This window comes from Microbacterium foliorum, assembly GCF_003367705.1.
Taxonomy (GTDB): Bacteria; Actinomycetota; Actinomycetes; order Actinomycetales; family Microbacteriaceae; genus Microbacterium; species Microbacterium foliorum.
In genome coordinates this window covers 967,170-1,024,509 of record NZ_CP031425.1, presented here as the reverse complement: position 1 = coordinate 1,024,509, position 57,340 = coordinate 967,170, and the positions used below count along the sequence as shown (strand labels likewise).

Genomic DNA, 57,340 nt, shown 5'->3' with positions numbered 1-57,340 from the left:
GCATCCCCACCGAGGTGGTCTGGGCCGACGGCGCTGACCCGACCCGCATGCACAACCTCTACACCGACCTCTACAACCGCGCGGTGCACGATGTGCTCGTCGAGGCCCGCGGGGCCGGCGACGCCGTGCTGTTCGCCCGGTCCGCCACGGCGGGCGGTCAGAGCATGCCGGTGCACTGGGGCGGCGACTCCACCTCGACGTATGCCTCGATGGCCGAGACCCTGCGGGGCGGTCTGTCGCTCGCGCTGAGCGGGTTCGCGTACTGGAGCCACGACATCGGCGGGTTCGAGGGTACGCCGGATGCCGGCGTCTTCAAGAGATGGACCGCCTTCGGTCTGCTCGGCTCGCACTCGCGATTCCACGGCTCCAGCTCCTACCGGGTGCCGTGGGCGTTCGACGAGGAGGCCGTCGACGTGACCCGGCGATTCACGCATCTCAAGATGCAGCTCATGCCCTACCTGTATCAGCAGGGCATCGACGCCTCGCGGACCGGCCTGCCGGTGATGCGTCCCATGCAGCTGGAGTTCCCCGAGGATCCGGCGGTCGGCTACCTGGACCGCCAGTACATGCTCGGCTCGAGCCTGCTCGTCGCTCCGGTCTTCTCCGCCGACGGCTCGGTCGAGTTCTACCTGCCGGACGGTGCCTGGACGTCGCTGTTGACCGGCGAGACCGTGCAGGGCGGCGGCTGGCGCCGCGAGACCCACGGCTTCGACTCGCTGCCGCTGTACGTGCGTCCAGGCACGGCACTGCCCTGGGGTGCGCGCATCGACCGGCCGGACTACGACTACCACGAGGGACTGCGCATGCGCGTCTTCCCCGGCGGTGACGGTACGACGTCCGTGACGGTCACCTCCCCCGACGGGGTCGAGGCGACGTACACGATCGACCTCGCGGAGGTCACCGAGTGACGACCTGACCGGGCGCGGGGTCGGCGGCTGGTGCCGGGGCGACGCCGTCAGCGCTTGTCGGGGCGGCGGCGCTCGTTCCAGGCGGCGAGCGCGGACGCGGCAGCGCCGGCCGCGCGATCGATCGCCTCCGTCGAACGGTTCAGCATGTCCTGCGCGGCATCCTGCCACGCAGACCCCGGCGATGGGGTCTCTTCGCCGGCTCGCACCCTCGCCGCATGCTCGGCGGCCTCGAAGGCGCGCTCCAGGTCGGAGACCGCGTCACGGTAGGCGGCGAACTCGGCCGGTCCCGCCGTGCCGTCGGCCGCGCGTCGTGCGTCGACCGCGCGTCCCGCGGCGCGCAGGTACTCCGCCGTGGCGGGCTGCTTCACATCGGTCATCGCGGGGTACGCGATCTGCAGTCCAGGGTCTGTCTCGTACTGCATCCATCGCAGGACGACCGCATCGTGCTCGCCCTGCAGCCGTTCGAGGGGGCGCGGCGCCCGTGGCGCGGGAATGGCCGCGCGCGCAGCGGACAGGCGCACCTGCTTCGCCCGCACATCCGCGGCTGCGGCCTTCGCGTCGCTCTCTTTGATGCGCAGCATCCGCTTCGCTCCGGCGACCTGCTCCGCGGTCGCGCGACGGGCGCTCCGCTCGGCCGAGAGACGGGTGACATCGGCCCTGGCGAGCTTGACCGCCATCCGACTCTGCACGGCCTTCTGCCTGGCGGCGCGCAGATCGAGACGCGCGGCATCGAACTCGAGGCGGCGTCCGCCTGCTGTACGTCGTCTTCCCATGCCCACCGCTCCGGCCGCCACTCCTCCGGCCGCGACGGGCGCGAGCCACCACCACTCGGCGGCGAGCAGCAGAGGGTCCATACTTCGATGCTACCCAGCCCTCGGCGGCTGCGGGGAAAAAGCGGATGGCGACCTCCCGAGGGGAGATCGCCATCCGCGCGGAATCCGACGGGACCTAGACCAGAGTCTGCTGCCAGGCCGCGTGCAGCTGAGCGAACTTGCCCGTGCCGCTGATCAGCGACGCGGGCGTGTCGTCCTCGATGATCCTGCCGTGCTCCATCACGAGCACCCGATCGGCGATCGCGACGGTCGACAGCCGGTGCGCGATGATGATCGCGGTGCGGTCCTTCAGCAGGGTCTGCAGAGCGTCCTGGATCAGCCGTTCCGACGGGATGTCGAGCGACGCGGTGGCCTCATCGAGGATGAGCACCGCGGGGTCGGCGAGGAACGCGCGCGCGAACGAGATCAGCTGACGCTGCCCCGCCGACACGCGACCGCCGCGCTTGTTCACGTCGGTGCCGTAGCCGTCGGGCAGCGACGAGATGAACCCGTCGGCGCCGACCGCACGCGCCGCGGCCCGGATCTCCTCGAGCGAGGCGTCCGGCTTGCCGAGCGCGATGTTGTCGGCGACCGTGCCGCTGAACAGGTACGCCTCCTGCGTCACCATGACGATGGCGCGGCGCAGATCCTTCGGGTGCAGGTCTCGCAGGTCGACGCCGTCGAGCGTCACCGATCCGACCGAGGGGTCGTAGAACCGCGAGATCAGCTTCGCGAGGGTCGACTTGCCCGCCCCGGTCGTGCCGACCAGCGCGATCGTCTGTCCCGCCTCGATGTCGAGCGAGAAGTTCGGGAGGATCGTCTTCTCGCCGTTGTATCCGAAGGTGACCTCGTGGAACTGGACGTGCCCGCGGGACTCCCACAGATCGACCGGCTTCTCGGGGTCCGGAACCGTCGGAACCTCCTCGAGCACGCCCGAGACCTTCTCGAGCGCCGCGGTGGCCGACTGGTACGAGTTGAGGAACATCGCGATCTCCTGCATGGGCGCGAAGAAGTTGCGCACGTACAGCACGGCGGACAGCAGCACGCCGACGGTGAGAGCACCCTCCGAGACGCGGATGCCGCCCCACAGCACGACGATGCCGAGCACGAGCGCGGCCACCCCCATCAGCCCGGGCTCGAAGGTGCCGAACAGCAGCATCGAGCGCCGGTTCACGTCGCGGTACTCGCCGGCGATCTTCTGGAAGGCGACGTCGTTGCGCGGCTCCTTGCGGAACGCCTTGACCGCACGGATGCCCGTCATGGTCTCGACGAACTGCACGATCACCTTCGCGCTGATGACCCGCGATTCGCGGTACACGAGCTGCGAGCGCGAGTAGAACCAGCGCATCAGGAAGAACAGCGGGATGCCGCCGATCGCCAGGATGAGTCCGGACTGCCAGTCCCACACGCACAGGGCGATGAAGGTGAACAGGCCGAAGAGCACACCCGAGACGAGCTCGTTGAGGCCGCCGTCGAGCAGCTCCCTGATGGAGTCCAGGTCGCTCGTCTGACGGGAGATGATGCGGCCGGAGGTGTACGACTCGTGGAACTCCAGGCTGAGGCGCTGGGTGTGCAGGAAGATCCGCTTGCGCAGGTCGAGCAGCACGGCCTGGGTGAGCTTGGCCGCGATGATCACGTACCACGCGATCATCGCCGCGGCCACGGCGCCCGCGAGCAGGTAGATGCCGCCGATCATGAAGGTCGGCATCCAGTCGGCGCGCTCGAGGACGGCAGGCAGCGCGCGGTCGAGCCCGATGCTGATGAGGATCGGCCCGGCCACCTGCAGGGCGGTCGAGATGACCAGCACGACGGCCGCGAGGATGATCCGCGGCTTCAGTGGCTGGACGAGCGAGCCGAGCAGGTGCAGCGACCGGCGACGGATCGCCTTGCTCTCCTCCTTGGTGTAGCGGGAGCGGTCCTCGTCCTGCGTTCCGGTGATGGTGGAGCTCATCGCTGCACCTCCTTGTCCTCTTCGACTGCGGTTGCTGAGCCTGACGAAGCATCGTCGGCGGACTCCGCACGGATGCCCTCGGCGACCGTCGCGTCGATCTCGGCCTCGGAGTCGCGGATGATCGGGATCGCGCCGGTGCGCGCCGCCTCCTCCGCCTCGAGGCTGGAGATGACGTGGCGGTAGTGGCGGCTCGTCCTGAGCAGCTCGGAGTGCGTGCCCACTGCGGTCACCCGCCCCGCCTCGAGCAGAGCCACGCGGTCGGCGAGCGCCACGGTGGAGGGGCGGTGGGCCACGATCATCGCGGTGGTGTCGGCGAGCACGTGACGCAGCGCCTCTTCGACGAGCGCCTCGGTGTCGACGTCGAGCGCCGACAGCGGATCGTCGAGCACCAGCACCTTGGGGGCGGCCGCGACGGCGCGCGCCAGCGCGAGACGCTGACGCTGACCGCCGGAGAGGCTGAGCCCCTCTTCGCCGATCACCGTCTCGACGCCCTCGGGCAGTGTGTCGACGAAGGCCGCCTGCGCGACGTCGAGGGCTTCGCGCAGCACGCGCTCGCCTTCGTCGCTGTGCACGTCGAGGTCGGCGCGTCCGAGCAGCACGTTCTCACGCACCGTCGCCGAGAACAGCGTGGCGTCTTCGAACGCCATCGCGATGTGCTGGCGCAGCTCGGCCAGAGGCAGATCGCGCACGTCGACGCCGTCGAGCGTGACGCGGCCGCCGGTGACGTCGTACAGACGCGTGGGCAGCGTGGTCAGCGTGGTCTTGCCGCTGCCGGTCAGACCGACCAGCGCCATCGTCTCGCCCGGACGCAGCACGAGGTCGATGCCGTCGAGCAGGTCGCGCTCGTCGGCGGCGGCATCCTGGTAGCGGAAGCGCGCCCCCTCGAACGCGAGCTCGCCGCGCGGCTCGGTGATGTGCACCGGCTTCTCAGGGTCGGCGATCGAGTTCGTCTCGGAGTAGATGTCGAACACGCGGTCGGTGGCGGTGCGCGCGTCGAGCATGAACGAGAACAGGAATCCGATGGACTCGATGGGCCATCGCAGCACCACCGCCATGGCGAAGAAGGCGAACAGCTGGGCCTGATCGATCTCGCCCTGCGAGATCAGCCAGATGCCCGACATCAGGCTGAGACCGAACGCGATCTGCGGCATCAGGTCGAGCCAGAACCAGATCGACGCGATAGCGCCGGCCTTGCTCATCTCGGTCTCGCGCAGGGTCTCTGCCTGGCGGCTGAAACGGCCGAGCGCGTGCGAGCCGCGGCCGAACGCCTTGAGCACGCGGATTCCGTGCACACTCTCCTCGACGCTCGTCGCGAGGTCACCGGCCTGGTCCTGACTGCGGCGCGTGAGCGCGCCGTAGCGCTTCTCGAACAGGTACCCGCGGATCCACAGCGGGATCGCGGTGACGATGAAGATCACGCCCAGCAGCCAGTGCCAGCGGAACAGCAGCACCGAGCCGATCACGATCGTGAGGACGTTGACCACCAGCAGCACGAGACCGAACGCCAGCCACCGGCGGATGAGGCCGATGTCCTGCATCATGCGGCTCAGCAGCTGGCCCGACTGCCAGCGGTCGTGGAACGACACCGGAAGGGTCTGCAGGCGCGAGTAGAGCTCGGTGCGCATCGTGTACTCGACCTGCGTGGCCGGGTTGAGCACGAACTGACGGCGCAGCCACACCATCAGCGCCTCGCCGAGGGCGAGCCCGAAGACGGCGAGCGCGCCCCAGGCGATGCCCGCCAGCGCACCGGCCTGCACCGGCCCGCGGATGATCTGCTCGAGAACGATCGGGATCATCAGGGCGATGATCGCGGCGACGAGCGCACTGGCGGCGCCGCCGGCGAGCCGCCAGATGACCGGCTTGACAAAGGGCTTCAGGCGCCACAGAGCGGCGGGAGTAGAGAGGGTGGAGGACGGCGAGGCGTTCTGCGATGAAGGCGAGGAAGACATGTCTCTCAGACGAGTTTCGTATGGGGAAGGGGGTGCTGGCGGGGACGGACGCGCGAACGGACTCTCGGAGTCCGGCATCCGGTGATCTCGTGCGGGGGAAAGGGCTCTAGCGGAGCGGGCGCACCGGGGTCGAGCCGAGAGCGGCGATCTGCGCAGCGGAGATCGATGTCATGGTGTCCTCCTCAGGGGCTCGGCTGTGTCGTCCGGTCGGTGCGACAGCCCACCAGCCTATTCCTGTGAACCAGCTGACCGCAAGAGAGATTCCCGATCGCCCGAGAACCGTCTCGTCAGCTGCGCCGGGCCTCGCGCTCGAGCAGACTCGACTTGACGTCCATCCCCCACGCGAACCCGCCCATCGTGCCGTCGGAGCGCAGCACGCGGTGGCACGGCACGAACAGCGCCGGCGCGTTCCTGGCGCAGATCGAGGCTGCGGCGCGCACCGCGCGGGGAGCGCCCAGCCGTGCGGCGAACGAGGTGTAGGTGAGCGGCTCGCCCGGCTCGATCCCCCGCAGCGCCGCCCATCCGGCCAGCTGCATCGCGGTACCGGTCTGCTGCACGGCGACCGTGTCGAGCGCCGACAGGTCACCCGCATAGAAGGCCAGGGCCGCCGCCGCCGCATCGGTCTCCCCCTCGGTGATGCTCGTCGGCTGTGCAGACGGCGACAGACGCCCGATGATCGCGCGCTGATCGGCGGTCCACCCCGACGCCAGCACCCGCTGGCGCTCATCGGCGAGGATCGTGAACGGCCCGTCGGGCGTGTCCAGGGTCTGGATGAGGGCGGTCATGGTGTCTCCTTCGGAACGGAACTCTGCGATGCGCGTCGGGGACGCACCGGCGCGGCGCGCCAGAGGTGAGCGCTGAGGTAGCTGCGCCACGGAGCGGTACGCTCCGCCCACGCGACCAGCGGAATCGGATCTCCCGGCAGGCCGGACGCCGCCGCTCCGGCGCGCAGCGCCACGTCTCCGGGCAGCAGGATGTCGGGGTCGCCGAGCACACGCATCCGCACATAGTCGGCGGTCCACGGGCCGATGCCCGGCATGGCGAGAAGCGCCGCGCGCTGCGAGGGCCCATCGTCTCCGACGGTGAGCGTGAGGGATCCGTCGGCGAGCGCGGCCGCCGCTCCCACGATCGCCCGGATGCGGGCCCCCGGCCCTCGCAGCACCTCGGCGCCGTGCTCGGCGATCGCCGACATGGTCGGGAACAGCAGCCCCTGCTCCGTGCGCTCCCCCAGGGCCTCGGCGAGCGCCGTGAGCGCGGTGCGCGCGGCGACCACGGTGATCTGCTGACCGATCATCGCCCGGATCAGCATCTCGTGCGGATCTGCAGACCCCGGTACGCGGATTCCGGGCGTGCGCGCGACCAGGGGCGCGAGCTCCGGATGTGCGCTGAGCGCCTGGTCGACGGCCGAGGGGTCGGCGTCGAGGTCGAAGATCCGTCGCACCGTGGACACCAGCGGCGCCAGGTCGCCGAGCTGCGCGACCCGGGCGCGCAGATGCAGACGCGCGGAGGCATCGAGACTCACCTCGAACCATGCCGATCCTCCGGCCATCCGCAGGTGCCGCGAGAATGCAGTGGACGTCGCCACCTCGACCCCCGTGACGGCCCGTGCCGCCATCCAGTCGAAGACGCCGCCCGCGTCGAGCGGGCCGCGATACGGGAGCACGAGATCGATCGCGCCCGGAGCGACCGCTTCCGGTCCGCGCCGACGCGCTCTGAGCTCGCCGGGGGTGAGCGCGAACACCTCGCGGATCGTGTCGTTGCACTGCCGGATGCTGGCGAAGCCGGCCGAGAACGCCACCTCGGAGATCGGCATGTCGGTACCGACGAGGAGCATCCGCGCCATGTGCGCCCGATGCGCTCTGGCGAGGGCGAGCGGACCCGCCCCGAGTTCGGTCGAGAGCACCCGGGTGAGGTGCCTCGTCGAGTACCCCAGGCGCGCGGCGAGGCCCGCGACCCCCTCACGTTCGACGACACCGGAGGAGATCAGCCGCATCGCCCGCGCTGCCACGTCGCTGCGCAGGTCCCACGCGGGCGATCCGGGAGCAGCCTCGGGGAGGCAGCGCTTGCACGCGCGGAACCCGGCCTCATGGGCGGCGGCGCTGGTCGGGTAGAAGGCGACGTTCTCGGGTTTGGGCGTGCGCGCCGGGCAGCTGGGACGGCAGTAGATGCCGGTCGAGCGCACCGCGGTCACGAACTGCCCGTCGAAGCGGGTGTCGCGCGCGCTGATCGCACGGTACCGCTCGTCGAAGTCGGTCACGGGGAGGCTCATGCCTCCACTCTGCCACCGGCATCCGACACCGGCTGGCGGAAATCGGACACGGCGGTGGAGAGTGGAGCGGCCGCGCGGCTCAATGGAAGAAGTGACGTTCCCCGGTGAAGAACATCGTCACGCCGGCCTTGCGGGCGGCATCCACGACCTCTTCATCGCGCACCGATCCGCCGGGCTGCACGATCGCCGTGACGCCCGCGTCGATGAGCACCTGTGCACCGTCCGCGAACGGGAAGAACGCGTCGGAGGATGCGACCGAGCCGACGGCGCGGTCGCCCGCACGCTCGACCGCGAGGCGGCACGAGTCGACGCGATTGACCTGGCCCATGCCGACACCGACCGTGGCGTTGTCCTTGGCCAGCACGATCGCGTTGGACTTGACGGCGCGGCACGCCTTCCAGGCGAAGATGAGGTTCTCCATCTCCTCGTCGCTGGGGCGCTCGCCCGAGACGAGTTCCCAGTTCTTCGCCACCGAGACGATGTCGTCGGGGAAGCGGTCGGCGTCCTGCAGCAGCAGGCCGCCCGAGACCAGGCGCACGTCCATGCGCTCCTGCTGCCAGTCCTCCGGCAGCTGCAGCAGACGGAGGTTCTTCTTCGCCTTGAACACCTCGAGGGCTGCCGGCTCGAATGACGGCGCGACGATGACCTCGGTGAAGATGTCCTTGAGGTTCTCGGCCATCTTCAGCGTGACGGTGCCGTTCGCGGCGATCACTCCCCCGTAGGCCGACACGGGGTCGCACTCGTGCGCGCGCAGGTGCGCGCTGGCGATCGGGTCCAGCGCGTTCGGAGCGGTCGTGGCGATGCCGCACGGGTTGGCGTGCTTGATGATGGCCACGGCGGGCTTGACCATGTCGTACGCGGCGCGCAGCGCGGCATCCGCATCGACGTAGTTGTTGTACGACATCTCCTTGCCCTGCAGCTGGCGGGCCTGTGCGATGCCGTGTCCGCCGACGCGCGTGTAGATCGCGCCGCGCTGGTGCGCGTTCTCGCCGTAACGCAGCGTGGCGAGCCGCTCGGCCTGGATGGTGAGGTGCGTGGGAAGGTCCTCGCCCTCGCCCAGCGTGCCCTCGGCGAACCATGCGGCGACGGCCGTGTCGTAGGCGGCGGTGTGTGCGAAGGCGCGTGCGGCGAGCTCGCGTCGCTGCGTCAGCGTGGTGCCCCCGTTCTCGATGGCCGAGATGATGCCGGAGTATGACTGCGGCGACACGACGATCGCGACGTTCGCGTGGTTCTTCGCCGCGGCACGCACCATCGCCGGTCCGCCGATGTCGATCTGCTCGACCACGTCGTCGCCCTCGGCTCCCGAGGCGACGGTCTCGACGAAGGGGTAGAGGTTCACCACGACGAGCTCGAAGGGCTCGATGTCGAGGTCGGCGAGCTGATGCTCGTGGTCCTCGAGGCGCAGGTCGGCGAGCAGACCGCCGTGGATCTTCGGGTGCAGCGTCTTGACGCGGCCGTCGAGCATCTCGGCGACACCGGTGACCGCGGCCACATCGGTGACCTCGAAGCCCGCCTCGCGGATGGTCGACGCCGTCGACCCGGTCGAGACGATCTGCACTCCCGCGGCGGCGAGCGCCTTCGCGAGCACGAGCAGGTCGGTCTTGTCGCTCACCGAGACGAGCGCGCGGCGGACGGGGACGGTGTCGCGATCGCGGTACAGCGAGTGGTCGTGGCGGGGGCCGGCCATGATGGGCTCCTTCGTGCGAGGGGGGCGTGCGTGGATCGGTTCAGGATGCGGCGGTCAGCGACAGCTCACCGGTGGCGATGCGGCGCACCACGTCGATGAGCAGTCGGCGTTCGACGGGCTTGATGCGCTCGTGGAGGGTGTGCTCGGTGTCGTCGGCGAGGACCGGCACCCGCTCCTGCGCGAGGATCGGTCCCGTGTCGATGCCGTCGTCGACGACGATCACGCTCGCGCCGGTCTCGGAGACCCCGGCGGCGAGGGCGTCTCGCACTCCGTGCGCGCCCGGGAACTCCGGGAGGTACGCGGGGTGGGTGTTGATCAGACGCGGCGAGAGATCGGCGACGAGTCCGGCGGGCAGCAGCCGCATCAGGCCGCTGAGCACGACGAGATCGGCGTTCCAGACGGCGAGCTGGCGCCCGAGCTCCTCGCCCCACGCTTCGCGCGACCCGTGTTCGTGCCAGGGGACGGTGAAGCTGGGGATGCCGAACTCCTCGGCGTGGGCCAGCCCGTCGGCCTCGCGGTCGGCACCGACGACCACCACCCGCGCAGGAAAATCGGGGTGACGAGCGGCCTCGAGGAGGGCGCGAAGGTTCGAGCCGGTGCCCGAGATGAGAACGGCGACCGTGAGCACGCGCCCAGTCTACCGAAGCGCCGCGCACCCGCCGACGCGTATGTCAGTCGAGCGGATCGGCGGGGTTCCGCCTCGGTGCACGGACGCCGCCGAGGTCGTCCAGGGGCGCAGTGTCGTAGGAGGAGGGACCGGTCGGGACCGTGTCAGAGATCGGCAGATCGGTGCGGCTGCCGACACCGAGATCTGCCGCGGTCATCTCGGCCACCCAGCGGTCGGTGCGCTCCTCGGCCAGCTCGTCGCGATTCCGCGGCGAGAGCAGGAGGATGGCCGCGCCCAGAAGCACCTCACCGCCGAGCGCCAGAGCGAAGAGCACCGCGGAGGGACCGGCCTCGGACAGACGTCCAGGTCCCATCGAGCCGCTCGCGAGCACCGCGGCGACAGCGCCGACGGCCGCGGTGAGCACGCCGATTCCGACCGCGATCGCCGCCCGCGGTCCTGTCGCCAGCGGCGTGCCCTCCCAGACGAGCCGGGAGCGGACGGCCCACCCGGCGACGGCGCCCGCGCCGATCGGCAGGATCACGACGATGAGCATCCAGATCGAAGAGTTCTCGGGAAGCAGCCCCAGGATCGGGATGCCGGGAACGACGCCGAGCTGCGTGCCGGCCGGCGACACGGCCGTCCCCACGCCCACCGCGAACCCCGGCCCGACGATCCATGACGCCGCCCAGACCAGGATGGTGGGCAGATAGGCGAGGTGTCCGAGCGTGAGCACCGTGGCCCCCAGCGCATCGACGCGAGCGGCCTGGAACAGGGCGACCACCTCGCTCCCGCGCGCCAGGGTCATGACGGCGACGGCGACCCCCGAGACGGCGACCATGCCGAGCACGGCGAAGGCCGTGCCCCGCACGGAGGCTCCGAGGACCGGCCCCCAATCGCCCCAGGAGTCGACGACGTCATGCAGACGATCGAGCAGACCGCCGTCACCGTCCTCCCAGGCGATGCGCACACCGCCGCCCACGGCGCCCACCAGGTAGACGACGGTCGGCAGCGCGATCGAGAGCGCGAGGTCGGTGCGGGCGGCGGAGATCTGCGTGCTGAACGCCACGGCGGTCGCGATCAGTCCGAAGGCCGCCGTGCCGGCGACCGCACCCAGCGCCCAGGCTCCGGCCTTCGCCGCACGCGCCCCCGAGCGTGCGGCGAACAGCAGCGTGAACACCAGGAAGGCCAGCGGCGTCACCGACAGCGCGAAGCTCGCCGCCTGCGGGGCGATGCCCGCCGCGCGCAGCACGTCGTCGGCCAGCGTGAGATCGAGCGGCACCCCGTGTCCGAACTGCCACAGGGTTCCGGTGAGGGGCCACAGAGCGCCCCAATCCGCGGTCATGCCGAACGACAGCGTCCACAGGAGGGTGAGCGGCGCCAGCAGGACCACGAGACCGACCGCTGCGGCGATGGCGGCATCGAAGGCGGCGAGGAGCGCGACGAGGAGGCGTTGCATATCGAATCGAGACTACGACGAGTTCCCCCCGCAGGCCCGGGGGCGCGCGCGGTGCCGGCGACACGATATCGTCTCCTGCGGAGGTTCCCCCGATGACTACTGCCCCGTCCCCCGCCCCGCCCCATACCGAGCCCGCGCCCGCGAACGCGCTCGACCGCTTCTTCGAGATCAGCAGACGCGGATCGACGATCGGCACCGAGATCCGAGGCGGCCTGGTGACCTTCGTCACGATGGCCTACATCGTGATCCTCAACCCGCTGATCCTGAACACCCCCGATGTCGACGGCAACACGCTCGCAGGCACGGCGGTCGCCGCATCCACCGCGCTCACCGCCGGCGTGATGACCATCCTGTTCGGCCTCGTCACGCGTCTGCCCTTCGCGTTCGCCGCGGGTCTGGGCATCAACGCCTTCCTCGCCTTCTCGGTCGTGGGCACCGTGACCTGGCCCGAGGCGATGGCCCTCGTCATGATCAACGGTGTCATCATCGTGCTGCTCGCGGCCACCGGCCTGCGGAAGATGATCTTCGACGCCGTCCCCGTGCAGCTCAAGCTGGCGATCACGGTCGGGATCGGACTGTTCATCGCCTTCATCGGCTTCGTGAACGCCGGCTTCGTGACCGCGACCAACAACCCCTCTCCCCCGGTCGATCTCGGCATCGGCGGCTCGGTCGCCTCGCTGCCGACGCTGCTGTTCGTGATCACCCTGCTGCTCGGCGGCGTGCTGATGGCGCTGCGGGTGAAGGGAGCGATCCTCATCGCCCTCGTCGGCGGCACGGTGCTCGGTGCGATCGTCAACGCGATCTGGCCGTTCGGCCTCAACTTCGGTCTCACCGGAGCCATCGTCGGACTGCCCGACCTCAGCCTCGTCGGACAGGTCGACTTCGGCTTCGACCTCGCCAAGGTCAGCGGCGTCGCCCTGGTGATGTTCGTCTTCACCCTGCTGTTCTCCAACTTCTTCGACGCCATGGGCACCATGACCGGTCTCGCGAAGGAGGCCGACCTGGCGGATGCGAAGGGCGACTTCCCTCGCATCAAGTCGGCGCTGATCGTCGAGGGACTCGGCGCGATCGCCGGTGGCGGCACCTCGTCGTCGTCCGCGACGGTCTTCGTCGAATCGGGCGCCGGAATCGGCGAGGGCGCGCGCACCGGCCTCGCCACGGTGGTCACGGGTGCGATGTTCCTGATCGCGATGTTCTTCACCCCCCTGACCTCGCTCGTGCCCGGGGCGGTCGCGGCCGCGGCTCTGGTGCTCGTCGGCGCTCTGATGCTGTCGCAGATCAAGAACATCGACCTCAGCGACTTCCGCGTGCTGCTGCCGGTGTTCCTGACGGCGACCGTGATGCCGATGACCTACTCGATCGCCAACGGCATCGGCGCGGGCTTCGTGAGCTGGATCGTCGTGAACGCCTTCTCCGGCCGCGCCAAGACGATCCATCCGCTGCTCTGGGTCGTCGGCGTGGGGTTCGTCGTCTTCTTCGCCCGCGGGCCGATCGAGGCGCTGTTCGGCGTCGCCTGAGCGACGGCACACGACGAAGGGGCGGATGCGTGCTGCATCCGCCCCTTCGTCGTATGTGCGACGGGCGCGGCGTACCCCGGGCATGCAAGAAGGCCCCGGAGTGGAGTCCGGGGCCTTCAGGTCAAGCGTAGCTCAGATCAGAGCGCTTCGACGATCGCGCGCATCAGGTCAGCCGTCTCGGACGGCGTCTTGCCGACCTTGACTCCGGCGGCCTCGAGGGCCTCCTTCTTGGCCTGTGCGGTACCGGCGGACCCGGAGACGATCGCGCCGGCGTGACCCATGGTCTTGCCCTCGGGGGCGGTGAAGCCCGCGACGTAGCCGACGACGGGCTTGGTGACGTGCGCCTTGATGTAGTCGGCCGCGCGCTCCTCGGCGTCTCCGCCGATCTCACCGATCATCACGATCGCCTTGGTCTCGGGGTCGGCCTCGAACGCGGCGAGCGCATCGATGTGCGTGGTGCCGATGACCGGGTCGCCGCCGATGCCGATGGCGGTGGAGAAGCCCAGGTCGCGCAGCTCGAACATCATCTGGTACGTCAGGGTTCCCGACTTCGACACGAGGCCGATCGGGCCCTTGCCGGTGATGTTCGCCGGCGTGATGCCGACGAGCGCCTCACCGGGCGTGATGATGCCGGGGCAGTTCGGTCCGATGATCCGGGTCGTGTTGCCCTTGCTCTGCGCATAGGCCCAGGCCTCGGCCGAGTCGCCCACCGGGACGCCCTCGGTGATGACGACGAGCAGCGGGATCTCGGCGTCGATGGCCTCGATCATCGCGTCCTTCGTGAACGCACCCGGCACGAAGGCGATCGACACGTCGGCGCCGGTCTCCTTCATGGCCTCGGCGACCGAGGCGAAGACGGGGAGCTCGACGGCGTTGCCGTCCTTGTCGGTGTGCGAGACCGTGGTGCCGGCCTTGCGGGCGTTCACGCCACCGACGACCTGGGTGCCGGCCTTCAGCATGAGTGCCGTGTGCTTGGTGCCCTCGCCGCCGGTGATGCCCTGGACGATGACCTTCGAATCCTTATTGAGGTAGATCGACATTTCTCTGTTCCTTAAATCCGGTCTCTGAGCCTGTTGAAGGGTCAGGCGTTGGCGAGCTCGGCGGCCTTGTCGGCGCCCTCGTCCATCGTGGCGGCCAGGGTGACCAGCGGGTGCGCGTACTCGGCGAGGATCGCGCGGCCCTCGTCGACGCGGTTGCCGTCGAGACGCACGACGAGCGGCTTGGACGCCGTGGCGCCCAGCGTCTCGAGAGCGCCCTTGATGCCGTTCGCCACGGCGTCGCACGCCGTGATGCCACCGAAGACGTTGACGAACACGCTCTTGACCTGCGGGTCGCCGAGGATGACGTCGAGGCCCGCGGCCATGACCTCGGCCGAGGCTCCACCGCCGATGTCGAGGAAGTTGGCGGGCTTCACGCCGTTGTGGTTCTCACCGGCGTAGGCGACCACATCGAGCGTCGACATGACGAGTCCCGCGCCGTTGCCGATGATGCCGACCTCGCCGTCGAGCTTCACATAGTTGAGGCCGGAGGCCTTGGCCTTCGCCTCGAGCGGGTCGGCGGCGTCCTTGTCCTCGAGCGCCTCGTGCTCGGGGTGGCGGATCTCGGAGGCGTTGTCATCGAGGGTGACCTTGCCGTCGAGCGCGATGATGTCGCCCTCTTCGGTGCGCACCAGCGGGTTGACCTCGACGAGCGTCGCGTCTTCGCCCTTGTAGACGTCGAAGAGCTTCACGAACACGTCGGAGACCTTCTCGACGAGGTCTTCCGGGAAGTTCGCCGCACGGGCGATCTCGACGGCCTTCTCCTTGTCGATGCCCGTGAGCGGGTTGACCTCGACGCGCGCGAGCGCCTCGGGGCGCTCGACGGCGAGCTCCTCGATCTCCATGCCGCCCTCGACCGAGCACAGGCTCAGGTAGGAGCGGTTGGCGCGGTCGAGCAGCACGGAGAAGTAGAACTCCTCGGCGATGCGTGCGCCCTGCGCGACCATGACGCGCTTGACGACGTGGCCCTTGATGTCGAGGCCGAGGATGGCCTTCGCCGCCTCGTAGGCCTCATCGGGGGTCTTGGCGACCTTGACGCCGCCCGCCTTTCCACGGCCGCCGGTCTTCACCTGAGCCTTGACGACGACCACTCCGCCGATCTTCTCGGCGGCCGCCCTCACCTCTTCCGGTGTGTCCGCGACGATGCCGGCGAGAACCGGCACTCCGTACTTCTCGAAAACGTCTCGTGCCTGGTACTCGTACAGATCCACTGTGGTTCCTTCACTGGGCTGCTGTCTGGTAATTCTCTCGATGTCGAGACATCGACCAGTCCCCCAGCCTAGTACCTGGAGCTGAGCGCTCCCGGCGTCCTCCCCTCCGCAGCGGCGACGGCACGGGCTGAGGCCGAGGTCTAGGCTCATCCCATGCACGAATCCGCAGAACCGCGCACCGGCGTCGTGGCCGCAGCGCTCGAGCTGTTCGCGACGCAGGGTTTCGATCAGACCTCGGTCGAGCAGATCGCGAAGGCCGCAGGCGTCTCCCGATCGACGTTCTTCCGCCAGTTCGGCGGCAAGGAGGACGTCGTGTTCGCGGATCACGAGGCGCTGCTCGACAAGCTCCGGGAGTTCCTCGCCGAGGGACACGAGGATCCGTGGGGTGCCGTGTGCGCGGCATCCGAGTCGGTCTTCGCGCATTTCGCGCACGACCCGGAGATGGCTCGCCGCCGGTATCAGATCGTGCGTCAGGTTCCGGTGCTGCGCGAACGGGAGATCATCACGGTGTTCCGCTATGAGCGGCTGTTCGACGACTATCTGCGCAGTGCGCTCCCCGGCATCGATCCGCTCGATGCGGTGGGCTTCTCGGCGCTCGTCACCGCCGTGCACAACCATGTGCTGCGCCAGCTGCTCCGCGGCAAGAAGAAGGTGCCGGTGTCGACCCTGCAGACCGCACTCGCCGACGTCAGGCGACGGTACGGCGTGCCCGCGGACTCTGCGGCGGCGGCGCCCGACGATCTCGTGGTCGCGGTGTTCCCGCGCTCGATGCCGGTGGCCGAGGTCACGCGTCGGCTGCGCACGCAGCTCGACTGACGCGCGGATCCGTCGCGGCAACGGGGCACCCGCGTATCGGGAGTCGTGGAACCGAGTATCGGGGAGTACGATACTTGGTGCCACGAAGGAGTCTCCATGAGCACCGCAGCATCTCCCTTCCCCGGCGAGCGCGTCTCGTCGTACGACATCACCGGCCGTCAGGACAGCGACTACTACGCCGTCTTCGCCGACATCCCCGAGGCCGACAGATCCGCCTGGGACCGCGCCAAGGCCTACATCGACGAGGTGGGCCCGCAGATGGCCGACGCCTGGGATCGCGCCGAGTACCCGCTGGAGGCCGCCCGTCGCATGGGCGAGATGGATCTGGTGGTCGACGGGATCGAGCACGCGTCGCTCACCCGGCTCTCCCCTCTCGCGGCGGGCCTCGTGAACATGGAGATCTCCCGCGGGGACGGCTCGCTCGGCACCGTGCTCGCCGTGCAGGGCGGGCTCGCTCTGCGCACCCTCGCCCTCTTCGGCTCGGATGAGCAGCAGCAGAGATGGCTCACAGCCCTCGCCGACAGCTCGGTGTTCGGATCCTTCGCCCTCACCGAACCGGACCACGGATCGGACTCCGTGTCGCTCGAGACGGTGGCGCGGCGCGACGGCGAGGAGTGGGTCATCCGCGGCGCCAAGAAGTGGATCGGCAACGGGGCATCCGGCGGCATCACCTTCGTCTGGGCTCGCGTCGACGACGAGTCCGCTCCGGAGCACGGAGCCGTCCGGTGCTTCCTGGTGGAACAGGACACCCCGGGATACACCGGGACGCCGATCCGCGGCAAGGCCTCGCTGCGCGCCATCCACCAGGCGCACATCGTGCTGGACGACGTGCGCGTGCCACTCGATGCCGTGCTTCCGGGGACGAAGAGCTTCAAGGACGCATCGATCGTGCTCTACGCGACCCGGTCCGGCGTCGCCTGGTCGGCACTCGGCCATGCCACCGCCTGCTACGAAGCAGCCCTCGCCTATTCGCGGGAGCGCATCCAGTTCGGCAAGCCTCTCGCCAAGTTCCAGATGGTGCAGGAGCGGCTGACCCACATGCTCGAGGACCTCACCGCCATGCAGCTCTACTGCCGCCGCCTCGCCGACCTCGAGACCGCGGGCGAACTCCGCCCCACGCAGGCATCACTGGCGAAGTTCCACAACACCCGCGCCGCCCGCCGGGTGGCGTCGATCGCCCGTGATCTGCTCGGCGGCAACGGGATCCTGCTCGAGAACGGCGTGATGCAGCACATGGCCGACATCGAGGCCATCCACACCTACGAGGGGACCGAGAGCGTGCAGGCCCTGCTGCTCGGCCGTGACATCACCGGGATGAGCGCCTTCGCCTGAGTCAGTCGCAGCCGCATCCGCCGGCGGGCGTCTTCACCATGAAGCAGACATCGCACACCCCGTAGTCGCGTTCGGCCGGCTTCGGTGTGCGCGGAACGCTGGGGGATGCCGCGACGCGAGGAGTCGTCGACCGCTTGGCCTTGACGGGAGCGATCGGACGGAACTCGCTCGGGTGCGTCACGTAGAAGTACGGTTCACGTCCCTCGCTCGCCCGCAGACGCAGCGGGGCCGAACCGACGACGACGACCTCGTCCTCGGTGAACCCGTTGGTGTAGGTCTTGCCGATGTGAAGGCTGGCGCCCTCTCCCCGGCGGACCGCCTCGATGTAGCGCCCCCGGTCGATGTACGACGAGATGCCGACGGCGTCGGTGATGGCGGTGATGAACTCGTGGTTCTCCACTGCGATCCTGTGTGCGCGGAGCGCTTCGGCGAGGGTGCGGTATGGGCGGGAGTTTCCGGTGGGGGTAGGCCCCTGGACTTCATTCATCTCTTCAAGGATCTCACGTCCGGACGTGGAAGACTGGCCGTATGGCACGCGCGACGATCATCGGCTCCGGACCGAACGGCCTCGCGGCGGCCGTGACCCTCGCCCGCGCGGGATACGAGGTGCGGGTCCTCGAAGCCTCCGACACCATCGGCGGCGGTCTCCGCACCCTCGACTCGACGCTCCCCGGTTTCCGGCACGACGTGTGCGCGGCCGTGCACCCCTCCGCCGTCGCCTCCCCGTTCTTCCAGGCGTTCGGTCTGTCCGAACGCATCGAGTGGATCCATCCGGACGTCTCGTACGCGCACCCTCTCGACGGCGGCAGAGCGGGCATCGCGTGGCGCGACATCGAGCGCACCGCAGCCGCGCTCGGGGTCGACGAGCGCGCGTGGCTGGCTCTCCTGCGCCCGCTCAGCACGCACGTCGAGGGCGTCGCGGACTTCACCGGGAATCAGATGCTGCGGATGCCCCGCCAGCCGCTGACCGCTCTGCGCTTCGCCCTGCGGATGCTCGACCAGGGCACCGCCCTGGCCGCGCGCACGTTCCGCACCGAAGAGGCCGCCGCACTGATCGCTGGCGTGCTGGCGCATCCTCCGACGCCGCTCCCCACCCTCGCCGGAGCAGCAGCCGGCCTGCTGCTCGCCGCCGAGGCCCACGCCGGCGGCTGGGTGTACCCGCGCGGCGGGTCGCAGCAGATCGCGGATGCCCTCGTCGCCGATCTCGAGGCACACGGCGGGTCCGTCGAGTCCGGGCACCACGTCACGGATCTGGACGCGCTCGACTGGGGCGACCCGTCACGCGGCGACCTGCTGATGCTGAACACGTCGCCCCGGCTCGCCCTCACCCACCCCGACGTCCCCGCCCGCTACGCGCGCTCGATCCGCGGCTTCCGCTACGGACCCGGCGCGGCGAAAGTGGACTTCGCCCTCGACGGCCCCATCCCCTGGACGCACCCCGAGGTCGCCCTCGCCCCGACCGTCCACATCGGCGGCACCAGGGCCGAGGTGTGGCGGAGCGAGAACGAGGTCGCCCGTGGGCGCGTCAGCGAGCGCCCGTACGCCCTCACCGTGCAGCCCTCGATCTTCGATCCCACCCGCGCGCCCGAGGGGAAGGCCGTGCTCTGGGCCTACATCCACGTGCCGCACGGCTCCGACCTCGACGCCACCGAGCTCATCACCCGCCAGGTGGAGAGATTCGCGCCGGGCTTCCGCGATCTGATCCTCGCGCACCACTCGGTGCCCGCTTCCTCGCGGGAGGCGATCAACCCGTCGGAGATCGGCGGCGACATCCTCGGCGGCGCGTTCACGATCCCGCAGGCGATCCGGCGCCCGATCCTCAGCACCGCCCCCTGGCGCACACCGATGCGGGGCGTGTACCTCGCTTCGGCCTCCACGCCGCCCGGACCCGGAGTCAACGGGATGGCCGGCTGGCACGCCGCACGCACCGCAGTGCACGACGCGGGGTCACGCGTGACGCTCGACGACCTGTTCGGCTGAGTCGAGGGCGCGACGCCACTCCGTTCACGACTCAGCATCATTCGGCACGCACCGCCGTTCTCCGCGACGTCCGATCGGTTCGGGGCGATCCATGCTGAGACGCGCACGCCCCCTCTTCTGCCGCGGCGCGTCCTTCGCCAGGATGGACCCATGCGCTACGTGATCCCCTCCCCGATGCTGGCGAAGGCGGCACCGACGGTGCCCGACCCCGCGAAGTACGCCGGCGGACTGCTGTTCGAACCCAAATGGGACGGTTTCCGCGGCCTGCTCGCGTGGGACGGCGACAGCGTCGAGATCGGCTCCCGCGGGGCCAAGCCGCTCACCCGGTATTTTCCGGAGCTGGTGGAGGCGGTTCCGCGGATCCTGCCGCAGCCGTGCCTGCTCGACGGCGAGATCGTCGTCGCCACCGGGCCGGTCGGCGCACAGCGCCTCGACTGGGAGGCGCTGAGCCAGCGCATCCACCCCGCGGCGTCGCGGGTGGCGACACTGGCGACCCGGACCCCGGCCATGTTCATCGCCTTCGACCTGCTCGCCCTGGGCGACGAAGATCTGCTGACGACGCCGTTCGAGCAGCGCCGCGCCCGACTCGAGACCCTGATGTCCGAGGTCGCGCATCCGCTGCACATCACACGGACGACGCGCGACCGCGACGCCGCCGTGCGCTGGCTGCAGGAGTTCGAGGGCGCGGGCCTCGACGGCGTGGTGGCCAAGCCCCTGGATCAGCCCTACGCCGCGGGCACGCGGACCCTGATCAAGGTCAAGCACGCGCGCACCGCCGACGTCGTCGCCCTCGGCTACCGCATCCACAGATCCGGGTCGGGCGTCGGCTCGCTGCTCGTCGGCCTGTTCGACTCGGACGGGACGCTGCGGCAGGTGGGCGGCGTCGCGGCCTGGAGCGACGTGCGCCGCAGAGAGCTCATCGATGAGCTCGCCCCGCTCGTCGAACGCGACGACGCGGGTGCGGCGGTGACGGACGAGGGCGAACGCTCGCGGTTCAGCGGCTCGAAGGATGTCTCGTTCGTGCGGCTGCGCCCCGAGCGCGTACTGGAGGTGCGCTACGACCAGCTCGAGGGATCGCGCTTCCGGCACACCGTGCAGTTCGCGCGCTGGCGCCCCGACCGCGACGCGCGATCGTGCACCTACGACCAGCTCGACACCGTCGCCGGCTACGACCTGGCCGACGTCCTCGGCTGAGGCTCACTCCTCGACGGGGTCGCCGTTCTCGTCCCAGTGCGCGGCGACCTTCTTGCTCGGCTGCACGCGCGGAGGCTCGCCGGGCATCTTGGGGAACTCCGGCGGGAACGAGAGCTCCCCCAGCCCCGCCTCGGTGTCGCGCTGCCACCACGCGAGCAGCGTGTCGATGCGCCCGGGCTTCTGCTGCATCCCCGCCCACGCGTCGCCGGCCTCCTCGAGACGCGAGGGGACGCTGCGCACCGTGAAGCTCGAGGGGTCAACTCCGTCGAGCTCGTCCCATCGCACCGGCATCGACACGGTGGCGCCGGGCAGTGCCCGCGGGCTGTACGCGCCGGCCATCGTGCGGTCGCGATTGGCCTGGTTGAAGTCGATGAAGATCCGCTCGCCGCGCTCCTCCTTCCACCAGTTCATGGTGACCCTATCGGGCATGCGTCGCTCCAGTTCCCGACCGGCGGCGATCACGGCGTGCCGGACCTCGAGGAATTCGTGCGATGGCTCGATGGGAGCGAACACGTGCAGACCGCGGTTGCCGCTGGTCTTCATGAACGCGTCGAGTCCCGCCTCGCTCAGCACTTCGCGCAAGGCGTGCGCGGCGACGATCGCATCGGAGAAGCCGGTGCCGGGCTGCGGGTCGAGATCGATCCGCAACTCGACGGGGTTGTCGGGATCCGAGGCGAGCGACGCCCACGGGTGGAAGACGATCGTGTTCATCTGCGCAGCCCAGACGATCGCACTCGGTCGGTTGAGCACGATCTGCGGATGCCGTCGACCGCTGTTGTACGTGACCGTCACCGCATCGACGTACTCGGGCGTGCCCTTCGGCGGGTTCTTCGAGAAGAAGCCGTCACCGGCGATGCCGTCGCGGAACCGCTCGAGCGAGACGGGCCGGTTGCCGTTCGCCTCGAGGAACGGTCCGCTGACGATCTGCAGGTACTCGGCGAGCTCGGCCTTGGTGATCCCCGCATCGGGCCAGATCACCCGATTCGGGCTGGACAGCACGACCTCGCGCTCGACATCCGGATCCGCGACGGTCAGGGGGATGCGTTCTGAGGCCATGTTCCGACCCTAGAGCGCCGGCGCGACGGGCGGAAGCAGGTCACTCCCCCACGTCGACCGACAGGATCATCACCGAGGTGAGCCCCTCGCGCTCGACGACGATGCTCGGCCCCGCGGGGTCGATGATGACGCCGGCCATGTCGAGGTGGTTCGAGAGCAGAGAGGCGAGCTGCGACGGCTCGAACGGCAGCGGACGATCGCCTCGGCCGAGCGCGAGCACCTCGAGCGGATGCGAGAACAGCTGCAGGAACCGTCGGCCGTCGGGCGTCTGCGCTTCGGCGATCCCGACCTGCCCGCCGGTGCCGCCTTCGTTCACGGCCACCCACATGCGCGTCTTGGCGAGCGCCTCGCCCACCTTCGACTCCGAGTCCTGCTCGCGAGGTGCGGCGATGAGGGACTTGACCGTCATGTCGACATCGGCCTGCTCGAGAGCCTTCTGCAGAAGTTCGGTGGGGAACACCACCCGGTGCGGGGCCGACGCGTTGTCGACGATCAGACCGGCGAAGTCACCCGAGACGACCTGCTGCAGCACCGAGGTCACCGGCTGAGCGACAGCAGAGGTCGCCGCCGGGTCCTTCTCGAGCTGCACGGAGTCGCGCACGGCGGCGGCGGAACTGAACCCGAGCATGAACTGGCGTTCGCCGTCGCGCACGACTGCCACCGCGAGCGGCTTGCCCTCGCTGATCTGGGCCCGGGCGTCGCCGTTCACGCGGATGTAGAGGTGCCCCTGCAGCGCCTGGCGGAGCACGCCGAGGAGCTGCTCGTTCGTCGCACCCTGCTCGATCTCCTTGAGCGACTCGCGCAGCAGGACGTTGTCTTTCATGCCGGCGACCGTCTCGGTCTGCTCCGGCGGCAGCGCGGGGGCCAGCGGCAGCCGACGGACGGGCTCCGGCGCGGGTGCTGCTGAAGGCGCCGACGGCGCCGCGGTGCCTGCGGCGGCGGAGGGCGCCGCGGACGTGGCATCGGGGTCGGGCAGAGCGACCTCGGGCCCCGCCTGCGCGCCCACGCCTCGGAACGCCTGCACCGAGATGCCGATGGTCGGTGCGATCTCGGGCTGCTCGGCGACGGCATCCGACGCGGAGGCGGTGCCTGTGTCAGAAGCGGCATCGGTGTCGGACGCGACCTCGGAGCCGGGCCGGATCCCGCTCGGGTCGGCGACGGGCTGGGTCTCGCTCTGGTCGGCGGCGACGTCGTCTGCGGACTTCTTGCGGCGTGAGAACAGGGCCATATCAGCCAGCCTAACCGCAGGTCGCCTCAGATCTTCTCGATCGGCGCGACCTTGATGAGGAGCTTCTTCTGACCGGCGGAGTCGAAGCGCACGTGCGCGATGCGCTTGGCCCCTTCACCGGTCACGGCGTCGACGCGCCCCTCACCGAAGTCGGAGTGGCGGATGCGATCGCCGGCGGTGAGCTCGAGATCCCCGTTGTCGCGCATCTTCGCCGTGACACGGTTCGGGAACTTGTCCATGGCCGTCGACAGCGGCTTCAGCGCGTCGCGTCCGGGGAGCTGCTTGACCGCGAAGCGGTCGCCGGACCCCGACGCCGATCCGCCGAAGCCACCTGCGCGTCGCGCGTTCAGCGCCCGTGACTGCGTTCCGCCGCGCGAGTTCACGTCGCCCGGCGACTGGCGCCAGTCGATGAGCCCCGCCGGGATCTCCTGCAGGAAGCGACTCGGCATGGCGACCGTGACCTCGCCGAACTGCGCCCGCGTCATCGCCAGCGACAGGTGCAGACGCTTGCGCGCGCGGGTGATGCCCACGTAGAAGAGACGGCGCTCCTCCTGAGGACCACCGGGTTCGCCGGCCGAGATGCGGTGCGGGATCAGGTCTTCTTCGACTCCGGTGACGAAGACGGCGTCGTACTCCAGCCCCTTCGCCGTGTGCATCGTCATCAGCGAGACGGAGCCCGACTCGTCGTCGAGGTCGTCGGCATCGGACACCAGGGCGACCTCGGTGAGGAAGTCGACGATGGTGCCCTCGGGGTTGTTGCGGGCGAAGTCCCGGGCCACCGCGACGAACTCGTCGAGGTTCTCGACCCGCGCCTCGTCTTGCGGGTCGCGACTGGCGCGGAGCGCATCGAGGTAGCCGCTCTTCGACAGCAGCACGCTCAGCCCGTCGGCCACCGAGGTCGGCGGCGGGAGCTCGCCCGACGCGGGCAGCATGATCTCGGTCGCTTCGGCGAGGACGGCGTCGAGCTGCGCGATGCCCGCCTGGATCTTCGGACCGAAACCCAGCTGGTCGGGCACCGACAGCGCCTGCCGGAAGGTGATCTCGTGCGCATCGGCGAAGCGCGCGATCGCGGACTCGGACACGTCGCCGATGCCGCGGCGCGGTTTGTTCAGGATGCGCCGCACAGCCATCTCGTCGGCGGGATTCGCCACCGCGACGAGGTAGGCGAGCGCGTCTTTGATCTCGGCGCGCTCGTAGAACTTCGTGCCGCCCATGATCTTGTACGGCACCGCCGAGCGGATGAAGATCTCTTCGAGCGCACGCGACTGCGAGTTGGTGCGGTAGAAGACAGCCATCTCGGAGTAGGGCATGCCGGAACGTCGCAGCGACTCGACCTCGTCGGCGACGAACTGCGCCTCGTCGTGCTGCGAGTAGCCGGTGAAGCCGATGATCGCGTCGCCGTCGCCCTTGTCGCTCCAGAGCTTCTTGTCTTTGCGGTCGAAGTTGTTGCCGATCACGGCATTCGCCGCCGAGAGGATGTTCTGCGTCGAACGATAGTTCTGCTCGAGCAGCACGACGCGCGCCCCGGGGAAGTCGCGCTCGAACTCGCTGATGTTGCGGATGTCGGCTCCACGGAACGCGTAGATCGACTGGTCGGAGTCGCCGACCACGGTGAGGGACGCGCCCTCGAGCTCCGGAGTGGTGTCGGGCTCGAAGATCATCATGCCGTTGGAGGCATACGGGTCGGACGACTCGCCCGTCACCGGTCGCGTCAGCTCGTGGATCAGCGCGTACTGCGCGTGATTGGTGTCCTGGTACTCGTCGACGAGGACGTGTCGGAATCGACGGCGGTAGGTGTCGGCGACCTGGGGGAACGCGCGGAACAGATACACCGTCTGCCCGATCAGATCGTCGAAGTCGAACGCGTTGGCCTTCTGCAGCTGGCGCTGGTAGTCGGCGAACAGCTCGACGAAGATGCGCTCGGCGGGATCGGACATGTTCGCCTGGCGGGCATAGGCGTCGGCGTCGGACAGCTCGTTCTTGAGCTTCGAGATCCGCGATTGCACCGCACCCGGGGTGAGCCCGTAGGCGTCGGCCTCGTGCTCTTTGACGAGTCGCTTGATGAGCGCTCGCGAATCCCCGGAGTCGTAGATGGTGAACGACTTCGTGAAGCCGAACTGCTGGGCCTCGCGGCGCAGGATGCGGACGCACGCGGAGTGGAACGTCGAGATCCACATGCCCTTCGCCGCCTCACCGACGATCCCCTCGACGCGCTCGCGCATCTCGCCCGCGGCCTTGTTGGTGAAGGTGATCGCCAGGATCTGGCTCGGCCAGGCCTCTCGCGACCTCAGGAGCGACGCGATGCGGCGCGTGAGCACGCTGGTCTTGCCCGAACCTGCACCCGCCACGATGAGCAGAGCGGGCCCGCGATAGGTCACAGCCTCGAGCTGCTGAGGGTTGAGGCCGGCGAGCAGATCGTCGTGCCCCTGCGCCCCTGTGGAGCGTGGGCCGACGGATCCGGGGACGATGAGAGGGGCTTCGGTCATGGCCTTATGAGTCTAGGCCGAGCCACCGACACGACGGCACCGGCCCGAGCGCGACGGAGGGGGCGCGGAGCGACTCCGCACACCCTCCGTCCTCGATCCGTGTCTCAGCCGGTGCGGCGCCGACGACCGACCACGATCATGCCGGCGACCACCAGCGTCAGCGCCAGCAGCAGCGACGCCACCGGCAGCTCGGCTCCGGTGACCGCGAGCGCGCCGCTGTCGCGGTTCTCGCCGGTGACAGCGGTGTCGGGCAGAGGCGGCGTCTGGCCGCCCGGGTTCCCGCCGGGGTCCTCGCCGGGGTTCTCTCCGGGGTTCTCCGCCGTGCCGCCGGGAAGGGTTCCGACCCGCAGCGCCTCCGACGCGAAGCCGTCGGCGAACCACCACACGGGGCGCTGTCCGTCGACCGACAGCGAGGCGGGCGCGGTCGCGAAGCCCTCGTTGTTGATGTCGGGCATGCCGGCAGGGCGGGCGAAGTGCGCCACACCGGGCTGCGCGGTGCCGTTCAGCGTGATCTGGGCCGACTGACCGTGGCAGCCGTCGTCGCACACCGCCCACAGCACGTCGAGCACGCTGTCGTAGTCGAGCGCCATCACTCCGGCGAGCCCGGGTGCGATCTCCGAGACCAGCGTCGCGGTGCCGTCGGCAGCGAGCGCGAAGGCGTACACATGACCGTTGTCCTCGACGGCGACGAAGAACAGGCCATCACCGTGACCGGCGTAGTCAATCGAGTCGTAGGCCGCGCCCGTGTTGACGTCGAAGAGCGTGCCGCGCAGGGCGGTGTCCGGAACCCACTGCACGGCCTCCATGCCGAGGTTCGCACCGACGGCCGGCAGCAGAGCCGTGAGGTCCCACTCCTGCTGGGCGACGAGATCGCCGGAGGCCGCCTCCGGGTCCACCTTGAGCACGGTGTTCTCGTTCACTCCCTTCGCACTGTTGTCGCGCTCGGAGGCGACGTAGACGTCTCCGTCGCCGTCGACCGTGATGCCCTCTGTGTCAGGACCCGGGGCGTCGGGGTCGGCGGCATCCTTCTGGAACCGCACCCGCTTGCCGGATTCCCAGCCCTCGAGCTGCGAGAACGAGCCGTCGGCGTGTGCCTCCAGCTTCCAGATGCGTCCGTCGCCGTTGTCGACGGCCCAGAGGAACGCGCCGTCCGTCGTCTCCTGCACGTCCAGGCCTGAACTGTCCTCGAGGAACGTCGGCGTGGTGTCGAGCACACGCACCTCGGCCGACCCTGGCCAGGTCGAGACCGCGACCTCTCCGGCGCAGACGTTCGCGACGCCCTTCGTGCTCTCCGCCGTCGCGGCGAACGCTCCGGTGATGTCGGGGCAGCGCCCCCACGTGGTGGTCGCGTGCCCGGCACCCCACGTGGTCGAATCGACGAGCAGGTCACCGTCGAAGACACGCACCGCGTCTCCGTCGCCCAGTCCGAAACCGAGTGCGTCGCGCTCGATCACGAGATACGCACCGGCCGAGATCGTCGTACCTGCCGGGATCACGTAGGAGTGGGTGTCGTCGTCGTCCTTCACGACGATCCCCGACACATCGAGTGCGGATGCGGTCGGGTTCACGAGCTCGACCCAGTCGTCGGGCGATCCGCCGTCGGACTCGACCTCGTTGATGCGCACGGGGGTGCCACAGGCGTTGCGCGAGCCCTTGGTCGAAACGGCGATGTCGACGAAGTCTCCACTGCCGTCGGCGCAGCGGGCGAGCACGCCTGCGGCATGTTCGAGGTACACGTGCTCGTCGACGACGCCGAGGCTCGCGTCGCGCAGAGTGACGGTGTCGCCGTTGCCCAGACCGAACACGAAGTCCGTCGGCTGGTCGAACACGAAGTATCCGCCTGGCTCGATGATCGTGCCGGTCGGCAGCGGAGTCGCCTCCGCCGCATGGCCGACCGGATCGCCGTCCATCACGGTCCAGCCGGAGAGATCCACCGGGGTGCTGCCGGTGTTGACCACCTCGACCCAGTCGGTCGCATCTCCGTCGGACTCGATCTCGTTGATGACGACGTCGGGCATCACGCACGAGTTCGCCGCCCCCGGGGTCGAGTAGGCGAGCACGAAGGCCCCCTCGCCGTCGGGACAGCGTGCGAGCGTCGCAGCGGCGACGTCGCCGTCGACCGCGGCGTGGCCCGCCCAGGGCAGCGTGTCGTCGACCAGGACGCCGGCGGCGTCGAAGAGCCGGATGCGGTCGGCGCTGCCGATGCCGATCGGATCACGGAACGCGGTCTCGACGCCGTCGACGAGTCCGATGGAGGCCTCATCGACGACGAGGAACTCTCCGGCCGCGATCTCGGTGCCCGGCCGGAACTGCCAGCGGTGGTCGTCGGAGTTGTCGCGGATCTCGTATCCGGAGATGTCGAGGGGAGCATCGCCCGCGTTGTGGAACTCGATCCAGTCCGCCGGCTGCGAGTCGACCTCGTTGATGGCGATCGTGCCGCCCGCGGGGTCATCGGCCGCGAACACGTTGGCCGCGCCCCGGGTGGAGGCGCTCGTGGCCGCCCACTCGATCGTGCCCGCGGTCTCGCGCGCACCCCACGTGACCTCGGCATGCTGAGTCCAGGCCGTCTCGTCGGCGAGGACGCCGTTCGGATCGAACAGCCGCACCCGGTCGGCCTTGCCGAGCCCGAAGGTGAAGTCGCCGACGCCGGCGTCGACCTCGTCGAGCACCAGGTAGGCGCCCGGTTCGAGGGTCGTGCCTGCCGGGAACGTGTACGACTCGTCGTCACCGTCGTCCTTGACGACATAGCCGCTGAGATCGACGACGACGGCCGACGGGTTGACGAACTCGATCCAGTCGCCGGGGACGCCGCCACTGGATTCGACTTCGTTGATGCGGATGCCGGGTTCGGCTCCGGCGGCGGCGACGGGGACGGCGAGCAGTGCGGCTGCGCTGAGGGCGCAGACCGTCGTGACCGCAGCCGCGGTGTGCAGGCGGGACATGGGTCTCCTGAGGGAATCAGACGGGGATGACCCCACACCACCGACCCCGCATGGCGGCCGCGCGACCCGCCGGTGCACGGACGGTGAACGCCCGGTGGCCATTCACCCTGCCGACCCTGCAGGGCGGCGAGGCGGTTGCTCAGACTCCCGATGCGACAATCGAGACGTGCGCACGATCCTCAACGTCATCTGGCTGATCTTCGCCGGCCTCGCCCTCTTCCTCGGCTACATGCTCGCGGGGATCCTGTTGTGCATCCCGATCGTGACGATCCCGTGGGCGATCGCGTCGTTCCGCATCGCGCGCTACGCCATCTGGCCGTTCGGACGCGAGATCGTGAGCAAGCCGACTTCGGGTGTCGGCTCGTTCCTCGGCAACGTGCTCTGGGTCGTCCTCGCCGGCTGGTGGCTGGCGATCGGTCACATCGTCTCCGGGCTCGCGCTGTGCGTCACGATCATCGGCATCCCCCTGGGCATCGCCGACTTCAAGATGGTGCCGGTCTCGCTGATGCCCCTCGGCAAGGAGATCGTGTCTCGCAAGGGTGCTTTCGACCGCACCCTCTGACCGCTCGGCAGCTGCGCGCACTGCACCTGGATCGCGCCGTGCCCGACGCTCTCGGCCCGCTCTGAAGCTTGCTCAGTCCCGCCGGAGGAACGCGACGTTCACCCCCGGAAGAACGCGACGCCCAGATCGGGATGGTCGACGAAGACGCCGTCGACCCCGGTGCCCGCGATGACGCCCCACTCCGCCTCGTAGTCGCCGAATGCGGCGGGGCCGCCCCGGCCACGGAACCTCTTCGCGAGAAAGGCGTTCTCGGGCCGGCAGGTCCAGGTGAAGACCTCGAGCCCGCGAGCGTGGGCATCGGCGACGATGCTGCTGCCTGCGGCGAGCAGCATCCGCTTGTCGACGCTGACGCCGTCGACCGCGCCGACCAGGTCGTCGAGCCCGCGCGGGGTCACCGCGGACGGATAGTCGGGGGCGTGCGTGCCGAGGGCGGAGACCAGGTCGTACGGGCGTCCGGACGCCTCGACGAGATAGACGTAGGACGCGATGATGCCGCGGGTCTTCAGCTGCCCCAGCACGGTCTGCTCGAAGCTCTCGATGATCAGCGGCAGCCCGCCGTCGGCCCAGCCGGCAGCGCGCAGATCGCGTTCGATCAGCGCAGCGAGATCGAGGCCGATACCCGCGAAGTGCGTGGCGTGCTTCACCTCGAGCACCACGCCGATGTCGCGCCCGTGCTCGCGCGCGCCGTCGCGCACCAGATCGAGCACGTCGACCAGACGGAGGATCGGCTCGGCTCCGTCGGCGCTCGCGCTGGACGCCCTCAGCTCGGGCAGGCGCTCCCGGCTGCGGAGCGTCGCGAGCTCGTCCCAGGTGAAGTCCTCGGTGAACCAGCCGGTCAGCGCATGGCCGTCCACGCGCTTCGTCGTCCGTCGATCGGCGAACTCCGGATGCGCAGCGATGTCGGTCGTCCCCGAGATCTCGTTCTCGTGCCGCACGATGAGCACGCCGTCCTTGGTCGCGATGACATCGGGCTCCACGGCGTCCACCCCCATCGCGAGAGCGAGCTCGTACGACGATCTGCTGTGTTCCGGACGGTAGCCGGGCGCACCGCGATGCCCGATCACGAGCGGCGATTTGCTGGGCACGATCTCAGCGTAGGACACCCTCACGACCCGCCAGGGCGGGTATCGTGGAGGAAAGCGACCTACAACCCCTTTGGAGTGAGGCCCACCATGAGCAACTTCGCCTTCAACAATCCGGCGTTCCAGCAGCAGGATCCGCGCAACGTCGCGACCTACCCGGGTGCGCCGCAGGGCGCTCAGGGTGCGCAGACCGCCTCGTTCCAGCACGGCACGATGGATGCCGCCGCGAACGCCCAGCTGGAGGGCATGTACGCCGCTCCCCCGGCCGGCGCGATCGAGACCGACCGCATGTCCGTCGAGGACACGGTCTGGAAGACCGCGGGCCTCTTCGGCATCCTGCTGGTCACCGCAGCCATCGGCTGGGTCTGGACGCTCGGCGGCCTCTCGGCCCCGGTGCAGAACCCGTACGACCAGTTCCAGCCGAACATGCTGCCGTGGATCGTCGGCGCCCTCGTCGGATTCGTCCTCGCGATGGTCATCTCGTTCACCTCGCGCAAGAAGGTGCGCCCCGCGCTGATCTTCGCGTACGCCGCCTTCGAGGGTCTCTTCATCGGTGGCATCTCGGCGTTCTTCGAGGTCCTCTACCCCGGCATCGTCTTCCAGGCGACTCTGGCGACGGTCTCGGTCGTCGGCGTCACGCTGGCGCTCTTCGCCAGCGGCAAGATCCGCGCGTCGAAGAAGGCCACGAAGATCTTCATGATCGCCATGGTCGGCTACCTGGTCTTCTCGCTGATCAACCTCGTGCTCACCTGGACCGGCGTCCTCGGCGAGGGCGCGGCCTTCGGTCTTCTCAGCAAGGTCGAGATCCTGGGTATCCCGCTGGGTCTCATCATCGGCGTCCTCGTCGTCATCATGGCCGCCTACTCCCTGGTGCTCGACTTCGACCAGATCCAGCAGGGCGTGCGCAACGGCGCTCCCCGCAAGTACGGCTGGCTCGGGGCCTTCGGCATCATGGTCACCGTCGTGTGGCTGTACGTCGAGATCCTGCGCATCATCGCGATCGTGCGCGGAAACAACTGACCGAGCGAGTTCGTCGAGAGGCCCGTCTCCCCGCAAGGGAAGGCGGGCCTCTTGCCATACGATGCCCCCTCCGCGCAAGGGGATGCGGGAAATACTCAGCTGAGGAATAGTGGTCACACGAACCCCCGGCACCCCAGGGGTTTTACACAGTAAGCAAGGAGCAGACCATGGGTTTTCTCGGATTTCTTCTTCTCGGCCTGATCGCAGGCGCCATCGCAAAGCTCATCCTCCCCGGTAAGCAGGGTGGCGGCTGGCTCGTCACTCTTCTGCTCGGTGTCGTCGGAGCTCTCCTCGGTGGATGGATCGGTTCCGCCATCTTCGGTGTGGGCGTCGACAGCTTCTTCGAGATCAGCAGCTGGCTCCTCGCCATCGGCGGCTCGATCATCGTGCTGCTCATCTACGGCCTGATCGTCGGCCGCGGCAACAAGGCCCGCAGCTGACCACATCGCGCCTCGCGCGGTGAACAGAACCGCCCTCGTCGACAGCACTGCTGTGGGCGAGGGCGGTTCTTCGTGTGCGCGGTGCGTCGTCAGCTCTCCGCGGCCTTGGCGGCGAGCAGCGCGCGCTCGCGCTCGTTCCCGGCCAGCGCCGCAGCGACGGCGAACTCGCCTCGGGCCTCGTCCCGACGACCGAGGCGCAGCAGCAGCTCCGCTCGGGTCGCAGGAAGCAGGTGATACCCGGCCAGGGCGCCCGAGGCCGCGAGAGCATCCACGATCTGCAGTGCGGATGCCGGACCCACAGCCATCGCCACGGCCGCCGCCCGGTTGAGCTCGACCACGGGTGACGGTGCGATACGGCCGAGTGCCTCATAGAGCACGACGATGCGGTCCCAGTCGGTCTCCTGCACCGAGGCCGCCACCGCATGGCATTCCGCGATCGCGGCCTGCAGTCCGTACGCGCCGCGACCTGTTCCGCGCGAGTCTGCGCGGGCGAGCGCGTCGCGCCCGCGCACGATCCGGCCGCGGTCCCAGCGCCGCCGGTCCTGATCGGCGAGCAGCACGGGGTCCCCGTTCGCGTCGACCCTCGCGGCGAAGCGTGCGGCCGTGAGCTCCATCAGGGCGAGCAGGCTGAGCGGGTCGCGCTCGCGCGGCATCAGCGCCACGAGCACCCGCGTGAGTCTGATCGCCTCGGCACTCAGCTCGGGGCGCATCCAGTCCGAACCGCTGCTGGCCGCATGACCTTCGTTGAAGATGAGATAGAGCACCCCGAGGACGCCACCCAGCCTCTCCGCATGCTGCTCGCGCGGGGGGATCTCGAACGGCACGTGCGCGGCGGCGAGGGTCTTCTTCGCGCGCACGATCCGCTGCTGCACTGTGGCCGTCGGGACCAGGAAGGCCCGAGCGATCTCCTCGCTCGACAGGCCGCCCACGACACGCAGCGTCAGGGCGACCTGGGCTTCGCGGGAGAGCACGGGATGGCAGGAGATGAAGATCAGCCGGAGCACGTCGTCGTCGACGGCATCCGGGTCCCACGGCAGAGCATCGGTCGTCGCATGCCGCTCGCGCTCCAGATCGTGGGCGAGCACCGCCATCCGCTCGTCCAGCCGCTCGCGCCGACGCCATCCGTCGACCGCCTTGCGTCTGGCCACCGCCGTCAGCCACGCGGCTCCGTTGCGAGGCACGCCGTCGATCGGCCACTGGCGCAGCGCATCCAGCAGCGCCTCCTGGGCGAGGTCCTCGGCGAGACCGAAGTCGCCGACCATGCGCGTGAGCGTGGCGACGATCTTCGCCGACTCGATGCGCCACACGGCGGCGACGGCCCGCCGCGCACCCTCGTCAGGGGCGGGGCGGGCCTGCTCGCGGTCGTGAGCGTCTGTCATCTCACTGCTGAGCGCGGCGCGCCTCTTCGTCCGCGCGCCAGCCCTTCTCCTTCTCGATCCACTCGTTGTCGGCCGGGAAGTCGGATTCGTCGGTCACCCGTCGCACCTCGAGGAACGACCCGGCGCCCAGCGGAGCACGACTGGCCCACTCGGCGGCCTCCTCGCGGGATGCGACCTCGATGATCCAGAAGCCGTTGAAGAGCTCCTTGGTCTCGCCGTAGGGGCCGTCGGTGATGAGCGGCTTCTCGGCGCTGAAGTCGACGACGAAGCCCTCCGCGGCGTCGCTGAGTCCTTCGCCGGCGAGCAGCACACCGGCCTTGATCAGCGACTCGTTGTACGCGCCCATGGCCGCGATGACCTCCTCGAAGGGCGTCTCCTTGTAGGCCGCGACCGCGTCGTCGTTCGATCGCATGATCAGCATGTACTTCATGGTGTTCTCCTCGGTGGGTGGGGCCGTCTCTCGACCCTCTCATTCAGGACGTCGAACGGGAACACCTCAGATCGACATCGCCGTCGAAGAAATCCCGGATTCTCTGCGACCGGTTCATCCGAGCTCGTCGATCGCCGCGCGGATCGCCGCGGCGGATGCGTGCAGCTGAGCCCTCTCGTGCGCGCTCATCGGGGTCTCCCCCAGCGGCACTGCACCCGCCGCGCCCACCACAGAGGGTACGGACAGCGCGACGCCGTCGATGCCGTACTGGCCGTCGAGCACGGTCGCGACCGGGAGGACAGCCCGCTCGTCCCGCAGGACCGCTTCGGCGATGCGGGCGCAGCTGACGCCGATGGCGAGGTTGGTGGCGCCCTTGCCGCGGATGACGGCGTAGGCCGCATCACGCACCTCGATCGCGATCCGGTCGAGCTCCTCGGCCGTGAACGGCTCGTCGGCGGGCCAGTCGAGGATCGGCACGGATCCGATCGTCGCATTGGACCACAGCGGGAACTCGGTGTCGCCGTGCTCGCCCACGATGTCGGCGTGCACACTCGCCGTGCTCACGTTCGCCCGGTGCGCGAGACGCCAGCGCAGTCGGGAGGTGTCGAGGACGGTGCCGGATCCGAGCACCCGGTGGGGAGGCAGCCCGGAGACGCGCTGGGCGACCACGGTCATGACATCGGCCGGATTCGTCACGACGAGGAACACTGCCTGGGGCGCACGCTCGACGAGCTGCGGCATGAGCGTCTCGAGCAGCCGCGCATTGATGCCGGAGAGCTCCATGCGAGTCTGCCCCGGCTGCTGCTTCGCCCCGGCGGTCACCACGATCACATCGCTGCCGTCGACGACCGAGAGATCGGAACCACCGCTGACCGAGGCAGAGGTGAACTGGGTGCCGTGCGCGAGATCGAGCACCTCGGCATCCACCTTGTCGGTCGCGATGTCGTAGAGCGCGACCTCGGCCGCACTCCCCCGGATCAGCGCCGCATACGCCACGCTCACCCCTACGCTCCCTGCACCGATAACCGTGATCTTCGTCCGCGCCGTGGTCATACGCTCATCCTGCCGGATGAGACGCGAACGGGCACGGACCGTGCTGGTCCGTGCCCGTTCGGCGTCATCCGCGAGAGATCACTCCCACTCGATGGTTCCCGGCGGCTTCGATGTGACATCGAGCACCACGCGGTTGACGTCACGGACGCCGTTGGTGATGCGGCTCGAGATCTTCGACAGCACGTCATACGGCAGGCGCGTCCAGTCGGCGGTCATGGCGTCTTCGCTCGAGACCGGGCGCAGCACGATGGGGTGCCCGTACGTGCGTCCGTCGCCCTGCACGCCCACGGAGCGCACGTCGGCGAGCAGCACCACCGGGCACTGCCAGATGTCCTGGTCGAGTCCCGCCTTGGTGAGCTCCTCCCGCGCGATCGCATCGGCTTCACGCAGGATCTCGAGGCGATCCTGCGTGACCTCGCCGATGATCCGGATGCCGAGACCGGGCCCGGGGAACGGCTGGCGTCCGACGATCGCCTCGGGGATGCCGAGCTCACGGCCGATCGCACGGACCTCGTCCTTGAAGAGCGCCCGCAGCGGCTCGATCAGCTCGAAGTCGAGGTCGTCGGGCAGTCCGCCCACGTTGTGGTGCGACTTGATGTTGGCGGTACCCGCTCCGCCGCCGGACTCGACGACGTCGGGGTAGAGCGTGCCCTGCACGAGGAACTTGACCGGTGCGCCGCCCGCGGCCTTGGCCTCGGCGACGAGGTCGAGCTGCACCTTCTCGAACGCGCGGATGAACTCGCGACCGATGATCTTGCGCTTCTCCTCGGGGTCGGTGACCCCGGCGAGGTGCCCCAGGAACGTCTCGGCCGCGTCGACCGTGATGAGGCGGACGCCGGTCGATTCGACGTAGTCCTTCTCGACCTGCTCGCGCTCGCCCTTGCGCAGCAGGCCGTGGTCGACGAACACCGCCGTGAGCTGATCGCCGATGGCCTTGTGCACGAGCGCGGTCGAGACGGCGGAGTCGACGCCGCCCGAGAGCGCGGAGATCACGCGGGCGTCGCCCACCTGCTCGCGGATGCGTGCGACCTGCTCGGCGATCACGTTGTCGGGATTCCAGTCGGAGGCGAGACCCGCACCGCGGTGCAGGAAGTTCTCGATGACCTGCTGGCCGTGGTCGGAGTGCTTCACCTCGGGGTGCCACTGCACGCCGTAGAACCCGCGCGCCGGATCCGCGAAGGCGGCGACCTTGGTCGCCTCGGTGGTCGCGAGCACCTCGAAGCCCTCGGGAGCCTTCGCGACCTGGTCGCCGTGGCTCATCCACACGTTCTGCTCTGCAGGCTGGCCGCCGAGCAGCGTGCCGCCGTCGCCCGTGATGACCGCATCGGTCGCGCCGTACTCGCGCAGGCCGGTGTTCGCCACCTCGCCGCCGAGGGTCTGCGCCATGTACTGGAAGCCGTAGCAGATGCCGAGCGTCGGAACCCCGAGCTCGAACACCGCGGGATCGAGGCGCGGAGCCCCCTCCTCGTACACCGACGACGGCCCGCCGGAGAGGATGATCGCGACCGGGTTCTTCGCCGCGATCTCCTCGGCGGTGGCCGTGTGCGGCACGATCTCGCTGTACACGCCGGCTTCACGCACTCGGCGGGCGATCAGCTGCGCATACTGCGCGCCGAAATCGACGACGAGCGTGGGGCGCTGCTGGGTCTCTGACTGCTCGGTCAACGGACACCTTCCGGGGCGGGGGCCTGTGCGGCCTCTCGAGTGGAGAGATAGGTCTTGACCTCGCGGGCGACCACGTTCTCCATGAAGAAGGAGAGCAGCGGGATCACACCACCGAGGGCCAGGAGGATGAAGCGGGGGAACGGCCAGCGCATCAGGCTCCACATGCGGAAGCACGCGAAGAGGTACACCACGTAGAACCAGCCGTGCGCGACGAGGATGAACAGCGACAGGTTGAACCCGTCACCCAGCGAGGTCATCTCGCAGGAATTGGTCATCGGAGCGAACAGCGACCACCACTGGCAGTCCGGCCCCGCGAGGACGCCCGCGAACCAGAGCGGTCCTCCGGAGCCCCCGAGGAAGAGTTCGAGGTGGATCGGCGTGTACTTCAGCACCATCTCGGTCAGCAGCAGGAGCAGCATGACTCCGGTGATGATCGACGCGATCTGGTAGAACTTCAGCGCACCGCGGATCGCCGGAAAGCTGGCGACTTTCGGTTCGGGCATGCCCTCAGTCTAGTCGGCGTGGAATTCCGGATGAACGAGAGAGTCGGCCTGGTCTGGTCACCTTGACCAGACCAGGCGTATCCTTGGCGAATGACGACGATCGTGAACGTGCAGGACGCCAAGACGCGCCTCTCGGAGCTGCTGAGGCGGGTGGAGTCCGGAGAGGAGATCGTGATCGCGCGCGCAGGAGCGCCGATCGCCCGGATCAGTGCGGCCACTCCGCGGCGCCGCACCTTCGAGACGGCTCTGCTCCCCGAGATCCCGCCGATCTCCGGCGAGGCGCTGTTCGACGATGCACCGCACAGCGAACTGGCGGACTGGGAGGTCGGCCACGGCGACGACCCTCTGACCTCGGCACCGCGGTGAGCGCGTTCCTTCTCGACACGCACGTCGTGCTGTGGTTGGCGACGGATCCGGAGCGGGTGCCCCGTGCCGTTCGTGACGACCTCGCCGCGGCCGACTCCGTCGTGGTCTCCGCGGCCAGCTCCTTCGAGATCGCGCAGAAGACCCGCCTCGGGCGATTGCCGCACGGCGGGAGAGTGCTCACCCGATGGCAGACCCTGATGGACCTGATGTTCGCGACGGAACTCCCCCTCACCTCCGCGCACATGCGACTCGCCGGCGAACTCGCCTGGGAGCACCGAGATCCCTTCGATCGGATGCTCGTCGCTCAGGCGCAGCTCGACGGGCTGATCCTCGTCACCGCAGACCGGCGAATCCTGGAGTATCCCGAGGTGTCCTGCGCCGACTGGGTATGACGCCCCTCACTACGCGGCCGGGGGTCGGGCGATCAGCAGCTCGCCGACGCCGGCGACGTCGAGGTCTCCCGCACTCCAGGGGACGAGGAGAGTGCTGCCGGAGCGGAGCCGCTCCCCCGCCGCCCCCGCGACACCGATCTCGAGTGCCCCGTCCGTGACGACCACGATCGAGAACCCCCGGTCCACCACCGCGGCCCCGTCGACCCGCATCCGTTCGAGTCGGAAGTACGGATCCGCGTCGTGCGGGAACACGGACCCGCTCGCCGGCGCGGACCGCACGAGATCGCGCATGCCCTCGAGACTGCGCGCCCGGGTGTTCACGGCGGTGAGGGCGAGATCGAAGCCCAGCCCGAGATGGCCGAGAGCCGGTCCGTCGATCGCGAAGCCGTGCCACTCGAGCAGGATCGACAGGTCCTCGGGCTGCTGGAGTTCGAGGAGCAGCACTCCGGCGCCGATCGCGTGGAGCTCGCCGGGAGGCACCCAGACGACATCGCCCGGCGCCACGTCGATCGCGTGCAGCAGACCGAGCAGCACCTCGACGTCCTGCCCCGACACCAGCGTCGAGAGGCGGGTCAGGTCGACGTCCTCACGCAGACCGACGTGCACGGTGCCGCCCTCGAGGATGTACCACGCCTCGGCCTTGCCGTGCGCGCGACCCAGGTGGCTCGCGGCGAAGTCGTCATGCGGATGCGCATGCACGGGCAAGCGCTGACCGGCATCGAGGATCTTCACCAGCAGCCGGGTGTCGGCGCCCCACCGCTCGACGTGCGCGGCGCCCAGCCACCCGACCGGATCCGCCTCCACGGCGTCGCGCAGCACACGTCCGTCCGGGAGCGTCGTGAGTCCGAGCGTCTCCTCCCCGCGGATGGTGGTGGTCGATCCCACCCAGTCCTCCGGGACCCGCTCGGCGGCTCCGTGCTCGCGGCGGAAGGCGTCGATCCGCGCCCCGCCGCGGTAGAAGCGCTCGGGCGGACGGTTGGAGGGCAGCAGTATCGGGTTCACCGGCGCGCTCCCTCGACGGCGTGCACGGCGAGGAATCCCCCGACGAAGCTGTCGCCGAGGCCGATCGTCGTGGGATGCGCGACGTCGAGCGAGAAGGCGGGCACGCCGACGGCATCCGTGATGCTCTTCTCGACCTCTGCGACCAGTTGCGCGCCGCCGGAATGCTGCGGCATCGACGCCGTCGCCGCTGCTTCCTCCGGCGTGAAGCCGTCGCCGACGCGGTAGCGCGTGGCGGCGACGCGGACGGCGCTCTCGAGCGCCTCTCGATGACGTGCGGACTGCGGGCCGACGGCGATCGCCCAGTACCGGGTGTGCACGACGAGCGCCGGGACCGGGATGATCCGCTGCACCTCCTCCAGCGCGCGCGTGACGTCGGCCGCATCGAGCAGGTTCACCGGATGCCCGACGTATTCCTGCAGCTCGTCCTCGTTCATCCCGTACACGTGGATGCTCGGCAGCAGCCGCCCGCGCACGGTCTCGGCGAACGCGCGCGTGTAGAAGCCCGCGTCCTCGTAGTAGACCAGCGCGTCCGCGGGGAGTCGAGGCAGCGCGCGAGCGATGTCGTCGAGACGCGCCTCGAGCAGGGAATGGTCCTGCATCGTGTTGAACCCGGAGATCAGGAACGCGGATGCCGTGGCGAGCGCATCCGCAAGGCCTTCCGCGATCACCATCTCGCGGTTCGGCGGATCGTTCGCGAAGATCAGCCGATTGGCTGCAGGCGAGACGATGTCTCCGTCGACGAGGCGCACGGTCGCCCCCACCGGATACTGCACGATCAGGTGGGGGTCGAGCGTGTCGTGCGTGGCGGAGGACAGCACGGTGATGGTGGACGGCAGCAGCCGTCGCACGTTGTCGTCGATGCTCACCAGATGCTGGACGCTGGGGATGCCGAGACTGTCGAGCACCAGCCCCGCCCGCACCCCCGTGCCGCCGAGGGTCACGTCGTAGGCGAAGTGCCCCGCGAACCGCTCCAGGATCTCGGACGAGGCGACGAACCGCTCCGCGCCCGTGCCGGCCGCCACGAAGGCGAGGATGGTCACCAGAAGGGAGCGCTCGTCGGTGATCGGCGCCGAGGGCGTCAGCTCGTGTCGACGCACGCGCAGCTCGCGCGCGAGTCGCTCGACCACGGCGGAATCCCACCGGAGCTCGAAGTCGACCGTTCCGCCGAGTCCGAGCACGAGCTGCCTGTCGCGTGCTGCCACGCCCGCTTCACCGATCATCCGACGATCGTCCTCCTCGTGGCCCTGGTCAGTACAGCTCGGCTTTGCCGTCTGCGCCGAACAGTCTGATCTTCTCCGCCGCGGTCGCCTTCATGGCGGCGATCGGTTCGGGCTGGATCGCGTTCGGCTCGCGCAGACGCTCATCGGTGCCGAGGATCTCGCGCATGCGGTTGTGGTACGAGACCTTGATGTCGCTCGAGATGTTGATCTTGTTCACACCCAGCTCGACCGCGCGCTTGAGCTCTGCATCGGGGTTCGACGACCCGCCGTGCAGCACGAGGGGGATGCCGACGGCCGCCTTGATCTGCTCGAGGAGGTCGTGGCGCAGCTCGGGGTTCTTGTCACTCGGGTACAGCCCGTGCGAGGTGCCGATCGCGATCGCCAGGCTGTCGACGCCCGTCTCCTGCACGAAGCGCACCGCGTCGTCCGGGTTCGTGTAGATGATCTCGGCCGCTCCCGACTCGCCGTAGCTGTCGTTCGCGCCGATGGTGCCGAGCTCGCCCTCCACCTGGATGCCCACGGCGTGCGCCGCCTCGACGACCTTGCGCGTCAGTGCGACGTTCTCCTCGAACGGCAGCAGAGAGGCATCGATCATGACCGAGGTGAAGCCGGACTTGATGGCGGTGATCATCTGCTCGTACGTGCCGCCGTGGTCCCAGTGGATCGCCACGGGGACGCTCGCCCGGTGCGCGCGCGAGTGCATGGCGGCGATCAGATCCGTCGTGACGTGCGACACCTCGTCGGGGTGGATGGCGATGATCACGGGGGCATCCAGCTCCTCGCTGATGTCGATGATGCCGGTGAACATCGCCCAGTCGCTGATGTTGAACGCGGGGATCGCGAAGTTGTGTTCGTTGGCGACGTCGAGGATGGATTTGCCGGTGTAGAGCACGTGTTTCTCCTGTTTCGTGGGGGTGAAGTCGAGGTCGGACGGATCAGCTCTTCACGGAACCGGCCGTGAGGCCGCCGATGAAGTAGCGCTGGAAGAAGAGGAAGAGCACGAGCACCGGGATCGACCCGAGCACGCTCATGGCCATGATCTGGTTCCACTCGTACGAGTGCTGCCCCATGAGCAGCTGGATGCCGATGGGCACCGTGCGCATGTCGATCGTGCGCGTCAGCGTCAGCGCGAACAGGTACTCGTTCCACGCGATCATGAACGTGTAGATGCCGACCGAGACGATGCCGGGGATCGAGATCGGCACCAGGATGCGCCACAGCGCGGTCATCGACCCCGCACCGTCGACCCGCACGGCCTCGTCGAGCTCCTTGGGCAGCGTGTTGAAGTACCCGGTCATCATGATGATCGCGTAGGGCAGCGTGAACACCATGTACGTGAGGATCAGCCCGAGGTACGAGTTGTAGAGCCCGAGGGCCACCATGAGTCCGAAGTACGGGATGAGCAGGGTGATGGGCGGCACGGCCTGCACGCTCACGATCACCACGTTCAGGATGCGCTTGCCGCGGAAGTCGAAGCGGCTGAACGCGTACGCCGCCTGGATCGCCACGAGGAGGGTGAGGATGGTGACCGCGCCGGCGACGATGTAGCTGTTCAGGAAGAATCGCATCGTCTCGGGGTTGGTGAAGATCGCGACGTAGGCGTCGAACGAGAACGTGTCGGTGATCAGTCGCGGCGGCAGCTCGAAGATCTGCGTGTTCGACTTGAACGAGCTCGACAGCATCCACAGCACGGGGCCGGCGGCGAAGACCGCCCCGAGGATCAGTCCGATCGTCACGCCGGTCTTCGCGACGCGGCGCTGGGCAACGATGGTGAGAGCCACGATCAGTCCCTCGCTTTCTGGTGACGGACGTAGAAGACGGCGAGGACCATCGACATGAGCAGGACGAGCACGGCCGACGTGGCGGCGAGCGAGAAGTCGTACTTGGCGAAGGCCAGCTTGTAGGTGAAGGTGCTGAGCACCTCGGTGACGTCGATGGGGCCGCCACCGGTCGTCATCCAGATGAGCGCGAACTGCTGGGAGGTCCAGATCAGATCGAGCAGCACGAGGCTGACGATGATGGGGCGCAGCTGCGGGATGGTGACGTTCCAGAACCTCTGCACGGCGCCGGCGCCGTCGACGGTCGCCGCCTCGTTGAGCTCGTTCGGGATGCCCTGGAGACCGGCGAGAAGGCTCACCATGAAGAACGGGTAGCCGGCCCAGATGTTGATGAAGATGATGGTGCCCAGCGCGAGCTGCGGTGAGGCGAGCCACTCGATGTCCGTGTTGAGGAGGAAGTTGACCACGCCGTTGGGGGCGAGCAGCATCCGCCAGAGCACGGCGATCACGGCGACCGTGAACAGCCACGGCAGGATGTAGAGGGCCCGGAAGAACGACCTCGAGAAGCGGCCGAGCAGCGGGCTGTTCAGCATCATCGCGAAGGTGAGTCCGAGGACGAGGTGCGCGACCACGCTCGTCACCGTGAAGAGGATCGTGTTGCCCGTGGCCTTCCAGAAGCGCGGGTCGGACAGGATCTCGACATAGTTCGCGATGCCGACGAACTCGGGGGACTTGTTCAGGATCACGTTGTCCTGGAAGGAGTACCCGATCACCATGACGATCGGAACGATCATCAGCACGAACAGCAGGATGATCGTGGGCGAGAGGAAGGCGTACGACTCGGTGGTCTTGCGCAGCTGGCGCCGGCGGCGCGACAGCGGGACCCCGGTGACGATCACCTCGGTGTCGTCGGACGTTCTCAGACTCATGGGACGCGTGGCTCCTTGATTGGTCGGGTGCCGCATCGCATCGGGGACGATGCGGCACCCCGTTCAGACGGGAAGCGGAAGACTCAGAACTCCGCTTTCCAGGACTCCTGCGCCTTGTCGAGCGCGTCGTCGATCGACTGCTGGCCGTCGAAGGCCGACTGCAGCTGCTCCCCGAGCTGACGCATCAGCTCTTCGGCGACCGGGAGTCCGGTGAACTCGTTGGCGGGGTAGCCCGCCTGGTAGATGTCGAAGGCCGTCTTGAACAGCTCGTCGTCGTTCACGAAATCCGGCACCGACTTCGAGTTGCCGGGGAACGCCTTCGCCATCGTCGAGAGCTCGGAGTTGGTCTTCTCGCTCATCAGGAACGACACGAGCTTGAACGCGGCGTCCTTGTGCTCGGAGTTCTCGGCGACGCCGATGCCCCAGGATGCGTAGGGGATGCCTCGTTCGCCGTCGTAGCCGTCCTCCGCCGGGAGGGCGGAGATCGAGAACTTCAGATCCGGGTTGGTCTCGCGGATGAGGTTGATGTGCGCGAGGGAGTCGATCATCATGCCGACGCGGCCGTTGGTGAACTCCTCGACCTTGTCCTGCTCCTTCATCGTGAAGGAGCCCGAGGCGATCGATCCCGCGTCCCACATGTCGCCGATGAAGTCGACGGCCGAGGTGACATCGGCGTTCGTCAGGTCGGGCTGACCGTCCTTGAGCATCGAACCACCGGATGCCCACACCCACGACATGACGTCGTTCTGCACGCCGTTGGGCGCCTCGAGCGACAGCGGAAGAACCCAGCCGGAGGCGTCGTCGCCCAGAGCGGAGACCTTCGCCGCGGCATCCGCGAACTCCGTGCGGGTCGTCGGGGGCGCGGTGACGCCGGCCTCGGCCAGCAGCGTGTCGTTCGTGAACATCGGGTACACGAAGTTGACGACCGGGATCATGTAGGTGCTGCCGTCGACCTGGATCTGGCTCGCCAGCTCGCTGTCGTCGTAGTCGTTCTCCTTCATCAGTGCGCTGAGATCGGCGATCACCCCCTGCGAGGCGAAGTCGTTCACCCACGCGCCGTCGAGTCCGACGACGTCGGGCATCGTGCCCGAGGCGGCGCCGGCGAACAGCTGCTCCTTGGTCGAGGCGTACGGACCGCTCACGAGCTTGACCGTGATCCCCGGGTTCGCGTCCTCGAACTCGTCGATGAGCCCCTGGAACTCGCCGTCGGGGAGCTCGGGCTCCCACCACTGCGCGAACTCGATCGTCACGTCGCCGTCGCTCGCGCCGGTTCCGCTGTCGCCCGCCGCGCACCCTGCCACGGCCAGAACCGTCACGGCTGCCGTCGCTGCGCCGGCGAGCTTCAGAATGCGTCGCCCTCGCCCCACTGTGATCATCACTTCTCCTCTTCGAGATCGTGCCGCACACGCGCTTCGATGCTTGTTCGTGCGGTTTTGAGCCATGTTATGCCGACATTTGCAAGATAGTCAAGAGTTTTCCTGCGGATATCCGAGTTGTAACTACAGATTTCCTCGACTGTAGCCCCGTCGTGGTCACTCTCGGGCCCCCATTACTGTACGTCGACGATTGCAGCTTTCTGCGTTGATCTGCGGCGTTCCGTGCGGCGATGTGCTACAGATGTGTGCATGGAAGCAACCGCATCGACGCCGAAGCGCCGACTCCCCGCCGGCCGCAAGGCAGATCTCGCCGCCTACGTCGAGCAGGTGGGCGAAGTCACCGTCGGCGGGCTCGCCGAGCACTTCAACGTCTCGATCGACACCATCAGGCGCGACCTCGATCAGCTCGACCGCGAAGGCGTCGTGATCCGCACCCACGGCGGCGCGATGAGCGCGGAAGGCCAGCTCAAGGATCGCGCGCTCGACGTGCGTCTGCGGATGCAGACCGAGGAGAAGGAGAAGATCGCGCGCCTCGCCGCCGGCCTGATCGACGACGGTGCGGTCGTGATGATCAACGCCGGCACGACCACTCTCGCCCTCGCCCGCGCGCTGCGCTCGCACCGCGACCTCACGATCGCCACGAACAATCTCCGCATCCCCGCGGAGATCCCGCCCTCCGCATTCCGCGACCTGTACGTGTTCGGCGGGGCCGTGCGGGCGATCACCCAGGCGACGACGGGACCGGTGACGTTCACCATGACGCCGGGAGGGCCCGAGGTCGACATCCGGTGCGATCTCGCACTCATCGCGGTGGGCGCGATCGACGAGGCCGGGTTCTCGACGTCGAACATGGGCGACGCGAACATGATGGCCGAGATGATCCAGCGGGCGGAGCGCACGGCGATCCTCGCCGACTCGTCGAAGTTCGGTCGCCGGCTCTTCGCACAGGTGACGACGCTCGACCGCGTCGACTACCTCGTGACGGACACCGCGCCGACGTCCGACTTCGCCGCTGCGCTCGCACAGGCGGAGGTCGAGGTCATCAGCGGCTGAGCCGCTGGGCCGCCGGGCACGAAGAAGGCCGCCGGGCACGACGAAGGCCGCCGGGATCGCTCCCGGCGGCCTTCGCCTGTGTCACCGTGCGTTCAGCGTCAGAACCACCGTGTGAGCAGGTCCCAGAGCCAGTCCAGGATCGCGCCGATGATGCCGCCTGGACGGTTCACGGTGACCGTGGCGGTCGCCGCATCGCCGTCCGCCTGCGCCACCGAAACGGTGTACTTGCCGGACGGCGCGCTCTTCGGCACGGTCACCGAGGTGCTGAACGTGCCGTCGACGCCCACCTGGACGGTGCCGACCTCGACCGGCTTGCCCTTCTTGGGCTGGAGCTCGATGGTCACGGTCTCACCCGCCACATAGCCTTCTCCGTTGATCTGCAGCTTCTTGCCCGCCGCCACCTTCGAGGACCCGAGCTCGATGGTGCCCGCGAACTGCTCGGGCTCCTCCTCGCCGGCGATCGTGAACGGCACCTGCACGGTCGTGCCCGTGCCGGCCACGGAGACCGTGAGCTGCTGTGCCCCGTAGATCCCCGAGGGGACCGCGAAGGTCAGCGACGCACGCCCCGCCTCATCGGTGGTGTCGACGATCGTCGGATCGACGGCACCCGAGGCGAGCTGCGCCTCTCCGAGAGACAGCGTCACCTCTCCCGGCGCCTGCTCACCCGCGCTGAAGGCCAGCGACGAGAGAGCGACGGTCACCTGGTCGCCGGCGCGGTAGCCGTCGGCATCCGGAGCACTGACCGAGACGCCCACCGCTCGCTGCGCGAGATCGGGAGTCGCGGTCTTGTTCGCATCGAACCAGTCGACCATGGACTGCAGGTCGATCTTGCCGGTGTCGCGCTTGCCCGCTCCGGACTTGAAGGTGCCGAAGTTGTCGCCACCCGCCGCGAGGAACGAGTTGGCGGCCACCGTGTAGTTCGCGGTCGGGTCGATCGCGGTGCCGTCGAGAGTGATCGACGTGATGCGCGAGCCCTGAGCGGCCGCGGGGTCGTACGTGTAGACCAGCCCCTCGGACACCCCCAGCTTGAGGAACGGACGAGCCGATCCCGCCGGCTGCCACTGCTCCTCGAGCACGCCCTTCAGCTGCGCTCCGGTGAGCGCCAGCGTGACCAGCGTGTTGGCGAACGGCTGCACCGTCGCCGCCTCGCGATAGGTGACGTTGCCCGCCGGGTCGTTCGCGTTCGACGACGCGTACGTGAGGTTGGCGCGGATTCCACCCGGGTTCATCAGAGCGATGTCGGCCCCGGTCGACCACTTCTGCACGTCGGCGACGAAGTTCCCGATGGTGGACTCTCCACCGCGGTTCTCGGAGCCGTTCGACTGACGGGCGCGGTTGAAGTCGGCCGTGATGTCTCCGACCTTCACCGCTCCGAGAACATCGGCCTCGGCCTTCGCCTTGGCGACGATGTCGGCCACCTCCGGAACAGCCGGGTACAGCGGCTGGCCGGCCGAGGTGAGCGGCTTGATCTCGTTGGTGATCGAGAGCAGCTCCTTCGTCTTCGGGTCGACCTGGAGGTTCATCAGACCCAGGTTCTCGCCGTACTGCCCCGCCGACACGACGGGGCGACCGTCGATGACGTGGTTGTACGCGAGGTGGGTGTGCGCCGAGACGATCGCGTCCACATCGTCGTCGACCCCGTACACGATCTCGCCCAGCGGCGAGGTCGGGGTGATCGCCGACAGCTCGGTGCTCTCGGCGCCCTCGTGCACGAGCAGGATGACGACATCCGCCTCGCCGTTGGAGTCGTCGCCGTCGCGCAGGTCGTCGGCCACCGCATTCACCGAGTCGGCGATGCTGCGCACCTCGAGCCCTGCGATGCCCTCGGGCGACACGAGCGAGTCGAGATCCTCGGTGACGGCTCCGACGAAGCCGACGCGCACGCCGTCGAGCTCCTTGACCCAGGCCGGTGCGAGCGCGGGCTCGCCCGTCTCGGTCAGGAAGACGTTCGACGAGATGTACTCCCAGTCCGCGCGGTCCTGCACACGGTCGCGCAGGTCCTCCCAGCCCTGGTCGAACTCGTGGTTGCCCGCCGCGCTGACATCGAGACCGGCCGCGTTGAGCGCGTCGATGGTCGGGTTGTCGTCGTTGATGAAGGACGTGAACGTCGACGCGCCGATCAGGTCGCCGGCACCGGCGAAGATCGTGTTCGGGTTCGCCTCGCGGAACTGCTTGACGGCTCCGGCGACGACCGCGGCACCCGCGGCGGCACCGTCGGCCTCGATACGACCGTGGAAGTCGTTGATCGTCACGACGTCGATGCTGACGGGCGGCACCGCGGACGAGACGCCCACGATGATCGGATCGTGGTCGCTGGAGCGGAACGGCGTCCCCGCCTCGGTGGCGCCGAACGCGTAGCCGCGATCGCTCCACTCCGGGGAGTTGATGCTCCACACTCCCGCACCGGTGATGGATGCCGAGAGCGACGGCGATGCCAGCACGTGGTCGAGCGAGCCGAGCTCGCCGTCGAACGAGTACGTGTGCTGGTCCGGTGCCTTCTCCCGCGCGACATCGCTCCACCCCGCCGAGGTGAAGACGTCGATCGGGTCTTCCTTGGCGTAGGCGTTGAAGTCGCCGATGAGCAGGATGTCGGCGCTGCCGGTGGTCTGCTCGATCTCGTCGGTGAAGGCCTTGAGCGAGTTCGCCTGCTTCACACGATCGGCGTTGAAGAAGCCCTGACCATCGGCCGGCTCCGCACCGCCGCCCTCGGGCGCCGACTTCGACTTGAAGTGGTTCGCCACCACGGTGACGATGCGTCCGTCGATGTCGAACGCCTGCGCGATCGGCTCGCGGGCGTTGCCCCAGACGCTCTCATCCCTGACCGTCAGGCTGTCGCCGACCGTGTCGACCGCACCCTTCTTGTAGATGATGGCGCTCGTGATGAAGTCGGTCGTCGCCGCGTCGTTCAACTCGGCGGGGGTGCGCACGTAGTCCCACACGTCGTCGCCGAGTGCGTCGTTGAGACCGTCGACCAGGTCGGCCAGTGCCTCGTCGAGAGAGCCTCCGAGCTTGATCGAGTTCTCGATCTCCATCAGCGACACGATCTCGGCGTCGAGGCCGTTGATGGCGGCGACGATCTTCGACTTCTGGATCTCGAACTGCGCCGCGTTCGCCGCGCCTCTGGCGTTCGAGTTCGTGCTCTTCAGCGTCGTGAAGTAGTTGAAGACGTTGAACGACGCCACCTGCACGTCACCGCCGACCGACGGAGCCGAGTCGCTGCGCGGGTTGGTCGCGGTGAAGCCGGCCTTCAGGTCGGCGGGCGAGGTGCTGTCGATCGGCACCACCGGCTGCAGGCGCCAGTCGTCGAAGCCGTACTGCAGCACGTAGCCGCGGTCGCTGAAGTCGACGGTGTCACCGTTGCGGACCACGAGGTCCTTCGTGAAGTACGGCTGGTCATTGGGGTGGCCGTTGTTGGTGACCTGGATCGACCATCCGTCGTCGAGCAGGATGCGGTTGGCGCGGTTGGCGGCGGCGATCGCCGCCGCCTCGTCGCCCGGACGCGCGAGCTCGGTGCTCTTGACGTTCAGGTCTGCACCGGCGTTGAGCCACAGCGCCCCGAAGTTGTAGAGCTGGTGGCTGGAGGCCACGCGGTACGTGCCCTCGGGAGCCACGAGCATGTTCTCGAACTGCTCGCGGTCGGCGCCCACCACGGTGTCGGGGAGCGGCGTCACCTCGGGAACGCCCACCGCGGCCTGCACGACCGAGATGCCGGAGAGCGCGGTCGGGTTGATCTGCGTCTGCCCGAAGTACTCGCTGACCCCTCCGGTGACCGACACGAGATCGCCGATCTCGAGCGTGGGGGCCAGGGCGTTCAGGAACACGAAGACACCGTCGGAGGCACCGGGGGTCGCATCGGTGGCGCCGCCCGACCCCTGGGTCTGGATGACGATGCCCTTGTACCCGCCGGTGCGGTGGTCGGCCGTGACGATGCCCTGCACCGTGACGGTCTGGCCGTTCAGCGGCGAGACATCGGTCGTGCCCTGCACCTCGGCGATCGACACGGCGGCCGGGTCGGTGCCGGGGTCGGTTCCCGGGTCGGTGCCGGGATCCGTGCCTCCGGAGTTCTGCGGAGTGATGGTCGCCGAGAGCGCGAAGTCCGCGCGGTTGTCGTCGGTGTCCTTGCCCTCGGTGCGGTTCAGCGACTTGACGTCGGTGTTGCCGGTGGGGGGCGTCGCCGCGGTCTTCTCGAAGGTGTTCGAGGTGCCGTAGCCGAGCACGTCGATGACGCCGTCGACGCCCGTGATCGAGCCCGGGGTCAAGGTGACGGCGGCGGTTCCCTCGACGAGGGCCAGAGTGCCGTTGGTGCCGCTCGGGTTCAGCGTGCTCACCGCGTCGGCGGCCGGCAGAGCCGCGCCGTTCGCGCCGTTGCTGCCCGCCTGCACGAGGTAGTGCCCGCCCGCCGGGATGACGCCGGTCAACGGCGCGACGCCGTTGGAGGCACCCGTGCCGGTCGCGGACCGGTACTGCAGCGAGAGACCGTCGAGGGTCACGGGAGCGGCAGTCGGGTTGTAGAGCTCGACGAACTTGTTGGTGAACGCGGCACCGGCGCTGCCGCCGGAGAGGTACGCCTCGTTGATGACCACCCCTGTGCCCGCGACATCGGCGGAGGCGGGCGCGGCGATCAGGGCGCTGGCGCCCAGGGCGGCGACGCAGGTGGCGGCGAGAACGCCGAGACGCCCCCGACTTCTGCGATCAGACCCGGGAACCTCGTGGTTCACGGCGTCGGGAGCGGACATCATCTGTGTTGTCTCCTCGGGGTATCTTCCGGCGGCGGCTCTCGTGAAACCGCGGCTGCGCGCACTCAGCTGACGCACATGTGAGCGAGCCTACGGAGGCCCTCGGACAACCTCAACGGAGTTTCCCGATTGGTAACCAAGCCCTCACCGAACGTCGGAAGACACCCCCGACGAAGGTGGAATACCGGACGCATCCCCGCTCGGATGCGCAACCGAGGTCGCGCAGACGCGCGGTCGGTCAGGTCGTCTCGCCCGCGGCCGCGTCGTCGAACTCCTCGACCTCGCGCTCCCAGGCGTCCTTCGCCAACCGGTACCAGAGGTAGAACGCGAAGCCGGCGAAGATCGCCCACTCCACCGCGTAGAAGACGTTGAGCCAGTTCACCGGCGACAGCTCCTCGGGCGCCGGGGAGGCGATGTCGGCGAGGCCCGCCGTGGCCGTCACCGAGGCGAGGTAGGGCCGGTACACGTCGAGCTGGTCCGTGTCGTGCCAGTGGCTGAGCAGAGCGGCGGGTGACATCCGGTCCATGCGCTGCGGATCGTCCGCGGGCGGCAGCGTCGTGCCCTCGTCGGAGATGAGACGTCCGATGATCGTCGCCGACGACGGGCCGGAATCCAGCTCGTCGATCGCCGATTCCGCGACCTCGCGGTCAGCGGTCCAGCCGATCGCGACCGCGATCGACGTGCGCTCCGCGACCCGGAGCTGCCCCGTCACCCAGTACCCCTCGACGCCGTCGTTGAACCGGCTCGACACGACGAGGAAGTCGTCGGCGATCCAGGTTCCGGACGTCTCGACCTGCTGGCCGACCAGGGGTTCGGGAAGATAGACGCCTGGTTCGACCACGTCGGTCAGCGGACGCAGCTCCTCGGTCACGCCCGCCGGGGGCGGATCGGTCTCGATCGCGCGCTCGAGCTGCCACTGACCGAGCCACGCGAACACGCCGGCGACGACCAGGCACAGCACCAGCATCCCGATCCAGCGTCCGCGGAGCATGACCTCGCGGAGGGTCGGCGGGAACAGAGCGGGAGCACTCACGGCGTCGTGCAGGACCCTCAGGCCTCGTAGGGTGCGAGGACGACCTCGACCCGCTGGAACTCCTTGAGGTCGGAGTATCCGGTGGTGGCCATCGACTTGCGCAGCGCGCCGATCAGGTTCGCGGTGCCGTCGGCGACGGGCGCGGGACCGTAGAGGATCTCCTCGAGCGTGCCGATGCCGCCGACCTCGACGCGACGCCCGCGCGGGAGCTTCGGGTGGTGGGCCTCGGGACCCCAGTGGAACCCGCGGCCGGGGGCATCGGTGGCCCGGGCGAGGGCGACGCCGAGCATCACGGCATCGGCGCCCATCGCGAGCGCCTTGACGATGTCGCCCGAGGTGCCGACGCCACCGTCGGCGATGACGTGCACGTAGCGTCCGCCCGATTCGTCGAGGTAGTCGCGCCGGGCGGCGGCGACGTCGGACACGGCCGTCGCCATCGGCGCGTGGATGCCGAGGGTCGCCCGCGTGGTCGAGGCCGCTCCCCCGCCGAAGCCGACGAGCACGCCGGCGGCGCCGGTGCGCATCAGATGAAGGGCGGCGGTGTATGTGGCCGCGCCGCCGACGATCACGGGAACGTCGAGGTCGTAGATGAACTTCTTCAGGTTGAGCGGCTCGTCGACGCTCGACACGTGCTCGGCGGACACCGTGGTGCCGCGGATCACGAACAGGTCGACCCCGGCCGCCGCGACGGTGTCGTAGAACTCCTGCGTGCGCTGCGGAGTGAGGGAGCCGGCGACCGTCACGCCGGCCTCACGGACCTCGGCGAGGCGCTGCGTGATCAGGGTCGGCTTGATCGGCTCGGCATACAGCTCCTGCATGCGCGCCGTCGCCTGCCCCTCGTCGAGGCCGGCGATCTCCGCCAGCAGCGGCTCGGGGTCGTCGTACCGCGTCCACAGCCCCTCGAGGTCGAGGACGCCGAGTCCGCCCAGCTGCCCGAGCATGATCGCGGTCTGCGGGCTGACGACCGAGTCCATCGGGGCACCGAGCACGGGGATGCCGAAGCCGAACGCGTCGATGGTCCAGGCCGTCGACACATCCTCCGGGTTGCGGGTGCGCCGCGAGGGCACCACCGCGATGTCGTCGAACGTGTACGCGCGACGCGCGCGCTTGCCTCGGCCCAGCTCGATCTCCATGGTCACCCCGTAAGCCTACCGGGCGCGCGAGACACCGCCCACGGCTGGAAGACTGGAGGCGAGGACGGGAGGCACCATGTCGGATGCGGTGGAGGTCGCGGTCGTCGGCGGCGGCGTGATGGGACTCGCGACGGCCTGGGAGCTCACCCGCCGCGGTCTCTCCCCCGTCGTCTTCGAGAGATTCACGCGGGGGCATCACCAGGGCGCGTCCCACGGCGCGACCCGCAACTTCAACAACGCGTACGACGAGGAGCACTATCTCGATCTGCTCGTGCGCGCGAAGGCCGGTTGGGACGCCCTCGGCGACGTCGACGGCGCGCCGCTGCTGCGTCTGCACGGGCTGGTCACGCACGGTGCGGTGGACATCGCCCGCATCGCGCAGCGGCTGGACGAGCGCGGCATCCACGCCCGCATCCTGTCTGCGCGGGATGCGGCCTCCCGCTGGTCGGGCATGCGGTTCGATGCCCCGGTGCTGTTCTCACAGGACGCCGGTGTCGCGCGGGCGAGCGCCACGCTCGTCGAGCTCGAGCGTCGGATCGCGCAGGGCGGGGGCGAGGTGAGATGGGGCACCCCGGTGTCCCGGGTGCAGGAGACGGACGCCGGTGTCGACCTCGTGCTCGACACCGGCACGATCCGCGCCGAGACCGTCGTGGTGACGGCCGGCGCGTGGACGCGGCGGATGCTGCCCGACCTCCCGCTCCCCCGGCTCCGGGTGACCGAGGAGACTCCGGCGCATTTCTTCCCCGTCGGTCGCGCCGACTGGCCCTCGCTCAATCACTATCTCGACGCCGGCCGGTATCCCGGGACCGTCTACGGGATGCCGACTCCCGGCGAGGGGGTGAAGGTGGGGTTCCACGGCGTGGGCGACGTCGTGGATCCCGACGGCAGACCGCACATGACGACCCACGCGGAGTCGCTGGCCGACTACGTCGGCGAGTGGATGCCGGGCCTCGACCCGGCATCCGCCGTGCCGATCAGCTGCACGTACACCTCGACCGACGACAGCGCCTTCGTACTCGATCGCCGCGGGCGCATCGTGGTGGGGGCGGGGTTCTCGGGACACGGCTTCAAGTTCGCTCCCGCCATCGGCGGCGTCCTGGCCGATCTGGTCGTGGATCCGTCGGCGCGGGCGGCCGAGCCCTTCCGCCTGCGCTGAACCGCACCTCGAGCATCCTCACCACTGCGGTGGAGCGGGCGCCCCCAGTGCGCTCAGCGGCTGCGCACGACCCTCCCCTCGTCCCACACGGGGGCGTCGGCCTCGTACACCTCCCCGTCGGAGCCGAACACCAGGAACCGATCGAAGGACCGCGCGAACCAGCGATCATGTGTGACCGCCAGCACGGTGCCGTCGAACCGGGTCAGCGCATCCTCGAGCGCCTCGGCCGACTCGATGTCGAGGTTGTCGGTGGGTTCGTCGAGCAGCAGCAGACTGGCGCCCGAGAGCTCGAGCAGCAGCACCTGGAACCGCGCCTGCTGCCCGCCGGACAGGGACTCGAATCCCTGTTGCGCCTGACGCACGAGACCGTAGCGGTCCAACGCCGAGCTGGCGGCATCGCGCGGCATCCCCGCACGCCGTTCGTCGCCGCGATGCAGGATCTCGAGCAGGGTGCGGCCGACGAACTCCGGATGCGCGTGCGTCTGCGCGAACAGCCCGGGAACGACCCGCGCCCCCAGCGTGACCCTGCCGGTGTGACGGACGGCCTCGAGCTGCTCCCCCGTCGAGGTGACATGTCCTCGCGCGGGGTCGGGGTCGGTGCCGCCACGGGCGAGCAGGCGGAGGAAATGAGACTTGCCCGATCCGTTCGACCCCAGCACGGCGACACGGTCGCCGTACCAGATCTCGGCGTCGAAGGGCCGCATCAGGTCGGTGAGCTCGAGCCCCTGCGCGACCACCGCGCGTCTGCCGGTGCGCGCGCCGCGCAATCGCATGTCGAAGTCCTGCGCGGGCGGCCTCTCCTCCGGCGGGCCGGCATCCTCGAACCGCCGAAGACGCGTCTGGGCCGCCTGATACCTCGACGCGAAGCCGTCGTTCGCCGACGCCTTCACCTTGAGCGTGGCCACCAGGGTGCGCAGCTTCTCGTGCTGTTCGTCCCAGCGACGACGCAGCTCGTCGAGGCGGTCCATCCGGTCTGCGCGTGCACGGTGGTACGTCGAGAAGCCGCCGCCGTGCACCCACGCCGTGGCCCCGGCGCCGCCCGGCTCGAGGGTCACCAGCCGATCGACGCCGCGCGCGAGCAGTTCTCGATCGTGCGACACCAGCAGCACCGTCTTGGGCGTCTGGCGCAGCTGCTCCTCGAGCCAGCGCTTGGTCGGCACGTCGAGGTAGTTGTCCGGCTCGTCGAGCAGCAGCACGCCGTCGGGACCGCGCAGCAGCGCCTCCAGAGCGAGACGCTTCTGCTCTCCGCCCGACAGCGTGGTGAGCTCGCGGTAGCGGGCACGATCGAACGACACCCCGAGGGCCGCGACCGTGCACTGGTCCCAGACGGTCTCGTGCTCGTATCCTCCGGCGTCCGCGTACTCCGCGATCGCCGTGGCGTACGCCATCTGCGTGTCGTGCTCGTCGCGCGCGATCAGCGCGTTCTCGGCAGCCTCCAGAGCCTCGGCCGCCTGACGGATCCGACGCGGAGCGACCCGCACCAGCAGTTCGTGCACGGTCTGGCCGGGCTCACCGTGCCCGACGAACTGGTCCATCACGCCGAGACCGCCGTCGATCGTGACGACGCCCTCATCCGGTGCCAGGTCACCGCGGATGATGCGCAGCAGCGTGGTCTTGCCCGCGCCGTTCGGACCGATCAGCGCGCTCGTCGACCCCGAGCCGACGCGGAACGTCACCTCGTCCAGCAGAGGTCTGCCGTCGGGGAGGGTCAGCGAGACCCCCGTCACATCTATGTATCCCACCGTGCGTGGCCGTCCTTCCGCCCGCCTGGCGAGCCGACCAGGCTATCAGGATCGGGCGACGACGACGATCACTCCCGGTAGTCGACCACCTTGACGACCTCGGTGCGCGGGGTGGCGGGGAGCAGCATCCGGAACTCCGTGCCGACGCCTTCGCTGCTCGCCACCTCCATCGATCCGCCGTGGGCGAGCACGATGGCGCGCGTGATCGTGAGTCCGAGGCCGACACCGGGCACGGCATTGCGGGTCGCGGTCGACGCCCGGAAGAAGCGGGTGAACAGCATGCCCTGCTCGTCTTCGGGGATGCCGACGCCGGTGTCGCGCACGGCGAGCTCGACCGTGCCGTCGAGCACGCGCACGGCCGCGCTCACGCGCCCGCCGTCGCCGGTGAACTTGATCGCGTTGGAGAGCAGGTTGTCGAGCGCCTGGCCGATCCGTCCCGCGTCGACCGAGATCCACACGGGCGCATCAGGCACCTCCGCCGTGATGTCGATCCCCTCGCGCTGCGCGTGCGGCCCGGAGGACGCCACCGCCTCGCGGACGAGATCGACGACGTCGGTCTCCCGGCGCTCCAGCGGGAAGCGTCCCGAATCCACCTGAGCGGTGAAGAGCAGATCGCCGACGAGGTTCAGCAGTCGCTGCGCATTGCGTTCGATGATGTCGACGAACTCCTGCTGGTCGGCCGTCAGCGGTTGCGCCGGATCGTTCTGCAGAAGGTCGAGGAAGCCGATGATCGCGCTCAGCGGCGTCCGCAGCTCATGCGAGATCATGCCCACGAACTGATCCTTCATGCGCGCGACCTCGACGGCCCGTGTCTCATCGGTGATGACGAGCAGGTACCCGTGCTGCGAGCCGTGGGTGTCCTGGTGCGAGGTCAGCGTCACCCGCGCGGGCACGGTCGAGCCCGCCGCGGTCGAGACGTCGACGCGGGTGTCGACCGTCAGCCCCGCATCCGCCTCGTCGAAGAGCGCCCGCAGCCCCGGATGCACCTGATCGGCGGCACGCTCGGCCCCCGCGGGCGCGAACTGCCGGAGCACCGTCGGCTGGAGGAACCGCTCGACACGGACCCCTGCGAGCGCCTCGTGCTCGGACAGACCGAGCAGACGTACGGCACCGGGATTCCAGGCCGAGACCATGCCGCCGCTGTCGATGGCGATCACGGCCTGCCCGGTGATCGAGTTCCAGACGCTGGTGAAGGACTCCGACAGGGTTCGGTACTGCTGCTCGCTGGCGCTCAGCTTCTCGAGCATCGCCTGGTTCGCGACGAGGGCCGCGGTGCGTTCGGTGACGAGCGCCTCCGCCTGCGAGGTGCGCAGCCGCTGCAGCCGTGACATCTCGTTCACGATGGCCCCGACGGTGGCGAAGACGAACGGTCCGATGATGCCGCGGAGCCACTCGATCGGGTCGACGGGCGGATCGACCAGGTACGGCATCAGCAGAGCGATCGAGGTGAAACCCGCGACGATGAAGACCTGGCGGAAGCCCGGCGCTGCGGCGATCCAGATCACCGGGAGCAGCACCAGCGAACCCAGCATCGACGTGGCCCCGCCGGTGCCGGCCCGCAGTGCGCCGATGCCGAGCAGGTCGATCATCGGGACCAGCATCACCACCCAGCCGTCGTAGACGCCGCGGGCGCTCAGCACCGCGGCGAGCACGGTCATGAGGCCGACGAGCGACACCCCGACGATCACCGCGTCGAGGTAGGTCACCAGGGATCCCGGCAGGCTCGCGACGAGAACCGCGGCGACGCCCACAGCGATCGCGGTCGGCGCCTGCTTCATCAGCGGCGTCGGGTCGTCGAAGTACCGTCGCCAGCCGCGCTCCACCTTCGCCTGGACGAGGGCGGTGGTCCTCATCGGCGTACCTCTGCGAGCAGTCGTCGAAGGTCCGCGCCGACGATCGGCTTCGGCAGCGCGGCATCCGCATCGGGATAGTCGGCCTCATCGAGCACCGAGCTCACGATCAGATAGCACTCGGGGAAGCGCGCCCGCACGAGGCGTGCGCACTCGGCGCCGGTGATGCCGGGAAGCAGCAGATCGATCACGGCCACGAGGGGCGAGATGTCCGCGAAGGCCGAGATCGCGGATTCGGCATCGACCGCGGAGAGCACGTCGAAGCCCTCGCGGTCCAGGTACCTCCGCAGCAGAGCCATCTGGTCCGGGCTGTCCTCGACGACGAGGGCCAGCGGCCGCTCGCTCATCGGAGCAGCAGCTCTCGCACGATGACGATCACCACGACGATGCCGAGAGCGCGAAGCGCCTGCGGGATGAGGCGCTTCTCGCGGCGGGCATCCGTCGCGATCTCCTCCTCTTCGGCGCTGCGTGAAGGTGCTTCGGTCATGAGTCGACCCGTCCGATCTTCTCGGTCTTGATCCATACGGCGTCGGCGTGACGCCATTCCTTGATGTACGAGTCGACGGTGATGGCGCACAGCAGCGAGCCGTATCCGCAGACATAGATCAGCAGTCCCGCGAAGAACCGTCCGCCCGGCAGGGGCTCGACCGCGCGCGCGAGCCAGACCCCGAGCAGCGAGAGTGGCCCCCACAGATAGAACACCACCGCCCAGCCCCACCGCGTCTCGTCGGTGAACGCGAATCCGAGCTCGCTCAGCCCCGCTTCGAAGAGCCACGGGAACAGGGCTACCGCCATCAGGAACAGCGCACCGAGGCCGGGGAACATGAGGGCTTCGCGCCAGGACTGGCGACCGATCCGGGCGTCGAGCTGCACCGCAAACAGCATCGAGAAGAGATGGACGCAGGCGGCGAAGATCCACATGAACCGGAAGACGAACTCTGCGATGTCGCTGTGCAGGAGCAGCAGCACGAGCAGTGCGGAGGCCGCGAGGATCATGAACGC

48 protein-coding genes (2 of these 48 only partly in view) are annotated in these 57,340 nt (G+C 69.1%); 13 read left to right on the top strand and 35 right to left on the bottom strand.

Annotated features, from left to right (window positions below; translation table 11 throughout):
* On the top strand, positions 1-908 hold the 3' portion of the coding sequence (gene yicI, locus DXT68_RS04660) for an alpha-xylosidase (protein WP_045253159.1). The gene continues 1,327 nt to the left of window position 1, outside the view; 908 of the gene's 2,235 nt are visible here — the last part of the coding sequence; its start codon lies off the left edge, out of view; the stop codon is at positions 906-908.
* Positions 909-955: 47 nt separating this feature from the next.
* On the opposite strand, the gene DXT68_RS04655 is transcribed toward yicI, so the two are convergent.
* The 8 genes from DXT68_RS04655 to DXT68_RS04620 form a co-directional block, all read right to left on the bottom strand.
* Positions 956-1,762 carry a hypothetical protein gene (locus tag DXT68_RS04655; protein ID WP_045253160.1) on the bottom strand — a complete coding sequence of 269 codons (807 nt, stop codon included), beginning with the start codon at positions 1,760-1,762 and terminating at the stop codon, positions 956-958.
* Positions 1,763-1,856: 94 nt separating this feature from the next.
* Positions 1,857-3,671 carry an ABC transporter ATP-binding protein gene (locus tag DXT68_RS04650; RefSeq protein ID WP_045253161.1) on the bottom strand — a complete coding sequence of 605 codons (1,815 nt, stop codon included), beginning with the start codon at positions 3,669-3,671 and terminating at the stop codon, positions 1,857-1,859.
* The gene (locus DXT68_RS04645; RefSeq protein ID WP_045253162.1) at positions 3,668-5,620 is read right to left on the bottom strand and encodes an ABC transporter ATP-binding protein; all 1,953 of its coding nucleotides are present in this window, start codon (positions 5,618-5,620) and stop codon (positions 3,668-3,670) included. Before DXT68_RS04645 ends, DXT68_RS04650 begins: the two co-directional genes overlap by 4 nt.
* A 287-nt stretch (positions 5,621-5,907) precedes the next feature.
* Positions 5,908-6,405: a methylated-DNA--[protein]-cysteine S-methyltransferase gene (locus DXT68_RS04640; RefSeq protein ID WP_045253163.1), complete on the bottom strand. Its 498-nt coding sequence runs from the start codon at positions 6,403-6,405 to the stop codon at positions 5,908-5,910.
* Positions 6,402-7,889, bottom strand: a complete 1,488-nt coding sequence (locus tag DXT68_RS04635; protein WP_045253164.1) for a DNA-3-methyladenine glycosylase 2 family protein — start codon at positions 7,887-7,889, stop codon at positions 6,402-6,404. Before DXT68_RS04635 ends, DXT68_RS04640 begins: the two co-directional genes overlap by 4 nt.
* 79 nt (positions 7,890-7,968) lie before the next feature.
* Positions 7,969-9,576, bottom strand: a complete 1,608-nt coding sequence (purH, locus tag DXT68_RS04630) for a bifunctional phosphoribosylaminoimidazolecarboxamide formyltransferase/IMP cyclohydrolase (RefSeq protein ID WP_045253165.1) — start codon at positions 9,574-9,576, stop codon at positions 7,969-7,971.
* Positions 9,577-9,616: 40 nt separating this feature from the next.
* The gene (purN, locus tag DXT68_RS04625; protein WP_045253166.1) at positions 9,617-10,204 is read right to left on the bottom strand and encodes a phosphoribosylglycinamide formyltransferase; all 588 of its coding nucleotides are present in this window, start codon (positions 10,202-10,204) and stop codon (positions 9,617-9,619) included.
* 43 nt (positions 10,205-10,247) lie between these two features.
* Positions 10,248-11,639, bottom strand: coding sequence for a cell division protein PerM (locus DXT68_RS04620; protein ID WP_045253167.1), 1,392 nt, complete (start codon positions 11,637-11,639; stop codon positions 10,248-10,250).
* Positions 11,640-11,731: 92 nt separating this feature from the next.
* On the opposite strand from DXT68_RS04620, the gene DXT68_RS04615 reads away from it, so the two are divergent.
* Positions 11,732-13,156 (top strand): NCS2 family permease, encoded by a 1,425-nt coding sequence (locus tag DXT68_RS04615; RefSeq protein WP_115760461.1) that lies wholly within the window; start codon positions 11,732-11,734, stop codon positions 13,154-13,156.
* Positions 13,157-13,293: 137 nt separating this feature from the next.
* Here DXT68_RS04615 and sucD read toward each other — a convergent pair whose 3' ends face one another.
* Together sucD and sucC are read right to left on the bottom strand one after the other, a co-directional pair.
* On the bottom strand, positions 13,294-14,196 hold the full coding sequence (gene sucD / locus DXT68_RS04610; RefSeq protein WP_045252499.1) for a succinate--CoA ligase subunit alpha: 903 nt from the start codon (positions 14,194-14,196) through the stop codon (positions 13,294-13,296).
* 41 nt (positions 14,197-14,237) lie between these two features.
* On the bottom strand, positions 14,238-15,404 hold the full coding sequence (gene sucC, locus DXT68_RS04605; protein WP_045252498.1) for an ADP-forming succinate--CoA ligase subunit beta: 1,167 nt from the start codon (positions 15,402-15,404) through the stop codon (positions 14,238-14,240).
* A 153-nt stretch (positions 15,405-15,557) separates the two neighbouring features.
* Here sucC and DXT68_RS04600 point away from each other — a divergent pair, with 153 nt between their 5' ends.
* Both DXT68_RS04600 and DXT68_RS04595 read left to right on the top strand, forming a co-directional pair.
* Positions 15,558-16,220 carry a TetR/AcrR family transcriptional regulator gene (locus DXT68_RS04600; protein ID WP_045252497.1) on the top strand — a complete coding sequence of 221 codons (663 nt, stop codon included), beginning with the start codon at positions 15,558-15,560 and terminating at the stop codon, positions 16,218-16,220.
* A gap of 96 nt (positions 16,221-16,316) precedes the next feature.
* Positions 16,317-17,552 (top strand): acyl-CoA dehydrogenase family protein, encoded by a 1,236-nt coding sequence (locus tag DXT68_RS04595; RefSeq protein WP_045252496.1) that lies wholly within the window; start codon positions 16,317-16,319, stop codon positions 17,550-17,552.
* A 1-nt stretch (position 17,553) separates the two neighbouring features.
* Here the strand turns inward: DXT68_RS04595 and DXT68_RS04590 are convergent, their stop codons facing one another.
* Positions 17,554-17,952 (bottom strand): hypothetical protein, encoded by a 399-nt coding sequence (locus DXT68_RS04590; RefSeq protein WP_045252495.1) that lies wholly within the window; start codon positions 17,950-17,952, stop codon positions 17,554-17,556.
* Between the two features lie 128 nt (positions 17,953-18,080).
* Here DXT68_RS04590 and DXT68_RS04585 point away from each other — a divergent pair, with 128 nt between their 5' ends.
* Positions 18,081-19,532 carry a phytoene desaturase family protein gene (locus DXT68_RS04585; RefSeq protein ID WP_115760460.1) on the top strand — a complete coding sequence of 484 codons (1,452 nt, stop codon included), beginning with the start codon at positions 18,081-18,083 and terminating at the stop codon, positions 19,530-19,532.
* 150 nt (positions 19,533-19,682) lie between these two features.
* Complete coding sequence (locus tag DXT68_RS04580; protein ID WP_045253358.1) at positions 19,683-20,726, top strand: ATP-dependent DNA ligase; 1,044 nt, start codon at positions 19,683-19,685, stop codon at positions 20,724-20,726.
* A 3-nt stretch (positions 20,727-20,729) separates the two neighbouring features.
* On the opposite strand, the gene ligD is transcribed toward DXT68_RS04580, so the two are convergent.
* The 4 genes from ligD to DXT68_RS04560 form a co-directional block, all read right to left on the bottom strand.
* The gene (ligD, locus tag DXT68_RS04575) at positions 20,730-21,782 is read right to left on the bottom strand and encodes a non-homologous end-joining DNA ligase (protein ID WP_045253359.1); all 1,053 of its coding nucleotides are present in this window, start codon (positions 21,780-21,782) and stop codon (positions 20,730-20,732) included.
* Positions 21,783-21,822: 40 nt separating this feature from the next.
* Complete coding sequence (locus tag DXT68_RS04570) at positions 21,823-23,010, bottom strand: SseB family protein (protein ID WP_052677646.1); 1,188 nt, start codon at positions 23,008-23,010, stop codon at positions 21,823-21,825.
* Positions 23,011-23,036: 26 nt separating this feature from the next.
* Positions 23,037-25,496, bottom strand: a complete 2,460-nt coding sequence (locus DXT68_RS04565) for an ATP-dependent helicase (protein WP_045253360.1) — start codon at positions 25,494-25,496, stop codon at positions 23,037-23,039.
* A 104-nt stretch (positions 25,497-25,600) separates the two neighbouring features.
* Entirely contained in the window at positions 25,601-28,438 is a 2,838-nt protein-coding gene (locus DXT68_RS04560) for a lamin tail domain-containing protein (protein WP_082068856.1), read from the bottom strand.
* Between the two features lie 166 nt (positions 28,439-28,604).
* Here DXT68_RS04560 and DXT68_RS04555 point away from each other — a divergent pair, with 166 nt between their 5' ends.
* Positions 28,605-29,000, top strand: coding sequence for a YccF domain-containing protein (locus DXT68_RS04555; RefSeq protein WP_045253361.1), 396 nt, complete (start codon positions 28,605-28,607; stop codon positions 28,998-29,000).
* Positions 29,001-29,098: 98 nt separating this feature from the next.
* Here the strand turns inward: DXT68_RS04555 and DXT68_RS04550 are convergent, their stop codons facing one another.
* Positions 29,099-30,085 carry a glycerophosphodiester phosphodiesterase family protein gene (locus tag DXT68_RS04550; protein ID WP_045253447.1) on the bottom strand — a complete coding sequence of 329 codons (987 nt, stop codon included), beginning with the start codon at positions 30,083-30,085 and terminating at the stop codon, positions 29,099-29,101.
* Positions 30,086-30,172: 87 nt separating this feature from the next.
* Between DXT68_RS04550 and DXT68_RS04545 the strand changes: the two genes are divergently transcribed.
* Both DXT68_RS04545 and DXT68_RS04540 read left to right on the top strand, forming a co-directional pair.
* Positions 30,173-31,102: a Bax inhibitor-1/YccA family protein gene (locus DXT68_RS04545; protein ID WP_045253362.1), complete on the top strand. Its 930-nt coding sequence runs from the start codon at positions 30,173-30,175 to the stop codon at positions 31,100-31,102.
* Between the two features lie 167 nt (positions 31,103-31,269).
* Positions 31,270-31,542, top strand: coding sequence for a GlsB/YeaQ/YmgE family stress response membrane protein (locus DXT68_RS04540; RefSeq protein ID WP_045253363.1), 273 nt, complete (start codon positions 31,270-31,272; stop codon positions 31,540-31,542).
* An 89-nt stretch (positions 31,543-31,631) separates the two neighbouring features.
* Here DXT68_RS04540 and DXT68_RS04535 read toward each other — a convergent pair whose 3' ends face one another.
* The 5 genes from DXT68_RS04535 to DXT68_RS04515 all read right to left on the bottom strand — a co-directional run bounded on the left by DXT68_RS04535 (position 31,632) and on the right by DXT68_RS04515 (position 36,572).
* Complete coding sequence (locus DXT68_RS04535) at positions 31,632-32,921, bottom strand: RNA polymerase sigma factor (protein ID WP_045253364.1); 1,290 nt, start codon at positions 32,919-32,921, stop codon at positions 31,632-31,634.
* A gap of 1 nt (position 32,922) precedes the next feature.
* A complete protein-coding gene (locus tag DXT68_RS04530; protein WP_045253365.1) occupies positions 32,923-33,351 on the bottom strand; it encodes a YciI family protein in 429 nt (142 codons plus the stop codon).
* Positions 33,352-33,465: 114 nt separating this feature from the next.
* The gene (locus tag DXT68_RS04525; RefSeq protein WP_045253366.1) at positions 33,466-34,404 is read right to left on the bottom strand and encodes an L-lactate dehydrogenase; all 939 of its coding nucleotides are present in this window, start codon (positions 34,402-34,404) and stop codon (positions 33,466-33,468) included.
* Positions 34,405-34,482: 78 nt separating this feature from the next.
* Positions 34,483-36,069, bottom strand: a complete 1,587-nt coding sequence (guaA, locus tag DXT68_RS04520; RefSeq protein ID WP_045253367.1) for a glutamine-hydrolyzing GMP synthase — start codon at positions 36,067-36,069, stop codon at positions 34,483-34,485.
* A complete protein-coding gene (locus tag DXT68_RS04515; protein WP_045253368.1) occupies positions 36,066-36,572 on the bottom strand; it encodes a DUF3817 domain-containing protein in 507 nt (168 codons plus the stop codon). The genes guaA and DXT68_RS04515 overlap by 4 nt, the downstream gene beginning before the upstream one ends.
* 90 nt (positions 36,573-36,662) lie before the next feature.
* On the opposite strand from DXT68_RS04515, the gene DXT68_RS04510 reads away from it, so the two are divergent.
* Together DXT68_RS04510 and DXT68_RS04505 are read left to right on the top strand one after the other, a co-directional pair.
* Positions 36,663-36,938 (top strand): type II toxin-antitoxin system Phd/YefM family antitoxin, encoded by a 276-nt coding sequence (locus DXT68_RS04510; RefSeq protein ID WP_045253369.1) that lies wholly within the window; start codon positions 36,663-36,665, stop codon positions 36,936-36,938.
* On the top strand, positions 36,935-37,330 hold the full coding sequence (locus DXT68_RS04505) for a type II toxin-antitoxin system VapC family toxin (RefSeq protein WP_045253370.1): 396 nt from the start codon (positions 36,935-36,937) through the stop codon (positions 37,328-37,330). The genes DXT68_RS04510 and DXT68_RS04505 overlap by 4 nt, the downstream gene beginning before the upstream one ends.
* 9 nt (positions 37,331-37,339) lie before the next feature.
* Here DXT68_RS04505 and DXT68_RS04500 read toward each other — a convergent pair whose 3' ends face one another.
* The 6 genes from DXT68_RS04500 to DXT68_RS04475 form a co-directional block, all read right to left on the bottom strand.
* Entirely contained in the window at positions 37,340-38,332 is a 993-nt protein-coding gene (locus DXT68_RS04500; protein WP_045253371.1) for a class I mannose-6-phosphate isomerase, read from the bottom strand.
* Positions 38,329-39,552 (bottom strand): ADP-dependent glucokinase/phosphofructokinase, encoded by a 1,224-nt coding sequence (locus tag DXT68_RS04495; protein ID WP_045253372.1) that lies wholly within the window; start codon positions 39,550-39,552, stop codon positions 38,329-38,331. Before DXT68_RS04495 ends, DXT68_RS04500 begins: the two co-directional genes overlap by 4 nt.
* Positions 39,553-39,580: 28 nt before the next feature.
* The gene (locus DXT68_RS04490; protein ID WP_045253373.1) at positions 39,581-40,444 is read right to left on the bottom strand and encodes a ketose-bisphosphate aldolase; all 864 of its coding nucleotides are present in this window, start codon (positions 40,442-40,444) and stop codon (positions 39,581-39,583) included.
* Between the two features lie 43 nt (positions 40,445-40,487).
* The gene (locus DXT68_RS04485; RefSeq protein WP_045253374.1) at positions 40,488-41,333 is read right to left on the bottom strand and encodes a carbohydrate ABC transporter permease; all 846 of its coding nucleotides are present in this window, start codon (positions 41,331-41,333) and stop codon (positions 40,488-40,490) included.
* A gap of 2 nt (positions 41,334-41,335) precedes the next feature.
* Complete coding sequence (locus DXT68_RS04480; protein WP_045253375.1) at positions 41,336-42,259, bottom strand: carbohydrate ABC transporter permease; 924 nt, start codon at positions 42,257-42,259, stop codon at positions 41,336-41,338.
* 83 nt (positions 42,260-42,342) lie between these two features.
* A complete protein-coding gene (locus tag DXT68_RS04475; protein WP_045253376.1) occupies positions 42,343-43,635 on the bottom strand; it encodes an ABC transporter substrate-binding protein in 1,293 nt (430 codons plus the stop codon).
* Between the two features lie 249 nt (positions 43,636-43,884).
* Between DXT68_RS04475 and DXT68_RS04470 the strand changes: the two genes are divergently transcribed.
* Positions 43,885-44,688: a DeoR/GlpR family DNA-binding transcription regulator gene (locus DXT68_RS04470; RefSeq protein WP_045253377.1), complete on the top strand. Its 804-nt coding sequence runs from the start codon at positions 43,885-43,887 to the stop codon at positions 44,686-44,688.
* Positions 44,689-44,786: 98 nt separating this feature from the next.
* On the opposite strand, the gene DXT68_RS04465 is transcribed toward DXT68_RS04470, so the two are convergent.
* The 3 genes from DXT68_RS04465 to DXT68_RS04455 form a co-directional block, all read right to left on the bottom strand.
* The gene (locus DXT68_RS04465) at positions 44,787-49,427 is read right to left on the bottom strand and encodes an ExeM/NucH family extracellular endonuclease (protein WP_045253378.1); all 4,641 of its coding nucleotides are present in this window, start codon (positions 49,425-49,427) and stop codon (positions 44,787-44,789) included.
* Between the two features lie 235 nt (positions 49,428-49,662).
* Positions 49,663-50,415 carry an SURF1 family protein gene (locus tag DXT68_RS04460; RefSeq protein ID WP_045253448.1) on the bottom strand — a complete coding sequence of 251 codons (753 nt, stop codon included), beginning with the start codon at positions 50,413-50,415 and terminating at the stop codon, positions 49,663-49,665.
* A gap of 59 nt (positions 50,416-50,474) precedes the next feature.
* Positions 50,475-51,590 carry a GuaB3 family IMP dehydrogenase-related protein gene (locus DXT68_RS04455; protein WP_045253379.1) on the bottom strand — a complete coding sequence of 372 codons (1,116 nt, stop codon included), beginning with the start codon at positions 51,588-51,590 and terminating at the stop codon, positions 50,475-50,477.
* Positions 51,591-51,666: 76 nt separating this feature from the next.
* On the opposite strand from DXT68_RS04455, the gene DXT68_RS04450 reads away from it, so the two are divergent.
* Positions 51,667-52,746 carry an FAD-dependent oxidoreductase gene (locus DXT68_RS04450; RefSeq protein ID WP_045253380.1) on the top strand — a complete coding sequence of 360 codons (1,080 nt, stop codon included), beginning with the start codon at positions 51,667-51,669 and terminating at the stop codon, positions 52,744-52,746.
* A gap of 53 nt (positions 52,747-52,799) precedes the next feature.
* On the opposite strand, the gene DXT68_RS04445 is transcribed toward DXT68_RS04450, so the two are convergent.
* The 5 genes from DXT68_RS04445 to DXT68_RS04430 form a co-directional block, all read right to left on the bottom strand.
* Positions 52,800-54,488: an ABC-F family ATP-binding cassette domain-containing protein gene (locus DXT68_RS04445; RefSeq protein WP_045253381.1), complete on the bottom strand. Its 1,689-nt coding sequence runs from the start codon at positions 54,486-54,488 to the stop codon at positions 52,800-52,802.
* 68 nt (positions 54,489-54,556) lie between these two features.
* On the bottom strand, positions 54,557-56,341 hold the full coding sequence (locus tag DXT68_RS04440; RefSeq protein ID WP_045253382.1) for a sensor histidine kinase: 1,785 nt from the start codon (positions 56,339-56,341) through the stop codon (positions 54,557-54,559).
* A complete protein-coding gene (locus DXT68_RS04435) occupies positions 56,338-56,685 on the bottom strand; it encodes a response regulator (protein WP_045253383.1) in 348 nt (115 codons plus the stop codon). Before DXT68_RS04435 ends, DXT68_RS04440 begins: the two co-directional genes overlap by 4 nt.
* Positions 56,682-56,825 carry a hypothetical protein gene (locus DXT68_RS17065; RefSeq protein WP_167541587.1) on the bottom strand — a complete coding sequence of 48 codons (144 nt, stop codon included), beginning with the start codon at positions 56,823-56,825 and terminating at the stop codon, positions 56,682-56,684. The genes DXT68_RS04435 and DXT68_RS17065 overlap by 4 nt, the downstream gene beginning before the upstream one ends.
* Positions 56,822-57,340: the 3' portion of a glycosyltransferase family 2 protein gene (locus DXT68_RS04430; RefSeq protein ID WP_045253384.1), read on the bottom strand. Its footprint extends 969 nt past the window's final position; 519 of the gene's 1,488 nt are visible here — the last part of the coding sequence; the start codon falls outside the window, past its right edge — the gene reads right to left on this strand; its stop codon occupies positions 56,822-56,824. Before DXT68_RS04430 ends, DXT68_RS17065 begins: the two co-directional genes overlap by 4 nt.

What these genes read in the sequence shown, in the direction of transcription:
- DXT68_RS04570 (WP_052677646.1), bottom strand. Translation starts at nt 23,010, where the DNA reads ATGGCCCTGTTCTCACGCCGCAAGAAGTCCGCAGACGACGTCGCCGCC.
- DXT68_RS04515 (WP_045253368.1), bottom strand. Translation starts at nt 36,572, where the DNA reads ATGCCCGAACCGAAAGTCGCCAGCTTTCCGGCGATCCGCGGTGCGCTG.
- DXT68_RS04450 (WP_045253380.1), top strand. Translation starts at nt 51,667, where the DNA reads ATGTCGGATGCGGTGGAGGTCGCGGTCGTCGGCGGCGGCGTGATGGGA.
- DXT68_RS04585 (WP_115760460.1), top strand. Translation starts at nt 18,081, where the DNA reads ATGGCACGCGCGACGATCATCGGCTCCGGACCGAACGGCCTCGCGGCG.
- DXT68_RS04600 (WP_045252497.1), top strand. Translation starts at nt 15,558, where the DNA reads ATGCACGAATCCGCAGAACCGCGCACCGGCGTCGTGGCCGCAGCGCTC.
- DXT68_RS04565 (WP_045253360.1), bottom strand. Translation starts at nt 25,496, where the DNA reads ATGACCGAAGCCCCTCTCATCGTCCCCGGATCCGTCGGCCCACGCTCC.
- DXT68_RS04475 (WP_045253376.1), bottom strand. Translation starts at nt 43,635, where the DNA reads ATGATCACAGTGGGGCGAGGGCGACGCATTCTGAAGCTCGCCGGCGCA.
- DXT68_RS04615 (WP_115760461.1), top strand. Translation starts at nt 11,732, where the DNA reads ATGACTACTGCCCCGTCCCCCGCCCCGCCCCATACCGAGCCCGCGCCC.
- DXT68_RS04540 (WP_045253363.1), top strand. Translation starts at nt 31,270, where the DNA reads ATGGGTTTTCTCGGATTTCTTCTTCTCGGCCTGATCGCAGGCGCCATC.
- DXT68_RS04460 (WP_045253448.1), bottom strand. Translation starts at nt 50,415, where the DNA reads ATGCTCCGCGGACGCTGGATCGGGATGCTGGTGCTGTGCCTGGTCGTC.
- DXT68_RS04545 (WP_045253362.1), top strand. Translation starts at nt 30,173, where the DNA reads ATGAGCAACTTCGCCTTCAACAATCCGGCGTTCCAGCAGCAGGATCCG.
- DXT68_RS04620 (WP_045253167.1), bottom strand. Translation starts at nt 11,639, where the DNA reads ATGCAACGCCTCCTCGTCGCGCTCCTCGCCGCCTTCGATGCCGCCATC.
- DXT68_RS04525 (WP_045253366.1), bottom strand. Translation starts at nt 34,404, where the DNA reads ATGACCACGGCGCGGACGAAGATCACGGTTATCGGTGCAGGGAGCGTA.
- purH (WP_045253165.1), bottom strand. Translation starts at nt 9,576, where the DNA reads ATGGCCGGCCCCCGCCACGACCACTCGCTGTACCGCGATCGCGACACC.
- DXT68_RS04645 (WP_045253162.1), bottom strand. Translation starts at nt 5,620, where the DNA reads ATGTCTTCCTCGCCTTCATCGCAGAACGCCTCGCCGTCCTCCACCCTC.
- DXT68_RS04595 (WP_045252496.1), top strand. Translation starts at nt 16,317, where the DNA reads ATGAGCACCGCAGCATCTCCCTTCCCCGGCGAGCGCGTCTCGTCGTAC.
- DXT68_RS04510 (WP_045253369.1), top strand. Translation starts at nt 36,663, where the DNA reads ATGACGACGATCGTGAACGTGCAGGACGCCAAGACGCGCCTCTCGGAG.
- DXT68_RS04560 (WP_082068856.1), bottom strand. Translation starts at nt 28,438, where the DNA reads ATGTCCCGCCTGCACACCGCGGCTGCGGTCACGACGGTCTGCGCCCTC.
- DXT68_RS04470 (WP_045253377.1), top strand. Translation starts at nt 43,885, where the DNA reads ATGGAAGCAACCGCATCGACGCCGAAGCGCCGACTCCCCGCCGGCCGC.
- DXT68_RS04535 (WP_045253364.1), bottom strand. Translation starts at nt 32,921, where the DNA reads ATGACAGACGCTCACGACCGCGAGCAGGCCCGCCCCGCCCCTGACGAG.
- ligD (WP_045253359.1), bottom strand. Translation starts at nt 21,782, where the DNA reads ATGGCCTCAGAACGCATCCCCCTGACCGTCGCGGATCCGGATGTCGAG.
- DXT68_RS04435 (WP_045253383.1), bottom strand. Translation starts at nt 56,685, where the DNA reads ATGAGCGAGCGGCCGCTGGCCCTCGTCGTCGAGGACAGCCCGGACCAG.
- DXT68_RS04635 (WP_045253164.1), bottom strand. Translation starts at nt 7,889, where the DNA reads ATGAGCCTCCCCGTGACCGACTTCGACGAGCGGTACCGTGCGATCAGC.
- DXT68_RS04480 (WP_045253375.1), bottom strand. Translation starts at nt 42,259, where the DNA reads ATGAGTCTGAGAACGTCCGACGACACCGAGGTGATCGTCACCGGGGTC.
- DXT68_RS04580 (WP_045253358.1), top strand. Translation starts at nt 19,683, where the DNA reads ATGCGCTACGTGATCCCCTCCCCGATGCTGGCGAAGGCGGCACCGACG.
- DXT68_RS04495 (WP_045253372.1), bottom strand. Translation starts at nt 39,552, where the DNA reads ATGATCGGTGAAGCGGGCGTGGCAGCACGCGACAGGCAGCTCGTGCTC.
- DXT68_RS04530 (WP_045253365.1), bottom strand. Translation starts at nt 33,351, where the DNA reads ATGAAGTACATGCTGATCATGCGATCGAACGACGACGCGGTCGCGGCC.
- sucD (WP_045252499.1), bottom strand. Translation starts at nt 14,196, where the DNA reads ATGTCGATCTACCTCAATAAGGATTCGAAGGTCATCGTCCAGGGCATC.
- DXT68_RS04655 (WP_045253160.1), bottom strand. Translation starts at nt 1,762, where the DNA reads ATGGACCCTCTGCTGCTCGCCGCCGAGTGGTGGTGGCTCGCGCCCGTC.
- DXT68_RS04465 (WP_045253378.1), bottom strand. Translation starts at nt 49,427, where the DNA reads ATGATGTCCGCTCCCGACGCCGTGAACCACGAGGTTCCCGGGTCTGAT.
- DXT68_RS17065 (WP_167541587.1), bottom strand. Translation starts at nt 56,825, where the DNA reads ATGACCGAAGCACCTTCACGCAGCGCCGAAGAGGAGGAGATCGCGACG.
- DXT68_RS04640 (WP_045253163.1), bottom strand. Translation starts at nt 6,405, where the DNA reads ATGACCGCCCTCATCCAGACCCTGGACACGCCCGACGGGCCGTTCACG.
- DXT68_RS04440 (WP_045253382.1), bottom strand. Translation starts at nt 56,341, where the DNA reads ATGAGGACCACCGCCCTCGTCCAGGCGAAGGTGGAGCGCGGCTGGCGA.
- DXT68_RS04455 (WP_045253379.1), bottom strand. Translation starts at nt 51,590, where the DNA reads ATGGAGATCGAGCTGGGCCGAGGCAAGCGCGCGCGTCGCGCGTACACG.
- DXT68_RS04650 (WP_045253161.1), bottom strand. Translation starts at nt 3,671, where the DNA reads ATGAGCTCCACCATCACCGGAACGCAGGACGAGGACCGCTCCCGCTAC.